Source organism: Anabaena sp. EIM26 (assembly GCF_057568715.1).
In genome coordinates this window covers 115,344-173,014 of record NZ_JBWNLG010000003.1, presented here as the reverse complement: position 1 = coordinate 173,014, position 57,671 = coordinate 115,344, and the positions used below count along the sequence as shown (strand labels likewise).

Annotated in this window: 42 protein-coding genes and 7 pseudogenes (2 of these 49 cut by a window edge); 13 read left to right on the top strand and 36 right to left on the bottom strand. The window is 37.1% G+C overall.

The genetic code is table 11. The features are described 5' to 3' along the window. From AC012T_RS27850 to AC012T_RS27835, 4 genes are all read left to right on the top strand, one after another. Positions 1 to 245, top strand: the 3' end of a protein-coding gene (locus AC012T_RS27850; protein WP_487067283.1) for a tetratricopeptide repeat protein. It extends 2,971 nt beyond the left edge of the window; the window shows 245 of its 3,216 coding nt (coding positions 2,972–3,216); its start codon lies off the left edge, out of view; the stop codon is at positions 243 to 245. Between the two features lie 37 nt (positions 246 to 282). Further along, positions 283 to 1,086 carry an Rpn family recombination-promoting nuclease/putative transposase gene (locus tag AC012T_RS27845; RefSeq protein ID WP_487067282.1) on the top strand — a complete coding sequence of 268 codons (804 nt, stop codon included), beginning with the start codon at positions 283 to 285 and terminating at the stop codon, positions 1,084 to 1,086. Between the two features lie 295 nt (positions 1,087 to 1,381). Continuing rightward, positions 1,382 to 5,962 (top strand): nSTAND1 domain-containing NTPase, encoded by a 4,581-nt coding sequence (locus AC012T_RS27840; protein WP_487067280.1) that lies wholly within the window; start codon positions 1,382 to 1,384, stop codon positions 5,960 to 5,962. Between the two features lie 126 nt (positions 5,963 to 6,088). After that, positions 6,089 to 6,931, top strand: coding sequence for a tetratricopeptide repeat protein (locus AC012T_RS27835; protein ID WP_487067278.1), 843 nt, complete (start codon positions 6,089 to 6,091; stop codon positions 6,929 to 6,931). Positions 6,932 to 7,385: 454 nt separating this feature from the next. Here the strand turns inward: AC012T_RS27835 and AC012T_RS27830 are convergent, their stop codons facing one another. After that, the gene (locus AC012T_RS27830) at positions 7,386 to 8,279 is read right to left on the bottom strand and encodes a tyrosine-type recombinase/integrase (RefSeq protein WP_487067276.1); all 894 of its coding nucleotides are present in this window, start codon (positions 8,277 to 8,279) and stop codon (positions 7,386 to 7,388) included. Between the two features lie 70 nt (positions 8,280 to 8,349). Between AC012T_RS27830 and AC012T_RS27825 the strand changes: the two are divergent. Then, positions 8,350 to 11,309 (top strand): annotated as a pseudogene (locus AC012T_RS27825) (Tn3 family transposase). Between the two features lie 155 nt (positions 11,310 to 11,464). On the opposite strand, the gene AC012T_RS27820 reads toward AC012T_RS27825, so the two are convergent. From AC012T_RS27820 to AC012T_RS27790, 7 genes are all read right to left on the bottom strand, one after another. After that, positions 11,465 to 15,013 (bottom strand): tetratricopeptide repeat protein, encoded by a 3,549-nt coding sequence (locus tag AC012T_RS27820; protein ID WP_487067274.1) that lies wholly within the window; start codon positions 15,011 to 15,013, stop codon positions 11,465 to 11,467. Between the two features lie 69 nt (positions 15,014 to 15,082). Next, positions 15,083 to 15,649, bottom strand: coding sequence for a COP23 domain-containing protein (locus AC012T_RS27815; protein WP_487067272.1), 567 nt, complete (start codon positions 15,647 to 15,649; stop codon positions 15,083 to 15,085). A 171-nt stretch (positions 15,650 to 15,820) separates the two neighbouring features. Next, complete coding sequence (locus tag AC012T_RS27810; RefSeq protein WP_487067270.1) at positions 15,821 to 16,393, bottom strand: COP23 domain-containing protein; 573 nt, start codon at positions 16,391 to 16,393, stop codon at positions 15,821 to 15,823. A gap of 265 nt (positions 16,394 to 16,658) precedes the next feature. Next, positions 16,659 to 17,831, bottom strand: a complete 1,173-nt coding sequence (locus tag AC012T_RS27805; protein ID WP_487067268.1) for a trypsin-like peptidase domain-containing protein — start codon at positions 17,829 to 17,831, stop codon at positions 16,659 to 16,661. 41 nt (positions 17,832 to 17,872) lie between these two features. After that, a complete protein-coding gene (locus tag AC012T_RS27800; protein WP_487067266.1) occupies positions 17,873 to 18,454 on the bottom strand; it encodes a COP23 domain-containing protein in 582 nt (193 codons plus the stop codon). Between the two features lie 130 nt (positions 18,455 to 18,584). Then, positions 18,585 to 20,153 carry a protein kinase domain-containing protein gene (locus AC012T_RS27795; RefSeq protein WP_487067264.1) on the bottom strand — a complete coding sequence of 523 codons (1,569 nt, stop codon included), beginning with the start codon at positions 20,151 to 20,153 and terminating at the stop codon, positions 18,585 to 18,587. A gap of 241 nt (positions 20,154 to 20,394) precedes the next feature. Beyond that, positions 20,395 to 21,144, bottom strand: coding sequence for a hypothetical protein (locus AC012T_RS27790; protein WP_487067262.1), 750 nt, complete (start codon positions 21,142 to 21,144; stop codon positions 20,395 to 20,397). A 105-nt stretch (positions 21,145 to 21,249) separates the two neighbouring features. On the opposite strand from AC012T_RS27790, the gene AC012T_RS27785 reads away from it, so the two are divergent. Then, on the top strand, positions 21,250 to 22,425 hold the full coding sequence (locus tag AC012T_RS27785) for an ISH3 family transposase (protein ID WP_487063466.1): 1,176 nt from the start codon (positions 21,250 to 21,252) through the stop codon (positions 22,423 to 22,425). Between the two features lie 78 nt (positions 22,426 to 22,503). On the opposite strand, the gene AC012T_RS27780 is transcribed toward AC012T_RS27785, so the two are convergent. From AC012T_RS27780 to AC012T_RS27710, 15 genes and pseudogenes are all read right to left on the bottom strand, one after another. Then, complete coding sequence (locus AC012T_RS27780) at positions 22,504 to 24,165, bottom strand: hypothetical protein (protein ID WP_487067260.1); 1,662 nt, start codon at positions 24,163 to 24,165, stop codon at positions 22,504 to 22,506. A 191-nt stretch (positions 24,166 to 24,356) separates the two neighbouring features. Further along, positions 24,357 to 24,680 (bottom strand): nucleotidyltransferase family protein, encoded by a 324-nt coding sequence (locus tag AC012T_RS27775; RefSeq protein WP_487067258.1) that lies wholly within the window; start codon positions 24,678 to 24,680, stop codon positions 24,357 to 24,359. A 78-nt stretch (positions 24,681 to 24,758) separates the two neighbouring features. Beyond that, positions 24,759 to 26,489, bottom strand: coding sequence for a type IV secretory system conjugative DNA transfer family protein (locus tag AC012T_RS27770; RefSeq protein ID WP_487067256.1), 1,731 nt, complete (start codon positions 26,487 to 26,489; stop codon positions 24,759 to 24,761). Positions 26,490 to 26,822: 333 nt separating this feature from the next. After that, complete coding sequence (locus tag AC012T_RS27765; protein WP_487063466.1) at positions 26,823 to 27,998, bottom strand: ISH3 family transposase; 1,176 nt, start codon at positions 27,996 to 27,998, stop codon at positions 26,823 to 26,825. A gap of 489 nt (positions 27,999 to 28,487) precedes the next feature. After that, positions 28,488 to 29,774, bottom strand: coding sequence for a hypothetical protein (locus tag AC012T_RS27760; protein WP_487067254.1), 1,287 nt, complete (start codon positions 29,772 to 29,774; stop codon positions 28,488 to 28,490). A 13-nt stretch (positions 29,775 to 29,787) separates the two neighbouring features. Further along, on the bottom strand, positions 29,788 to 30,609 hold the full coding sequence (locus tag AC012T_RS27755) for a hypothetical protein (RefSeq protein WP_487067252.1): 822 nt from the start codon (positions 30,607 to 30,609) through the stop codon (positions 29,788 to 29,790). Between the two features lie 45 nt (positions 30,610 to 30,654). Further along, on the bottom strand, positions 30,655 to 32,364 hold the full coding sequence (locus AC012T_RS27750; RefSeq protein WP_487067250.1) for a TrbI/VirB10 family protein: 1,710 nt from the start codon (positions 32,362 to 32,364) through the stop codon (positions 30,655 to 30,657). 565 nt (positions 32,365 to 32,929) lie between these two features. After that, positions 32,930 to 33,711, bottom strand: a pseudogene (locus AC012T_RS27745) (hypothetical protein). Between the two features lie 39 nt (positions 33,712 to 33,750). Next, on the bottom strand, positions 33,751 to 34,893 hold the full coding sequence (locus tag AC012T_RS27740; protein ID WP_487067248.1) for a hypothetical protein: 1,143 nt from the start codon (positions 34,891 to 34,893) through the stop codon (positions 33,751 to 33,753). A gap of 95 nt (positions 34,894 to 34,988) precedes the next feature. Then, positions 34,989 to 35,747, bottom strand: a complete 759-nt coding sequence (locus tag AC012T_RS27735) for a hypothetical protein (RefSeq protein WP_487067246.1) — start codon at positions 35,745 to 35,747, stop codon at positions 34,989 to 34,991. Between the two features lie 285 nt (positions 35,748 to 36,032). After that, entirely contained in the window at positions 36,033 to 38,906 is a 2,874-nt protein-coding gene (locus AC012T_RS27730) for a hypothetical protein (RefSeq protein ID WP_487067244.1), read from the bottom strand. 157 nt (positions 38,907 to 39,063) lie between these two features. After that, a pseudogene (locus tag AC012T_RS27725) lies at positions 39,064 to 39,375 on the bottom strand (hypothetical protein); the annotation flags it as partial. A gap of 295 nt (positions 39,376 to 39,670) precedes the next feature. Further along, the gene (locus AC012T_RS27720) at positions 39,671 to 40,276 is read right to left on the bottom strand and encodes a hypothetical protein (protein ID WP_487067242.1); all 606 of its coding nucleotides are present in this window, start codon (positions 40,274 to 40,276) and stop codon (positions 39,671 to 39,673) included. A 256-nt stretch (positions 40,277 to 40,532) separates the two neighbouring features. Beyond that, complete coding sequence (locus AC012T_RS27715) at positions 40,533 to 40,838, bottom strand: type II toxin-antitoxin system RelE/ParE family toxin (protein ID WP_016953739.1); 306 nt, start codon at positions 40,836 to 40,838, stop codon at positions 40,533 to 40,535. Continuing rightward, positions 40,835 to 41,101 carry a ribbon-helix-helix domain-containing protein gene (locus tag AC012T_RS27710; protein WP_487067240.1) on the bottom strand — a complete coding sequence of 89 codons (267 nt, stop codon included), beginning with the start codon at positions 41,099 to 41,101 and terminating at the stop codon, positions 40,835 to 40,837. The genes AC012T_RS27715 and AC012T_RS27710 overlap by 4 nt, the downstream gene beginning before the upstream one ends. Positions 41,102 to 41,821: 720 nt before the next feature. Between AC012T_RS27710 and AC012T_RS27705 the strand changes: the two genes are divergently transcribed. Beyond that, positions 41,822 to 43,591, top strand: a complete 1,770-nt coding sequence (locus AC012T_RS27705; RefSeq protein ID WP_487067238.1) for an SWIM zinc finger family protein — start codon at positions 41,822 to 41,824, stop codon at positions 43,589 to 43,591. 278 nt (positions 43,592 to 43,869) lie between these two features. Here the strand turns inward: AC012T_RS27705 and AC012T_RS27700 are convergent. Further along, a pseudogene (locus AC012T_RS27700) lies at positions 43,870 to 44,205 on the bottom strand (DUF4277 domain-containing protein); the annotation flags it as partial. A gap of 255 nt (positions 44,206 to 44,460) precedes the next feature. Between AC012T_RS27700 and AC012T_RS27695 the strand changes: the two are divergent. After that, a pseudogene (locus AC012T_RS27695) lies at positions 44,461 to 44,547 on the top strand (hypothetical protein); the annotation flags it as partial. 188 nt (positions 44,548 to 44,735) lie between these two features. Here AC012T_RS27695 and AC012T_RS27690 read toward each other — a convergent pair. Continuing rightward, positions 44,736 to 44,879 carry a hypothetical protein gene (locus tag AC012T_RS27690; RefSeq protein WP_487067236.1) on the bottom strand — a complete coding sequence of 48 codons (144 nt, stop codon included), beginning with the start codon at positions 44,877 to 44,879 and terminating at the stop codon, positions 44,736 to 44,738. Positions 44,880 to 44,958: 79 nt separating this feature from the next. On the opposite strand from AC012T_RS27690, the gene AC012T_RS27685 reads away from it, so the two are divergent. Both AC012T_RS27685 and AC012T_RS27680 read left to right on the top strand, forming a co-directional pair. After that, a complete protein-coding gene (locus AC012T_RS27685; protein WP_487067234.1) occupies positions 44,959 to 46,272 on the top strand; it encodes a DNA/RNA non-specific endonuclease in 1,314 nt (437 codons plus the stop codon). A 95-nt stretch (positions 46,273 to 46,367) separates the two neighbouring features. Further along, positions 46,368 to 46,739 carry a hypothetical protein gene (locus AC012T_RS27680; protein ID WP_487067232.1) on the top strand — a complete coding sequence of 124 codons (372 nt, stop codon included), beginning with the start codon at positions 46,368 to 46,370 and terminating at the stop codon, positions 46,737 to 46,739. Positions 46,740 to 46,997: 258 nt separating this feature from the next. Here AC012T_RS27680 and AC012T_RS27675 read toward each other — a convergent pair whose 3' ends face one another. Beyond that, positions 46,998 to 47,393, bottom strand: coding sequence for a nuclease A inhibitor family protein (locus tag AC012T_RS27675; protein WP_487067230.1), 396 nt, complete (start codon positions 47,391 to 47,393; stop codon positions 46,998 to 47,000). Positions 47,394 to 47,665: 272 nt separating this feature from the next. Here AC012T_RS27675 and AC012T_RS27670 point away from each other — a divergent pair, with 272 nt between their 5' ends. Continuing rightward, the gene (locus AC012T_RS27670) at positions 47,666 to 48,124 is read left to right on the top strand and encodes a DUF6636 domain-containing protein (protein WP_487067228.1); all 459 of its coding nucleotides are present in this window, start codon (positions 47,666 to 47,668) and stop codon (positions 48,122 to 48,124) included. Between the two features lie 188 nt (positions 48,125 to 48,312). Here AC012T_RS27670 and AC012T_RS27665 read toward each other — a convergent pair whose 3' ends face one another. The 4 genes and pseudogenes from AC012T_RS27665 to AC012T_RS27650 all read right to left on the bottom strand — a co-directional run bounded on the left by AC012T_RS27665 (position 48,313) and on the right by AC012T_RS27650 (position 50,026). Then, positions 48,313 to 48,540 (bottom strand): hypothetical protein, encoded by a 228-nt coding sequence (locus AC012T_RS27665; RefSeq protein WP_487067226.1) that lies wholly within the window; start codon positions 48,538 to 48,540, stop codon positions 48,313 to 48,315. 8 nt (positions 48,541 to 48,548) lie between these two features. Continuing rightward, positions 48,549 to 48,782 (bottom strand): hypothetical protein, encoded by a 234-nt coding sequence (locus AC012T_RS27660; protein WP_487067224.1) that lies wholly within the window; start codon positions 48,780 to 48,782, stop codon positions 48,549 to 48,551. Between the two features lie 384 nt (positions 48,783 to 49,166). Next, positions 49,167 to 49,823, bottom strand: a pseudogene (locus AC012T_RS27655) (ATP-binding domain-containing protein); the annotation flags it as partial. Further along, positions 49,757 to 50,026, bottom strand: coding sequence for a hypothetical protein (locus AC012T_RS27650; protein WP_487067222.1), 270 nt, complete (start codon positions 50,024 to 50,026; stop codon positions 49,757 to 49,759). The gene AC012T_RS27650 and the pseudogene AC012T_RS27655, both read right to left, overlap by 67 nt. A gap of 345 nt (positions 50,027 to 50,371) precedes the next feature. Here AC012T_RS27650 and AC012T_RS27645 point away from each other — a divergent pair, with 345 nt between their 5' ends. Together AC012T_RS27645 and ltrA are read left to right on the top strand one after the other, a co-directional pair. Then, positions 50,372 to 51,613, top strand: coding sequence for a reverse transcriptase domain-containing protein (locus AC012T_RS27645; protein ID WP_487067220.1), 1,242 nt, complete (start codon positions 50,372 to 50,374; stop codon positions 51,611 to 51,613). 689 nt (positions 51,614 to 52,302) lie between these two features. Then, positions 52,303 to 53,877: a group II intron reverse transcriptase/maturase gene (gene ltrA, locus AC012T_RS27640; RefSeq protein WP_487067218.1), complete on the top strand. Its 1,575-nt coding sequence runs from the start codon at positions 52,303 to 52,305 to the stop codon at positions 53,875 to 53,877. A 121-nt stretch (positions 53,878 to 53,998) separates the two neighbouring features. On the opposite strand, the pseudogene recD2 reads toward ltrA, so the two are convergent. From recD2 to AC012T_RS27610, 6 genes and pseudogenes are all read right to left on the bottom strand, one after another. Then, positions 53,999 to 55,618 (bottom strand): annotated as a pseudogene (recD2, locus tag AC012T_RS27635) (SF1B family DNA helicase RecD2); the annotation flags it as partial. Between the two features lie 330 nt (positions 55,619 to 55,948). Beyond that, positions 55,949 to 56,290 (bottom strand): hypothetical protein, encoded by a 342-nt coding sequence (locus tag AC012T_RS27630; RefSeq protein WP_487067216.1) that lies wholly within the window; start codon positions 56,288 to 56,290, stop codon positions 55,949 to 55,951. Between the two features lies 1 nt (position 56,291). Further along, entirely contained in the window at positions 56,292 to 56,498 is a 207-nt protein-coding gene (locus tag AC012T_RS27625) for a hypothetical protein (RefSeq protein ID WP_487067214.1), read from the bottom strand. Between the two features lie 20 nt (positions 56,499 to 56,518). Continuing rightward, positions 56,519 to 56,644 (bottom strand): hypothetical protein, encoded by a 126-nt coding sequence (locus AC012T_RS27620; RefSeq protein WP_487067212.1) that lies wholly within the window; start codon positions 56,642 to 56,644, stop codon positions 56,519 to 56,521. A 37-nt stretch (positions 56,645 to 56,681) separates the two neighbouring features. Then, complete coding sequence (locus AC012T_RS27615) at positions 56,682 to 57,332, bottom strand: restriction endonuclease subunit R (RefSeq protein WP_487067210.1); 651 nt, start codon at positions 57,330 to 57,332, stop codon at positions 56,682 to 56,684. Positions 57,333 to 57,358: 26 nt separating this feature from the next. Beyond that, positions 57,359 to 57,671 carry the 3' portion of an AAA family ATPase gene (locus AC012T_RS27610; protein WP_487067208.1) on the bottom strand. It continues 1,355 nt past the right edge of the window, so only the last 313 of its 1,668 coding nucleotides appear in the window; its start codon lies beyond the right edge, outside the window; its stop codon occupies positions 57,359 to 57,361.

Below are 57,671 nucleotides of genomic sequence, written 5' to 3'. Positions count from 1 at the left end.
GGCAACAAGCCATGAAAATTAACAATAAATTTTCTGAACCCATGTTAGCTTTAGCTGTGGCTTTGTATGGGAAAGGGGAAGAACAACAGGCTTATCAGTTAGCAGAAACAGCATTAAAATTAGATAAAAACTTTGCTGATCTTAACTTTCTAGAAAAGAATCTTTGGGGTGAGAAAATAATTGCTGATACTCAGAAATTGCTATCTACTCCCCAGATGAAAACTTTATTATCACAGTTGCGGTAATATCAACAGCACCGATCAGATGATATAATACCTGTCTATGTTTGATAACGTCTGTCGCTTTTTAGCCGAGTCATTTTCAGCCGATTTCGCCACTTGGTTAATCGGTGAATCCATTGAACTCACCCAACTCAGTCCATCAGAATTATCTCTCGAACCGATTCGAGCAGATGCGTTAATTCTGTTACAGTCAGATGAAATTGTTCTGCATATAGAATTTCAAACTGAACCAAAAGCGCAAATTCCCTTTAGAATGGCGGATTATCGGTTAAGGGTGTATCGCAAATTTCCCAATAAACGGATGCGTCAGGTTGTGATTTACCTACAACCAACCACATCCGAATTAGTCCAGCAAACAGCCTTTGTTTTAGAAAATACCCGTCATGAATTTGGCGTTATTCGTCTTTGGGAACAACCCAGCGACATATTTTTGAATACTCCTGGTTTGTTACCGTTTGCAACTCTCAGTCAAACTGAGGATAAAACGCTAATATTACAACAGGTTGCAGAAGCTATTGAGCAAATAAACGATACCCGAATTCAAAGTAATGTTGCTGCGTCAACAGCAATATTAGCTGGGTTAGTATTAAACAAGAAACTGATTAAAAGGTTATTACGGAGTGATGCTATGCGCGAGTCTGTAATTTATCAGGATATCCAACAGGAAAAAGCTTTAGCAATTGTGACACGACAATTACGCCATCAAGTCGGAACTGTTCCACCGGCACAATTATTGAAAATAGAAGCTTTGGAATCAACACAGTTAGAAGATTTAGCTGAGGCTTTACTTGATTTTTCGAGTTTAAGTGATTTAGAAGCTTGGTTAGCACAATATCAAGTTTAGCAAGATTAATCAGGGTTTAGCATTGCTAAACCCCTACATCTTCAATAAGAAATTACCTCAAAAATCCCATCAAAAACACAAACAACTACATCCTGCAAATCCTTAAATCCTGGACATTATCTCGACTTCGCTCGATAACCACCTGATTCTGATAATTTCTTCGAGCTTTCACTAACCTCAAATTATGCTCTAATAAAATAAACTTTTGTAACAATCTCCGCCATTCGCATAAAATATTGCCAAGAAAACCGAAATTGTCATAGAGGTTTTGTGCGGAGGTAGGAGTGGTAAAACAATGAACAAATTAGTTATTCTCAAGCTGGATGGTGACTTCCATGAAGGCTTTCGCGTTAGTTTAGAAATTGGTGAAGATGGTGCGCTTCCCGATATTGAGCTAAGTGACAACACATTAAAATTACCTCCCCTTCCCACTCTACCTAATATTTATCAAGATTGGTCTAATAGTTATCGCAGTTTGGACGGATACCGCATTAAACCTAAAAAAGACCAAATTACTAATGTCAGATTTCAATCTCTGAAAACAGAATGTCACACTCATACAGACATTCTCAAACAGCAATTTATTACTTGGTTACAAGCCGAGTCTTTTCGGCGGATTCAAGAACTATGTTTAACACAATTAACGACTGTTGATGAAGTGCGAGTAATTATTCGCACCAATGAAACTCAACTGCGAAAATTACCTTGGCATTTATGGGATTTATTTAATTATTATCCTCATGCAGAAGTAGCTTTTAGTTCCCTTTCTTCCCAAAGGTTTAAAAGAAGCGATCGCTCCCATATCCGCATTTTAATTATCCTGGGTAATAGTGAAGGAATTAATGTTGCTGAAGATGAAAAACTACTTCAACAATATTGCCAAGCAGCGGAAATTATTGTTTTAGTTGAGCCTTCACCTTCAGAACTCAATCAACATCTTTGGGATGATACAGGCTGGGATATGATTTTCTTTTCTGGCCATAGTCGCACAGAGTCAACAAAGGGCAGAATATTTCTCAACCGTACTGATAGTTTAACAATGGATGAGTTGCGGTATGGATTACAAACCGCTGTCAGCAAAGGGTTACAGTTAGCTTTTTTTAACTCTTGTGATGGTTTAGGAATTGCAGCGGAATTAGAAAGTTTGCATATTCCCCAAATAATTGTGATGCGCGAACCTGTACCAGATAAGGTAGCTCATCAATTTTTAAAAGACTTTATTCAACAGTTTACCAGCAGAAATTCTTTCTATCAATCTGTTAATATTGCTCGCAAGAAATTACAAGGTTTAGAAACAGAATATCCTTGTGCTAGTTGGTTGCCTGTAATTGTCCAAAATTTGTTAGCAACGCCTCCGACTTGGCAGAGTATGGGGGCTGTAGCAAGTTGTCCTTATAGGGGTCTATCGGCTTTTCAAGAGCAAGATGCAGCCTATTTTTATGGACGAGAAACTGTTACCCAACAGTTAGTTGCGGCGGTGAAAACAAAGCATTTGGTAGCAGTGGTTGGGGCTTCAGGAAGTGGTAAATCTTCTGTGGTGTTTGCGGGGTTGATTCCCCAATTAAAACGTGATAAAAGTCAACATTGGCAGATTGTGTCTTTTCGTCCGGGGAATAATCCGTTAGAATCATTAGCGATCGCTATATCCGCCGCAGGTATCGCACTTCATCAAGGGTTAGGGACTGGGAAAGATATTTCTCCTAATTCCAGATTGCAAGAATTAGAGTTTGAAGTACAGTTAAAACAAAGCCACAGCACTTTATCTAATTTCCTAGAATCGCTGATTAGCATTTCACCCCAATCACATATTGTATTGATTGCTGACCAATTTGAAGAACTCTACACTCTTTGTCAGGATACCGCAGAACGCCAAATATTTTTAGATCATCTCCTGAATGCAGTTAGTAGTGTTCCTGGTTTTACCTTGGTGTTAACTCTACGAGCAGACTTTTTTGGTGAAGCTTTGTCTTACCGTCCCTTGAGTAATGCCTTGCAGGATGCTCAGGTTAACTTAAGTCCAATGAATGCCCTAGAATTAGAAAGTGCGATCGCTCAACCTACTCTTAGTCTCAATATACAATTAGAACCAGGATTAACTCAACGTCTCGTTGATGTGGTGCTTAATTCTCCTAGCCATTTACCCTTACTGGAATTTACTTTAACTCAGTTGTGGCAACGGCAACAGCAAGGATGGCTAACTCATCAAGCATACACGGAAATTGGCACTATCGAAACTGCACTGGCGAATCATGCTGAGTCAATTTATGCTCAATTGAGTGCAGCCGATAAACAAAAGGTGCAACAAATATTTATTCAGTTAGTGCAGCCAGGAGAATACAACGCAGATATCCGGCGTTTGGCTACTCGTGGGGAAGTGGGGGAAGAAAACTGGAATTTAGTTACACAATTAGCAAATGCCAGATTAGTAGTCACTGACATTAATAAACTGACAAAAATTGAAACTGTAGAAATTATTCATGAGGCATTAATTCGCAATTGGCGCAGATTAAAACAATGGATGCAAACTGATGGAGATTTTCGCCGTTGGCAAGAACAATTAAGAATAGTAATGCGACAATGGGAAAATCATGAACAAGATACGGGAGCATTATTGCGGGGTAAATCTTTAATTGATGCCCAGGAATGGTTAAGACAACGCCAAACTCAAATTAGTGCCACTGAACAGAATTTTATTCTTCAAAGTTTAGAACTACAGAAGAAAGAAAGTCAAGCTAAGAATGCTGCTAGAAACCGTATTATCATAGCTTTAAGTGGTGGTTTATTAGGAGCATTACTATTAGCTGGTGTAGCTTTATGGCAACGGCAACAAGCACAAATTAATGAGCTAAAAGCCTTGAATTTATCTGCACAAGTATTGTTAAAGTCTGGGAATGAGGTTGAAGCTTTTATCCCCACACTGAAAGTTATCAAAAATTTAGAGCAGTTAAATTTCTTAGATTCTCAAACTAAGTTAAGTTTATCTGCGGCTACTTTAGAAAATATCAACCAAATTCGAGAATACAATCGCTTACAAGGTCATAAAGGTGAGATTTCCACTGTTAAATTTAGCCCAGATGGTCAGCTTTTAGCTTCTGGCAGTGAAGATACTACCATCAAAATTTGGCGACGGGATGGGAAGTTACAGCAAACTTTATCAGGTCATAAAAATACGGTTTTTAGTGTTATCTTTAGTCGAGATCATCAAATGCTGATTGCTGCTAGTTTTGATAACACTATTAGTTTTTGGCGTTATGATTCTAGCACAAATTTATTTACAAATCAACCTATTTTTAGGTTAGCAGAACAAGATGGATTATTAGCAATATCTCTTAGTCCAAATGGTGAAATTCTAGCAACTGCTAACAGAAAAGGAGAAGTAAAACTGTGGACTTTAAATGGACAACTCATTAAAACAATTTCCGCTCACAAGCAAAAAGTTTTGGGTGTAAGTTTCAGTCCAGATGGACAAACTATTGCTACTGCAAGTGCTGATAAAACAATCAAACTTTGGAATCTTGAAGGTAAGGAATTAAAAACATTACCAGGTCATAGTGATGAAGTTTTTGCTGTAAAATTTAATCCAGATGGTAATATTTTAGCCTCTGCTAGTAAAGATAAAACTGTGAAACTTTGGGATATAAATGGACAATTATTACATACTTTTGAGGGTCATAGCAATGAAGTTTTAGATGTGAATTTTAGTCCTGATGGCAAAACAATCGTTTCTGCTAGTGCTGATGATACAGTTAAAGTCTGGATGATTCCCAATGATTTTAAATCTAATCCTCAATCTCCAATTTACACCTTTTTAAAACATGGAAGTAAAGCATCAGAAGCCAGTTTTAGTCCAGATGGAAAAACCATAGTTTCTGCTAGTGCTGACAGCACAATTAAATTTTGGCATTTGCAAGGTATTTTACCGAGTTTTTCTGGTAATAGTGTGAGTTTCAGTCCAGATGGAAATACTGTTTCAGTAAGTAATGAACAGGGAATCATCAGTTTACGACAGCGTGATGGAAGTTTGCTAAAAAGTTTTTATGCCCATGAAGGAGAAATTATCAAGGTACTGTTTCATCCCACTGGAAAGAATATTATCACCATTGGGGTTGATAATCACATTAAGTTATGGAATCTTGATGGTAAACTTATCAAGAGTTGGCAAGGACATCTGAAGGATAATAATAGTATGTTTGAGCCAATTCAAGATATAAGTTTTAGTCCTGATGGTAATAAGATTGCAACCATTAGTAGAGTAGATAAACAAGTTAAAATTTGGGACTTACAAGGGAATTTATTAAAAAGCTGGCAGACCAATGATAAGTTAGTGACAAATATCAATTTTAGTCGAGATGGTCAAACTTTAGCAACTGCTGGAGATAAAACAGTAAAACTGTGGAATTTAGAAGGAAATTTATTGCAGACTATTTCTGGACATGAGGCTAATATTACATCTGTAATTTTTAGTCCTGACGGAAAAATCATAGCTACTGCGAGTGCTGACAGAACAGTCAAACTTTGGGATAGGAAGAGTGGTAAGTTATTACATACTTTACAACATAATCAAAGTGTTTATAGTGTAAATTTTAGTCCTGATAGTAAAATTCTGGTTTCAGCTAGTGGGGATAAAATCAGTTTTTGGAATTTGCAGGGGGAATTAATTTATAGTTTGCAAGGAAGTGAAGATAAACTTTTAGAAGTGAATTTTAGTGCAGATGGAAAGATGATAGCTTCTGTGGATAGTAGTAATCATATAACTTTGTGGGATTTGGATATTCATGCTTTACAAAAACGTAGTTGTTATTGGTTAAATGAATATTTAAAAGAAAATGTTAATTTAGTTAAAAATGAGGATAAATTATGTGAAAATAATCATTAAGTTTGTCTGAATCAGGTGGTTATCGAGCGATAGCCTGCGTGGCGTAGCCATAGTCGAGATAATTTCCAGGATTTAAGGATGAACAGGATTAAAACTAGAACTTTATTACCAATTACCAATCCCCTTATGTCTACTTTAAAGCTACCCGTCGCTTGTCTGAGTTTAACAATCAGTTCCCTGATGATTTTTGGAGGTAATTTTTACAAGGTTGAAGCTTCTCCAACTCAATCAATACAAATATCAAATAACTGGCTTTTACAAGGTGAAAAAAAAGCAAATCAACAAGATTACCAAGGAGCTATATTAGACTTTACACAAGCTATTAATCATAATGATAAAAATGCAGAAGCATATTATCAACGAGGTTTAATTTATGCTAAATATGCACAAGGAAAGCCTTTAAATCCTGATGGTAGTGTACCGGGTTGTCGAAAAAAGGATGATTATATAATTATTTGTTCGGTGGAAGTGAAAGATAGAATTAAAGAGTATAAACAGAAAGCTATTGCAGATTTTACTCAAGCAATTACAATTAACCCCCAATATACAACAGCTTATCATCAACGGGGGTTAATACAAGAAGAAACCGGACAAAAAATAGCAGACTTCCAGATAGCAATCATACTGTATTCGCAAAAAAGTTTGGCTTTTTTAAACGAAAGTAAATTTCCAGAAGCAACAGACTTATTAAAGATTATTGATAAATTACATACTGAAATAGAATCACTGAATAAGATAGCGGATTTACAAGACCCAGAATTTAAACTTCCTCTAAATTCTTCAACTATTTCTCCTGATTCCATTGAAGAATTAACTAATCAAGCTAATGCGGCTTTAAATAAAGGAGATGTACAGACAGCACTCCAGAAATTCAGAACTTTAGCTGTCAAACTGCAAGAAAAAAAGGAATATCAACCAAGATATCAGCAAATACAGCAAATTATTGTAGAACTTGAGAAACTGAAATAAGGAAGCTGTCAGAATCAGGATGTCCAGGATTTAAGGATTTATAGGATGTAGTTGTTTGTGTTGTTGATAGATAGGATTTAAATTAATGAGAGAAAATGTTTTTCTATACTCCCATCAGTTTTGAAATTTATTTGATTTAGTGAAATAAATTATTATTATAGTTTTAAATTGTAAAAAATATCAAAAGGTTTTCAACATAATTTTAGATAACAAAATCCTGTAAATGGCATCACCGTGCCAAAACGGGAAAATTGTACGCTAAGGCTGAAACGATGGCAGGACAACGGTTTCAGAAGCAAAATAAATTGATTAACTAATGCCTGTATAATAAGCAACAGGGAGATAGTTTACCCTCATTCTCTTGGTGCAGAGTAGTATGTATTCCCTGCCCCATAAATTTAACCCCAGTCAAAAGTATTGATGATGACTGTAAAATCTGAATTAATTACCAAATTTATTCGCAAAAACTAGGCAGACTATTAAATGCCTGATGTGCTACTTGTTCTGCCCGTTGTGGCGTTACTTTTTGATACCGTAACGTTGTCTGAATACTCTCATGTCCCATCAATGCCCTAAGTTCTTCAATTCCCATCAGTCCCACCCGTTCCGTTGCAAAAGTGTGCCGTAAGTCATGCAGTCTCACCCCCTGAAGTTCGGTTGCATTCCCAATCAAACTTGTCCAGGATTTATGAGCCATCCGGTACGAAAGCCGCGAGACAACCAAAGTTTTGGGCTGTTGAGCAGTAAACAAGGCTGAATGGGTTGGATATCTGTAATACTTTAAGTAATTATTTAGACTCCATTGTGCAACTTCACTGTAAAAACACCAACGTTGCTTATTACCCTTACCAACAACCTGAAATTTTCTGGCTTTGCAATCAATTTGCTCCAAATTTAGAGCCAGTACCTCAGCAATCCTAGCACCACTACTATGTAACAAACGCACCAACGCAGACAACCGCGCATCTTTTTTGATCACATGATACAAAATACCCAATTGGTTAGGCGTAAGATAGCGCACAGTTTCCTCTGTAGCGTGTTCTCCTTGTTCTCTGTTCGGCTTGCGTCTTGTTAGTCCAGCCACCGGATTAGATTTGAGATATCCCATATCCACAGCAAAATTGAACAAAGCCGTAATTACAGCTTGATGTCGGTGGTGGGTAGTATAAGAAACATCAGTTAAACGATTGAGATATTCCCACAAAACTTGTCTATTGATGATTTCTATTGACCATCGGCCGTACTTACAGAGCAAGGGCATTAAGGTAGACTGATATGAACGCAGAGTATTCTGAGCTAATCCGGGACGTTCTAAAAATGCAGTGGCTAAAGCAGCTAAAGTAATCATCACTTTAGATCCTGAATAGAAGCAAGTTTTTGTCTAAAAGTGTAGATGTTAAAATATAATTAATAAATACATTTTTAGATATATTTTTATGGTGGTAGCAGAACAAGATCCGCTTCCTAAAGAGGATGAAGCCCCTCGCTACTATACTTTTAGCAACGATGAACTCAAAGTTATCAAAGAGCGTCGTAGACCACACAATCGTCTGGGTTTTGCCGTGCAGTTTTGTTACCTCCGCTTTCCTGGTCGGGTTTGGAGTTTGTCAGAAATAGTCCCCGAATCTGTTCTTTCTTATATTGCCTCCCAATTAAAAATTGACCCAATAATCATTACAGAATATTCCCAAAGAGATACAACAAGACGTGAACATTTAGTAGAAATTCAAAATATTTTTGGGTTTCATTCTTTTAATATATCTACATATAAACTCCTTTCAAAATGGTTATTACCATTTGCCATCTCCTCAGATCAAGGGATGGCACTTGTGGGAGCATTAATTGATGAAATGCGCTTTCGTAAAATTATTATTCCAGCTATTTCTACTGTAGAACGTTTGGCATGGGAAGTGAGACACCGTGCTCAAAAATTAGTGTGTCTAGAATTAATTCAAAATTTAACAATATTACAAAAAACAGCCCTGGATAAACTATTAGTTTTAGAGCCTGATAAAAAGCTGACTGATTTAATTTGGCTGCGTCAACCACCAAGAATACCTAATCCTAGAAACTTTTTAAAGCTTGTAGAACGCCTAGAATTTATTCGCAATCTTCACCTCGATTCTGGATGCTTGAAACGAGTACATCAAAATCGTCTGTTACAATTCACTAAAATTGGTGCAAAGTCTACACCTGCTCACCTATCTAGGTTAGATGAATTAAGACGCTATGCCATTTTAGTTGCTTTTCTAATTGAATGGAGTGCATCATTAGTCGATTATGCCATAGGGATGCACGATAAAATGATGGGTAAATTGTTTAATAAAAGTCAGCATCAGCATGGCGAAAAGTTTCAACATGATGGAAAAGCGATTAATGAAAAGGTGAGATTATATGCCCAAGTCGGCAAGGCGTTAATTGCTGCTAGAGAGGAAGAGGATGATGCTTATCAAGCGATTGAGTCAGTATTGGATTGGGAGAAGTTTATCAATAGTGTTGTTGAAGCTGAAAAGTTGGCTAGACCCGCAGATTTTGATTATCTTGAACTACTTGATAACCGTTATTCACAGTTGCGAAGATATACACCTAAGTTGTTGGAGACGTTTGAATTTAAAGCAACAACTGCTAGTTTACCAGTTATTGAAGCTTTAGCGGTGATTAAAGAATTAAATATCTCAGGTGGTCGAAAAGTGCCGGAATCTACGGATACTACTTTTGTTAAACCGCGTTGGTTAAAACACGTAATTAAGGGTGATACTATTGATAGGCACTATTATGAGATGTGTGCTTTGGCTGAGTTACGTAGTGGTTTGCGTTCTGGAGATATTTGGGTAGTGGGTTCTCGTCAGTTCCAGGATTTTGAGGATTATTTGTTAACTGATAGTTCATGGCAGTTAATGCGTTCTGCTCAAACAATACCTGTGGCAGTGACAACTGATTTCACTACCTATATTGAACAACGTTCACTGGAATTGAAGTCACAATTAGGGATTGTTTCTGATTTAATGGCAGAGGATAAGTTGATTGATGTCAGAATAGAAGATGAGCGGTTAATTATTACTCCTTTGAGCAATGCTGTTCCGACTGAGGTTGATGAGTTAAGTCGAAAAGTCTCTAGTTTATTACCGAGAATTAAGCTGACTGATTTGTTGGTGGAAGTTGATTCTTGGACGCATTTTACTAAACATTTTACACATTTATATTCAGGAACAGAAGTAGAAGATAAGGTGGTTTTGTTGAGTGCGCTGCTTGCTGATGGGATTAATCTGGGTTTAACGCGCATGGCAGATGCTACTCAAGGAATGTCTTTTGAGCGTTTAGCTTGGGTGGCTGATTGGTATATTCGAGATGAGACTTATTCTCAGGCTTTGGCAGAGGTGGTAAATTTTCAGGCACAAGTTCCTTTTGCTACTTATTGGGGTGATGGGACTACTTCTTCATCTGATGGTCAACGATTTAAAGCTGCTGGACATCGCAGTTTTAACGAAGAGATTAATGCCAAATATGGGAAGGATAGAAGCGTGATTTTTTACACGCATATTTCTGACCAATATGTGCCTTTTCATGTGAAGGTGATTAATGCGACGGTCAGGGATGCTAGTTATGTTTTAGATGGTTTGCTGTATCACGAGAGTGATTTGCAAATTCAGGAGGATTATACGGATACTAGTGGCTATACTGAGCAGGTGTTTGCGATGTGTCATCTGCTGGGGTTTAGATTTGCGCCAAGAATGCGCGATTTACCTGATAAGAAGTTGTATACTTTTGATGCTACTTCCTCTGAAGAGGTTTTATCGCCTCTGTTGGGTGGCAAGATTAATGTGAAGTTGATTGAGGAGTCTTGGGACGAGATTCTCCGGCTTGCTAGTTCAATTCGCACGGGGACGGTCACGGCTTCTTTGATGTTACGGAAATTGGCTTCTTATCCTCGCCAAAATCGTTTGGCTTTAGCTTTGCGGGAGTTGGGAAGAATTGAGAGGACTTTGTTTACTTTGGAATGGTTGCAGAGTCCTGAGTTACGACGACGGGACTAAATAAGGGTGAGGCAAAACATACCCTGAAAAGGGCGGTGTTTTTTAATCGTCTGGGTGAGGTGCGCGATCGCTCTTATGAAGACCAATTTTATCGGGCTAGTGGGTTGAATTTGGTGGTGGCGGCGATTGTTGTATGGAATACGGTGTACATAGAAAAGGCTGTTGAGCATTTGAAACAACAGGGTATGGATATTCCTGAAGAGCATTTGCAACATTTATCACCTTTGGGTTGGGAACATATCAATCTTACGGGTGATTATGTCTGGAATTTAAAGCAGGCAACCAGTTTTGACAAGTTGCGCTCTTTACGAGTAAAAGAAAATAAGTATCGCTCAAATCCTTAATGGTTAAGGGTTTCAGCCTTAGCGTACAATTTTCCCGTTTTGGCACGGTGACCCCTAAATCCTGATTCTGACAATTAAAATTATGGAAATTGTTTACGATGTTTTAGATCCCCAACTTCTTTGAGAAGTCGGGGATCTGATCGGTGCTGTTGATATTATCGCAACTGTGATAATAAAGTTTTCATCTGGGGAGTAGATAGTAGTTTCTGCGTATCAGCAATCATTTTCTCACCCCAAAGATTCTTTTTCAGAAAGTTGACATCAGCAAAGTTTTTATCTAATTTCAAAGCTGTTTTTGCTAACTGGTAAGCCTGTTTTTCTTCCCCTTTGCTATACAAAGCCACAGCTAAAGCTAACATAGTTTCAGCGAATTGATTATTAATTTTCATGGCTTGTTGCCATTGTTTAATTGCTGTTTCTTTGTCTCCTTGTTCATATTTGATCAAGCCTATATTACTTATGGCAGCTAAACTATTGGGATCTTTAGCAACCGCTTGATTATAATCAGATATTGCGGCTGTGTAGTTTCCTTGCTGATGATGAATTTCACCCCTTATAGCATAACCATTTGCATCTGCATAATCTGGATTAATAGCCATACCTTTGCTGAGATCAGCTTCAGCTACATCCCATTTCTTCTGGTTATAGTAGAGAATACCACGAATGATGTAAGCTTCAGCAAAATCAGAATCAATAGCAATAGCTTTGCTGATATCAGCTTCAGCTATATCCCATTTTTTTTGTTCATAGTAAACATACCCACGATTTTTGTAAGCTAGAGCATAATCAGGATCAATAGCAATAGCTTTGTTGTAATCAGCTAATGCTAAATCCCATTTTTTCTGCTCAGAGTAAAGAAAACCGCGACCTTGGTAAGCTTGGGCAAAATCAGGATTAATAGCGATAGCTTTGTTGTAATCAGCTAATGCTAAATCCCATTTTTTCTGCTCAGAGTAAAGAAAACCGCGACCTTGGTAAGCTTGGGCATCATCAAGATTAATAGCGATAGCTTTGTTGTAATCAGCTAATGCTAAATCCCATTTTTTTTGCTCAGAGTAAAGAAAACCGCGATTGATGTAAGCTTGGGCATAATCAGGATTAATGGCAATAGCTTTGTTGTAATCAGCTAATGCTAAATCCCATTTTTTCTGCATAGTGTGAACAATACCACGACCGATGTAAGCTAGAAGATAAGCTAGACGAGAATAATTAGGATCAATTTTGATTTTGATAGCTTGGGTGAAATCAGCTTCAGCTAGATCCCATTTTTTTTGGTAAGAGTAAAGAAAACTGAGACCGAGGTAAGCTGGAGCATAATCAGGATTAATTTTGATAGATTGGGTGTAATCGGCTTCAGCTAAATCCCATTTTTTCTGCTTTTCGTAAAGAAGACCACGATTCTTGTAAGCTCGAAAATGATCAGGATTGATTTTGATAGCTTGGGTAAAATCAGCTTCAGCTAAATCCCATTTTTTCTGCTCAAAGTAAACATTCCCGCGATTGTTGTAAGGTTCAGGTAAATCAGGATTGATTTTGATAGCTTGGGTGTAATCAGCTTCAGCTAAATCCCATTTTTTCTGGTCATCGTAAAGATTACCGCGATTGTAGTAAAATGATGCACGCGGACTAATTTTAATCGCTTTGTTGATGGCTAATTCTGCTTCTTTATACTTTTTTGAATCAGCTAACACATTATACTTTTCGTTATACAAATTAGGATTATTAGGCTGGAGTTCAATTGCTTTATTGATGGCTATTAATGCTTCATCTGTTTGCTTTGATCGTCGATAAACTGAACTTAGTCCAGACCAAGCAGGAACAAAATCAGGCTTATATCTCACTGCTTGCTGTAATGCATTTATACCCTCTAGATATTGTCCATTCTTAATTAATGCTGAACCCTTACCATAATAAGCTAAATGAATAAACTTTGGATTCAGCTTAATTGCTTCATTAAAAGCCTGTATAGCTTCTGAATCACGATCTAAACGCCACAATTGATTTCCTCTTTCTAACCATTGACTAGCAGTTGTATTCCCTTTAGAAACATCTACTGATAATATTGCTGTTTCAATAGACTCAATTTTTTGTTCATTTAATTTTGGTGCTGGGTTAGTTTCTACCTTTTGCGGTTGTGTATTCAGTCGAGTTGCTAAGGCCAAAAAGGTACTGATAGGAATACCCAAACTATTACCTATTTGTACTCTCCCTCCATTACTACCAGCATCACCTGTTTTTTCATCAATAGCTGTTTCTCCCTCAGCACGTCCATGAATACCTATAACTCTTCCTTGGGTATCTAATACTGGTCCCCCACTCATTCCCCCAAAGGTGATACTTCTATAAACTAATTCATATCCTCCTGTTAAGGAAACCGCACTTTGACTGACACTTTGTGAATTACCAGAATTGTTAGTTTTAAAATCTGATTGGGTAGTTGTTAATAGTCCTTGTTCCTTACTATAAATTTGTCCCATTGTCAACCGCCAAGGTGATTTTTCTCCTAATCTTGGATACCCAGCCGTAAACATATATTCACCATTTTTCTGGTTATATTTTGCCAAAGTCGCAATTTGATAATTTTCCTGACTTCTAAATTTAACAACCGCTAAATCTACCCCTTCTTCTAGTTTAATACTGCTTTTTTCTACAGCATATTGTTTTTCATCTGGAGCAAGAATTGAATAATTAAATCCTCCACATGGTTTGGTTGCATCTTCTCTTTCACAAATAACATGAGCCGCAGTTAAAACTGTGTAAGTATCTCCTTCTTTAGCGATAATTACCCCTGAACCATTAGCCTTACTACTACTATCAATTCTGACGGTAATTTGTTTAGCTTTTTGTTCTATTTCTCCTAACCATCCTGTTAATATTCCTTTTGGAATATCAGGGTCAGGGTTTGGTACAGGTAAGGAATAAGCTGTCAATACCTGATTGTTCACCTGTGCTAAAAGGGTGGTGATTGGTATTCCCCAACTGAGTTTTCGCATTTGCTGTATTTCTGCCTCGCTGGGACGTGAACCATTAGGATAAACATAACCTGTATTTAAAATCGGGTATGCACTTCTACCATTTATCCCTATTAGTTCCCCACGGGAGTTAATAATTGCACCACCACTCATTCCCTGTTCAATATCACTGCTATAACCTATTTGATAACCTTCTTTTAATGATTGTTGGGATATTTGTTTTACTGTACCTGTCCGAAATACTATCTCTCCTTTTGCTGAAGAATATCCTGCTGCTGTGACTTCTGTTTCAGTGCTAGGAATAGTATTAGGAACTTGTTGTAAACAATAATTTTGCTCAGTTTGGAATTGTAATAGTGCTAAATCTGATTTCTCAAATTTGATGTTAGGAACGATTTTTGCATCATAGATTTTATCATCTGATGTTTTTAACTTAATACTACTAACTCCTCTAATTACATGAGAGTTAGTGACGACTAGATAAGTATTTCCTTGTTGAGCTATTATTGTTCCTGAACCACCGTTGTTATCTCCTATGACTCTGACTGTAATTCGGCTGGCTATGGTTTTTAGTTGTTGTTCTGAATATTCTCCATCTCCATTATCTGATTTGATGTTACATGAAGAATTTTCTGCTGCTGCTAAGGAAACAAAATTAGACGAAGTTTCAAGACTAAAGCTAGAAACTGGTAACAATAGTAATGAAAGAATGATGAATGTTTTGGTATTCATTTTAATGATTGCAAATTTGTAAATTACAGAAAATGGACGGATTAAGGATTTCTAATCCTTGCTGTTAAATTATCTTTCTTGTTCAATAGTTGGAGCTTTAAGCAATACTTCTGAAATTGATACATACCTTTGTTTACCTGAACTTTGATATAAAGTATCTGTTGCACCCCCTCCTTCTAAAGCATTGACTAACCGATAAATTACTAATTCACTATCGTGTTCATTTTTCAATTGAAATAATTGATTATCACGAGTACATTTATCTCCTTCTGTCGCTACGGCACAAATAACTGGATAACCTTTGACTTTCCCATTGGTTAGATAGTTCAAACTGCTATTTTCATAAAACTTTTGAAACTTCGGTGATACATTTTGACATCTTTGCTCAGGTTTCCAACCTAGAAAAATTTCAGATTTCCAGATCACAATGCGAATATGACCGCGTTTTTCAGGTATCCAGGCTACTGTAGTGGGTAAATTTTGTTGACCGGCTCTATCAAATGTATTTTTACAAAGAAATTGCACTCTTTCAGAAGAATTACTTTGGCTAAAACTTGAAGTTATGCCAAGTATTAAAGTGATTACTATTGCTATAAAGCACAATACACTAAAAGATAAAAACTTGATTTTTTTCATTGCTAAAACCTATATTTGATGTAAGGGTAGCGCCCCCGTGCCTACCCCAATTTTTCTCGTTTTTCTCGTTCCCATACTCTGTATGGGAATGAATTCTAGAAGGCAGAGCTTCTGTCAGAGCATTCCCAGTCTCCGACTGGGAACGAGATATATTTAATTCTCACCAGATGTCTATTTAGTGCGAATCAAGGGAGATTTTTTAAAAAAATTCCGCACAGATATATACAACTGCTCACCTGCACTTTGTAGAAGTATATCTCCACTTTTGCCTTCTGTAATATCCATTAATCTTTGTATTACATCCTCAGATTTACTCCCAGTCTTCAATGTAAATAGTTGATTATCAGCATTGCAAGTCTCTCCTTGATTAGCAAGACCACAGATAATAGGATAGCCTTTACTTTTCCCAGGAGTCAGATAATTTAAACGACCTTGTTCATAAAACTCTTGAAATTTTTGCGTGACTTTTTGACAGCGTTCTAATTGAGTCCAGCCACTTTTATTAAAGTATTCTGATTTCCAGCCAATAAGACGTACATGACCTTCTCTTTCTGGAATCCAAGCAACAGTAGCAGGAATTTGTTGACCACTTGCTGGATCAAATATTGACTGACAAAGAAATGTGACTTTATCAGATTGTAATTCAGCAGCAGTTGATTGGCTAAAAATGGGAGGTAGACTAATAGTTGCTAAAGATGTTACAGCAGCTAGTCCTAGCCCGATGATAAATGATTGTTGTTTCATAATATGGTTATTGAGATTGATGAGTTTAATATGTACACACAATGTTATTGAAATTCCGATTTTTTCTTAAATGTAATTCATGAATTACACTTACTTCCGTCATGTTTTGTGCAAGTCTTGAAGTTAAAAAAATCAGCATTTGAATGCAAGGAGTCACAATATTCGATAAATTGCTAGATTATCAAATAGTGCTTTTTTTTGTAACCGTTAAAAAACTGACTCATATTCACCACAAAAAACTGTTTTAGCTAAATGTACTAACTTTCTAAGGTTTAGCTGTTACCCGTAAACTGTAATTTCCAGTTTCTCCTCGTTCTTGAGAACTGGCAACTATTACATAAACTCCATCTTCTGGTAATGTAATATCTATTTGAGCATTAAAATCACCAGCCCCTCTATCATCGTTTTCGGTTATTTTGTTAACACTTTTACCTTCTGAAGATTCGCTCACTTGATATAAATCTAAAAATGAATTAATCTTCTGACTGGTCATTTCAATTACTACCCGTTGACCTGCTCGACCTTGAAATTGATATAAATTCATAAAGCTACCATTTTCTCGGATGCGATCGCCTTCAGCTAAACTGTTATTAATTATCTGACCGTTAAGCGAAATATTAGCAACAGCAGGTTTTGTGTATAGTTTCTGCCAAGTAGGGACAGAAGAGATATCTTTTTTTCTGACAGCAGTAATAAAAGATTGAATCTGAGAAACAGAAATAGCAAAATTCATGCCACTATTTAATTTTTCTTTTCCTACAAATCCTGCTGTATTTACCCCAATTACTTGACCTTTACTATTAAGCAGTGGACCACCAGAATTACCACCTTGTATCACTGCATCATGTTGAATTTCTCCAGTCCTCGAATCAATACGAGTAATGTGACCTTGGGTAAAAGTGTCTTTGAAAATTGCATCTATAGGAGTCCCAAGAGTGAAAACGGGATCGCCTACTTTCGCAGATCCAGCCGCAGCTAAAGCAAGTGTCCGCAAGTTTTTCTGATTATGGATTTTCAGCACTGCCAAATCTAATCCATCTTTACCAAAACCCAATACATCAGCCGCAACTTTCCTCCCATCAGGAAAAACAACAGTTACTACACTGGGGAAATCTTTTGGATTATAGTTTTCTACTTCTTCTTCATTTCTTGGTGGTGGTTTAATGACATGAGCATTGGTAATAATCCGTCCATCTTGACTGATAATAAAACCACTTCCATGACCGCTACCTGTTTGAACCGTGACCACAGCCGGACTTGATTTTTGATAAACTTGGTTGGCAATCTGTTCCTGAGATGTTTGTGCTAATACACGATTAGAGTACAGTGCTTTTTGCCCACTATTGGGTAGCTGCTGCTCAAAACTATTCACCCCAATAAAAGTACATATAGTACATAGGGTTAAACTTGCAAGAGGTAATAATTTGTTGTTCATCATTGTTTAATATGCAGTTTGTAAGTGGTTAATATTCACTGAGATTAGTCAACTGGTGCTGTCTCAATTAATTCTTTGATGTCTATATAAAGATTGCCTTGTTTATCTGTAGAGAAGTAACTTGGTAGTGCTGACTCTTGATAACTCAACGCAGACACAGCGAAAGAACTATCACCCCGACTTTGCCCCACCAAACTCTTCAGTGCTTCATTGGGATCAGTCCCTGGTTTGAGAGTGATCAGCACCTGATTTTTTTGGCAAGATACTCCTTTTTTGGGCGTAACACAAATCACTGAGTAATCATTGACTATACCGCCTCTCATGTACTGTAAAAGATTCTGGTTATATAGACTCTGAAAGCGATTAGAAACAGTTTGACAGCGTTGTTTTGCTGTCCAACCACTGGCACTAGCCCAGTTCTCATAGCTAACAATCGCCCTATTTCCTTTGCTAGTACGGACTTTAGTAACATAGTTACCATCGTAAGTATCACAAAAAAACGACAACGCCTCTTGCGCCACACTTGGTTTTGCCATGCTGATACTGCAAGTTAAAGCGAAGCCTATAGCAGGAAGCATCAAAGCACATCTACTACCAGCTTTAGTCAATAGACCGTGTTTGATCATTGTTCCATCTCCTCCAGTCAATATGTCAACTACTTGTATGCTTCTGTTTGGTTTTCTTCCACAACTTGTAGTTTTTACGCAGATAACTAAGATTTTTACGAAACTTTAAATTTGCCTGATTTTGCTGACTCTAATTAAGCCAAGTAAACGAATCAATAATTGTTTGAGCAGATTGTCTTTGCAAAGCGTAATTACTCATATTTGCCTCATAAATCAGCGCATATTCACGATTATTTTTGACTGTTGCCACTCTCAGTCGGCGAATTGATCTACTGCGCTCGCGTCCTTGATAAACTAATAAATAAGCTTCTCTTCCACCTAAATAAGCTTTTCTATTTTCTAGAATTTCTGAATTAGCAACCCATTTTTGAATATCTTTGATAGTTTCCTGTTTGACTTCAAGTAAAGAATGAGCAGGATCTACATCTCTGACTTCGATGATAATTTTTTCAAAAGACTTATTTAAGGAACCAAATGATACTAATTCCGCAACTGCCCGAGTAAAATCTTGAGATTTTTTGGGAGATAATACCCAATTTTGGGCATATTTGAGGCTAAAGCCATAGTGGGAATTTTTGTAAACTAAGCTATTTTCATTTACAAATATAGATGAAATATAGTTTTTATATAGATTATTATTAACTACAAAATAAATCAGTGATGGTATCAACAGAAAAATAGCTAAACAAACTCCCCAAGAGAATTTGTGACTTTGCTTATTTCGAGAAATATGCATCGTCTGCAAGGAAGACTTTATTGGTAAAGATGGTTGAGTAATTCCACGAATATGATTATTTGTATTCGTTTGGGGAAGAGTATTAATTTCTGGTAACAAGTCTAACCACGCTTGAATAGTTTGTGGACGATTTGCTGAATTAAAAGCCATACCTTGAACAATAGCTGTATTTACTTGTTCACTAATCTCAGAATTAATTTGCTGGGGAGTTATTAAAGGATCTATCCGATACTCAACCAGATTGTAATATCGCCTTTGAGCATTTGCTGGACTTTCTCCAGTCACAGCAAAATAAAGAGTTGCAGCCAAGGAATAAACATCTGTATAAGCGGCTTGTTTTTCTGTAGGATAGTATTGTTCAATTGGGCTATACCCCTCAGAAATAAAAGTAGTATGTGTAGTTAAAACGCCTTGCTTATACTCACGGGCAATACCAAAATCTATGAGAACTGCTTGAGAGCGATTCCTAGGTCGCGCTTCGCTATCGCTTGTAATAATAATATTTTGGGGTTTAACGTCCCGATGTAAAAAACCTTGTTGGTGAACTGTATCCAAAGCTTCAGCAATTTGACGAATGTAGTATATAGCTTCGGCTTCTGTCATAACATTTTGTTCTACCCAATCTGCTAAATCTTTCCCAGGGATGTATTCCATGACGATACAGGGTAGTGCTTCTTCTTCAAATAATTCGATAATCTGTACAATGTGAGGATGATGGCTACATTTAGCGAGTCGGATAGCTTCGTTAAAAAAATCTTGACGCAATTTCTCAAACCAGGGATGAACCTGTACATCTTGATTAAGAGTTTTGATCACCACTTGCTGAGATTTTTTGTCTTTAACTAAGTAAGTTACACCAAATCCCCCACATCCTAATTTTTGTTCTACAGTATATTTACCTTGGTATAGTCGATGTCCTGCTGGCCAATCACCTTTAACCCCTGACTGCTGTGACATATTCATATTAAAAATTCTCTCAGTAATTATCTTCTACTGAGATTTCGCTTCTAGGAGCTATTTTTTACGCAAACCTGTATTTATACCAAAACCTGTATTGGAACTGGTGAACAAAAATATTTCAGGTAAATGAACCACATTTTCATATCCTACGCCAAGACGCAATTTCCGTCAAAAGATCCCGCAGGATAAGCGTAAGGGAAGAAAAGAAGAGAAAAGTGCTATAAATACATAAAACTTGCTGTATTTACATAGATATTTCTGCACTTCTTGTTGTCTCTATATCTTCTGTTAATATTCTGGTTTTGGAAGTAAATTTATTGGCAACTACTTCCTTACGCCACCTTTCCAAATCATTAGTTATTTCTCTCAAAGGTGACATTTGATTTTGCAAATCATCATACTTTAAATTCTGTAAAACCAACAGTTTAAAATATAATTCTCTCTGTTCCCCTACAGACAGCATCTCCTGAGACTTTTCAAGCTTATCTCGAATACCTACTTTAACCTCTTCTGCATTAATAAGAAAAGAATTAATATGAGAATTATCCCTTTCCACTTGCTGCCATACCTTTTTAAGTGCAGGATGTAGAGGAACTGGTATATCAGCAATATTCTTAACCTCCTTGCTACCATCCCTTGCGTTATCAACTAAACCATACTTCTCCAAATCAAACAAATGAGCATTGCGGGATATAAACTTCAACTGTGTTAAATCCCAATCACTCATATTAAGATAATCTATCTGCTTAACAATACCTTCTGCCGTTTTATGGAGAGTAAAAGATACCATTTCTTGTTGTTCACCCTGATGATTAGTTTTATGTAGCTGCAATTGTGCCACCCCAGCTTCTACATCCCTGGATCTAGAAATCGTGTATTCACCTATAGTTAAAATATCAGTCTTAGCTTGTTGTAAACAGTAAACCAAAAAGTTTTTCAAAGAGAGCGATCCACTAGGGATGCAGCAGGTATCACGAATAAATACGTATAGCAAGAGAGTATTATGTAATACTCTTTGTATAAAAAATAATTATCATATTTTGCAGTGGGTCAAAATGTGAAATAATCAAAGTAATAAATTGTATTTTATCTAAAAAAATTGACTATTTCATCTCTAAAAAAAGCCAAGGGGAACGAGTTTACAGAAGAACCAATTTTAACAGACTCAGAAACTCTGGATGAGGTTATTGAATGTTTAGTAGAAAATTTTTCGATTGAAACACAAGGGATATGTGACCAAAAAACTTTATTTGAGATCCTCATAAAAGCAGCAAGCAGTGGAGATAGTATTGAGAATACAGCTAAAATATTAAAGAATGTTCCCACAGCTAATGATATTAGATATCATCTCAATAAAATCAACAATTTTGAGGAATTAGAGGCGCAAATAAATCAAGCGTTGAAAAGTCGAATTCCTTTAGGATTAAAAAAAGGGTGCTTAAAAATAGCGATTGATTTAAATTTAATTTGCTATTATGGTAAACCAACGGATGAGGAATTACCTTACATATATCGAAGTCAAGCAAAATCTGGTACTCATTCATTTTACGCCTATGCAACCTTATATGTTATTAGCAAAAATAAGCGTGTAACTCTTGCAGTGAGAGGTGTTCGACGATTAGATACTAGTGTTGCAATAATTACTTATTTATTGGCAGAACTTGACTCTCTTAACATAAATGTTAAAAAACTCTATCTAGATAGGGGATTTTTTAACACTCCTGTAATCCGATGGTTGCAAGCATTAGATATACCATTTATGATGCCTGCTATTAAAACGGGAAAACAAGGAGGAATCAAGCAATTTTTGAAGGGTAAAAAAAGTTATAAAACCACCCATACTATCACAAGAGATAAAGACGATTCAGTTACTTTTGATTTATGGATTATCTGTAAATATAGAAAGGGAAAACATAATAAGCATGGGGTAAAATATTTGGCTTATGTTGTGCATAAAATTAAAACGAATTTAGATTATATCTATCAAGATTATCGAAAAAGATTTGGAATCGAAACTAGCTATCGGTTGAAAAATATCTGTCGTATAAAAACGAATAATAAAAAGCCTGCTTTGAGATTATTATTCGTTGGTATATCCTTTCTTTTAGTTAATATTTGGGTGAATATCCTGTGGTGCAAAATTAGTCGTAAGAGGAAAGGTAGTCGATTAATTTATCGCACGCTTTTCGTACTCAAACAAATGTTAGCCTTTTTATCTCAGGCTGTTGAGCGTAAATATCAAGTAGTCCAAGGCATCTACATTCCATCAGGTTAACATCAAGAAATTATTAATCAATAAATTATAAGTAAAAATTATCTGTACTATGTTTGCTGATTAAAGGATTGTGTATCATTAAGTATTAAAAACCACTATTTTTTTAGCTTTTGCTCTTAGGAAAAAAACTTTTTGGTTTACTGGTAAAGCAGAATTGAGTAAACCCAAAACCTCAGTCTTTCTAAAACTTTCTAACGTTGCAAAAGTACCAGCAGGTGCTAAAGAACCTAGTTGGTTAGCAATATTTCTGATATCTGCATTGTGTAACTGTGGTAATTTCTTCTCACCCGAAATCTTCTCAGCTACCATCAAAAACTCTTGTCTTTCTACTGCTAACATTTGTGTAGGAGGAACTTTAACTTTTATATCCTGACGTGAATTGACAGTAAATTCCATCAAAGAATTAGAAAAGTTAGATAATTCATCACGCCGATGGTGGATACTATATCTTTCACCTTCTTTTTTAATTACAAAAGCATCACTTCTGTAAATTCTAGAACCATCTGCTAACGTCTCTCCATAAGCCTTGAGAAGTGCAACTGCTGTTTGAGCAATTTTGGCATTTTCAACTTTGAGATTATGCCGCATTTTTAGCCAATTTAAACCTATAACCTTTTGCCAAATGGGTGCAACATCCTTCTTAATAGGAACTTCCACTTCCCGTATCCACTTCTGATTTTGAGAAGTTACTGTTGGAGATGAAACCACACCATTGTAGTTTGGTGTAAAAGCAACTTTTCGTTTTTGTGTTTCAGTTTCTTCCTCTGTTGTTTCAACAAATCTAGCTGACTTTTCTTCCCTAAAAGCATCAACTTCAGGTGTTGTCTCTACGACTGTTTCTTCAGCTTTTATCTCATTCGTCGAAACTTGCTTATCAGTAAAATCATGCTGATTTTCTTCTTCTGAATATGTCGTTTCAGCCATAGGTATATCCCTGGCATCATCCCATTCTGGTGAATCATCTACTGGTGGTTCTGGTAATGGAGTATTTTCATCCCAAAAGACGAAAGTTTCCTCTTCAAATGGTAAATCTAAAATAGGTGTAAATTCATTTTCTAATTCAATGTTTTCTCTAGAACTTACTGCTGCTGTTGGAGATTCAGATTCTGTAGAATTATCAAAAACTTCACTCTCAATATCTTGAACTCCAAAAAATTGACCGAGCAGTTCATCAACAATTTTTGTTAAATCTTCCTTTGTTTCTGCTGTATTATCCGTGGGATTTTGACTAGGAGGTAAATAACGAATTATGGGTTCATAGACTACAGCGATAATTTCCTCAGTCTCTAAATTTTCTGTCACCCAGTTATGACGACATTTACCTTCAATATCTTGCTGGTAAACAGTTAATTTATCACCTGATTCAATAGTGGCAATGATAGCTAAAGAAGAATTATTATTAGCTAGAACAATATCTGTGATGTCTTGAGAATTATCTGCTGCTGTTAACATTAACCGCTTGGCGATATTCTGCACTTGGACATCGGACATTTCGGCAGATTCCCATTTCCAAGCACCAGGATATTCTTCATCAGGAACAAGCCGATATTTCTCACTTCCTATTTGTACTTCAATTTCAGATAACTTTTCTTGTTCTTGTTTAAGTTTTTCTCTGACTTGATCTATTAAAGCCTGGACTAATTCTGCTAATACTGACGCAGTAATTTGAAGCTCATCAATTATATGGTCAACAGTTTTTTGATAAGCAGTTGCTAATTGCGTTACTCTTTCATCAAACATATTAATATATCCATTTTAGATCAGAATTTAAGAATTAATAGGATTCATTTAAGTAGGTGGGCGTAAATAATTATCGTTAGGATAAGGCAGGGGGCAGGGAGCAGAGGGAATAAGAGTTTGAGCCTTATTTACTTTTCTTCACACAGTTTGGTTTTATTCTGCCCACTTACTTAATAACTTTAGTTGCTGATTCAGCATATAGGAATACCCTCTTGTAACACCTTAGACAGTAAGGGATTAGCCCCCATAGCTCCCGTTTCTACCTGTGCTTCTGTGACTACAAAAGTGGAAATAACCAGATTATGTTTAAAACCTACTTCCCATGCTAAATCACTAATTTTTTCTCGACAATATCTATCTAATTCAGCGACTTTAATAAATACATTTAAATCTGATTCTTCTGTAGCATCACCCCGCGCTCTTGAACCAAATACCCGCAAATCTAAAATGGGAATTATTGCTTCCAGTTGGGAGCGAAACTCTGAAACAATTTTTCGTTCACTATCCTGTATCATTTCTATTCCTCTAGAAAAAAACCTATCTTGGCTAACTGTTTCTTAATCTCCCTATCTAAATTACGTTAACATTGATAATTAGAAAAATCCTTTATAAGCATCAATTGGTAATGGTACAGCACCAGCTTGTACAGGTTGCTGAGGAATAGGAAATAATTTATTTACCTCAGCCACTCGCTTATCTAAATCTTCTTGGGTAGGACGTTGTTGAGTGCTTTTTTCTGTCAACTGAGCAATCAAATTTGTCCACGTAGAGTCATTCTCTTGGTCAATATTAATTAAAACTTTGGGGATTTTAATTGTTTTTAATAAAGGAACAGAAGCTTCATTTTGATTACAATAAGCCGGGTTGATAAATATACACTTCCCCGGTGGCAACTTCAAAAACTGTGCTGGTTCAAACAACTTCCGTGTTTTCTCCTGTTCAGAAATTGAGGTACTACTTTTACCTCCCCCAGTGCTTTTAGATTTCTGCTTATACTTAATTTCTTCATCTCCCAGGTAAGCACTAAATAACCGCGCTGATTCTTCCTCACCCGGATTAAAAATGAACTTCGTACCGCAAGCACCCAGCATGGTTTTAGCAACTTCCTTACCGTAGTATTTCTCTAACTGTCCCATGTTCTGCCATCCCAAAATGCCGCAAAAACCCTCACTGCGAGATTCATTCAGCCATCTAAACAGGTCTGGGAGATATAAAGAAGGCACTTCATCGAGGACAACAACTAATGGGTCTTGCCGTTTTTTAGCAATGGCTCTAGCAACAGTCATGTGCAAAATACTGCACAATAGTGGACCCACAGCATCCCGTCGTTCCCTATCCAACCCGAAGATAATCATCTGCTTACCCTTGATTTCCAGAGGTAGAGTCGTCTTACCAACAAAACACCCCAAAGTATTCTTTTTCATAAACCGGGTAAACATCAAACTGGCAGTACCAGCAATACCAGCAATAGTTTTTTCAGAACCAGCAGAACTAAACAACTGACCAAAAGCAATTTTAATCCAGGGATTGAGGTTAGCAGCCATTAACCGTTCTACCATGCGATCGCTACTCAAAATAGCCGCAGCCGTCATAATATCTGGATACTGAGTTTGTTTAGTCAGCATCAGGATAGCTTCGGTCAACTGGTCACCAGCAGGGCCAAAAAAAGCATCCTCATTACTAGCAGCCATCATTTTGAAGTTTTTGTTGATTACAGTCGCTAACTGTCTTGCCGTTTCCGCGTCCGTAGAATCTCGGAGAAAGTCAAGGGGATTGCACACCTCACTTTCAGGGAAACCAGGGGCGAAGATATGGACTTGATAACCCATCTTTTTCGCATAACTGGCAACTTTAGCTTGCGTTGGGTATTTAAAGTCATATAAAACAATTGGAAAACCTTGGTCAATGGCACTATAAATCATCGGGTTAATAGCAGAAAAAGATTTACCACTACCAGGAGCGCCAATTACTGCCGTTCCTCTTTGTACATCTGGTATGTATAACGGTATGGGACTTCCCTGCTCTTTGTCTTGAGTTTTTCGACCTGTAAATTTGTGTCTACCAACGTAGAGAGTGGCACTATCACATTGAGGATTAGTGATTTGTTTGATAGCTTTCTTTTTCGCTTTAGCTGTTTCCTTGCTGCCGCCAAAATAACTGGTAGCTAACCTGCCTTTTTTATTACTAGATAACATTTGTAGTAATAGAAATCCTACCAATAATCCTGTCAGCATTAACCCATTAGCAGAAAAAAGGTAATGAGTGTATTTACCAATTGGTGCTTGGGGATTTTGAAGTTCGGAAATAAAGTTGTTGGTAGTCATTGTGATTAGATAAATTTCAAAATGATTGATATAGACTTAATATTGGGATATTTTGTATGACAGCCATTTCAAGTAGATAACTACATTTTCTTTATCTCACGCTCCAGACGCGGAGGCGCAGAGAGGAGCGCAAGAGTGTTGTTTGAGAATTTGAAAATTGTTGTAGATGAATATTTTAAAACATATATAGCAGTAAACCAAAAAGTTTTTTTCCTAAGAGCAAAAGCTAAAAAAATAGTGGTTTTTAATACTTAATGATACACAATCCTTTAATCAGCAAACATAGTACAGATAATTTTTACTTATAATTTATTGATTAATAATTTCTTGATGTTAACCTGATGGAATGTAGATGCCTTGGACTACTTGATATTTACGCTCAACAGCCTGAGATAAAAAGGCTAACATTTGTTTGAGTACGAAAAGCGTGCGATAAATTAATCGACTACCTTTCCTCTTACGACTAATTTTGCACCACAGGATATTCACCCAAATATTAACTAAAAGAAAGGATATACCAACGAATAATAATCTCAAAGCAGGCTTTTTATTATTCGTTTTTATACGACAGATATTTTTCAACCGATAGCTAGTTTCGATTCCAAATCTTTTTCGATAATCTTGATAGATATAATCTAAATTCGTTTTAATTTTATGCACAACATAAGCCAAATATTTTACCCCATGCTTATTATGTTTTCCCTTTCTATATTTACAGATAATCCATAAATCAAAAGTAACTGAATCGTCTTTATCTCTTGTGATAGTATGGGTGGTTTTATAACTTTTTTTACCCTTCAAAAATTGCTTGATTCCTCCTTGTTTTCCCGTTTTAATAGCAGGCATCATAAATGGTATATCTAATGCTTGCAACCATCGGATTACAGGAGTGTTAAAAAATCCCCTATCTAGATAGAGTTTTTTAACATTTATGTTAAGAGAGTCAAGTTCTGCCAATAAATAAGTAATTATTGCAACACTAGTATCTAATCGTCGAACACCTCTCACTGCAAGAGTTACACGCTTATTTTTGCTAATAACATATAAGGTTGCATAGGCGTAAAATGAATGAGTACCAGATTTTGCTTGACTTCGATATATGTAAGGTAATTCCTCATCCGTTGGTTTACCATAATAGCAAATTAAATTTAAATCAATCGCTATTTTTAAGCACCCTTTTTTTAATCCTAAAGGAATTCGACTTTTCAACGCTTGATTTATTTGCGCCTCTAATTCCTCAAAATTGTTGATTTTATTGAGATGATATCTAATATCATTAGCTGTGGGAACATTCTTTAATATTTTAGCTGTATTCTCAATACTATCTCCACTGCTTGCTGCTTTTATGAGGATCTCAAATAAAGTTTTTTGGTCACATATCCCTTGTGTTTCAATCGAAAAATTTTCTACTAAACATTCAATAACCTCATCCAGAGTTTCTGAGTCTGTTAAAATTGGTTCTTCTGTAAACTCGTTCCCCTTGGCTTTTTTTAGAGATGAAATAGTCAATTTTTTTAGATAAAATACAATTTATTACTTTGATTATTTCACATTTTGACCCACTGCAAAATATGATAATTATTTTTTATACAAAGAGTATTACATAATACTCTCTTGCTATACGTATTTATTCGTGATACCTGCTGCATCCCTAGTGGATCGCTCTCTTTGAAAAACTTTTTGGTTTACTGTATAGGTATACGATTTGATTGCTGATAGTTTTTTTTAGGCAGGTAAGAGGATTATGGAAAATTAAGGTGTACCCGATTTTTTTAGAAATCAAATAGGAGTGCTATATTAGTCCTATATCAGTCATAAAAAATTATCTTTTGTTTCCATATCTTCTCTGCGTGAAATAAAAAATCTATTTATGCTTTTTCACGCATCCTCTAAAAACACGGATTAGATAGAATTGTAATATCAGCACGATATATAAACTCTCATTACACATAACATCCTATCTCCACTAAAATGTAACTTCAAAAAACATTAAATTCTCTAGGGAACTGTTAAAGGAGTACCAAGAAATATAGGTGATTTTTCTTGATATATGAAAAAAGGAAACGGTCCAATGAAATAAGGTGAACAACCTAAATCAAACCAACCTCCTCGCCGACAAATGCGGAAGAAAATAGCAGTTGTTGCAGTTCCATCACCTTCATTAATATCCCACACAGCTTGTTTAAACCCCTTACCAAAAGGATGCCTTCCTGTTGGTTCTTTTCCACCATTAAGATTGCCTAATATCCCAAAACCACCCTTTACTTGTTGAAATTTACCACTCATCCATTGAGTACCTGTGATTCCACCTGCACCTGATAATTCTATGTGAGCGCAGTTGTTAGTACATGGAATATTAAATCCAACTTGGTCACTACCACTAATCGAACGTTGTCGGTTTGATTCTACTTCCTTTAATGGCAAATCTAATTTACCAACAATACTTCCTTGGGGTACAGGTGCATTGGGAAAATTAGCGAATGTTACCTGATTCAGTCCAGGTATTTTTGATATCCTAGTATTCTGCCAATTACTAAATTGTTTAAGAGCAGTTTTTTCTATTCCAGGAATGGAAGTTAGTTTATATTGAGATAAATCAATTTCTCCTAACTCTATATCTTTTATCTGTGGTAAATCATTGATGATTTCTCCTATTGTTTGTCCATTAATATTCGTACCACCCAATATCTTTTTAATCAAATCTTGAATAGGTGGTACATTTTCTACATATTCATTAACTAGAGTAGGAATGGCTTTAGTTAATTCAGGGACAGTTTGCCATTTAATCGTTTGAAAATCTGATAACTTAGTATTTACCAGAGAAATACCACTCAGTTGACCAATTGTTTGTAAACTAAAATTTTCTAAATTAAATACATTTTCAAAATCTCCCAATTCCATCACTTCATCTAAACTTTGTCCCGCTTGCCAACTTCTGATTGATTTATATCCAGGAAATTCAACATTCGGAAGTTCAACACTACCAGGACTAGAGAAAACAAAAGATTTAAATGTAATACTCTCCCAATCAGGAACTGGTGCATTGTTGATGTATTTGCTAGGGATAGTGTTCACTGTTGGTGTAGGAGATGCCGTTACTGACTGAATTCCTAAAATATAACCAAGTAAATTATGATGGCGAAAGGATATTAAGCCATGTAATAATAAACTTGTACATAAACCCAAAAACATCCAATATTTGATATGGTAATTGAAATTTAATTGATTAGTTTTTGTACTTTCAACAGGTTGTTGATTATTTTGATGATGACGATTTAACAACATATTTACATCCTAATTAATTACTAGAAGAATCGTCTGAAAAATTTTGATTTCTCTGAATTTTAGGTTTAACTTTTTGATTAGGAACTTGATTAGGAAGAGTTGATTCAGACCCTAATTGCAATAAACGCTCAACTAGCTGAGGAGAAACTTTGACACTTTGAGCGGCAGTGGTCAAATTTTTACCTGACTGTAACTCTTGAATTAGTTGTTGAAGTTTCTGCCATAAAGGATTACTGGGAGTTATCCAGCGTTTTTCTGCTGCTACTTGTAATCCTCTGGTAATAGTGGCGACAATGATAGAATCTGCGGGTGGTTTTTCTTTGCGGGTGACATCAGGAGTGATAGAGATGGTACTGTAGCGTGGAGTTCCTTTGCTTGTTAGCACCCGAAAGTTGTAAACTTGGCGCTTTCCTGCTGAAGATTGCGTAATTACCGTCAAGTGTGCGCCGTTTTTAGCTGTAGGCATTCCGGGAATACTAACCGGGTTAATTTGTCGCAGATGAATTAAACCTGCTCCTGGGTTTTGACAATTAGACTTATCAGATAAACCTTGCAAGCAACCATCTACATCCATAAGGATGCGGGAGGGGTCATCTAACCACACTCGTTGAATAACCTCACCAGTCTCGTAAAATGAGATGGATACACCATGTCCCGTCCATACCTCTACAGTTTGCAGTTGTGCTTGAGTTCCAGTGGCCTTACTTTGAGGGATAATACGTACAGAATTCTTGGTATTAGTTGATTGTGTTCTTGGTGTCGGTAGTGCCTGAGATGGAATATTGACCAAGCAAGACGTTGTAACAGCCAGAAATAACCAGAAAAACTTGTCCATTTTCATCCTCCAGGAGACACCTTCACCCAATCTGTACTCAGTAATTTAAAGTCGCAAAGAGCGATTTACTTGAACAGTAATTTGCGTGTTTTGCCGGATAAACCAAATATTAGGTCGCTTCATAATTTCTGCGATCGCTTTTTGATTTCGTTCCTCTACCTGCTTGGAAACTGTACCAAACGCTCCTTGAGCAAAAGCACCCAGTAATGAGCGATTTCCATTGCGACTGGTTTGGATACTGCTAAACCCACCATTAGATTGAGAAATGCTACTTTGAGTATCAGGTTGATTAACCACCTCCCCTATCTTGGCCAGTCCTGACATCAAACCTAATCCTGCATCCAAGCTCAATATCTCTTTACCTTTGTCCTGATACTGATTAGCAATTAAAGGTTCTCCTCCTTTACCTTGTATAACAATTGTTCCTGGTCGTAATGTATATTCAGTGCCATCTTTGAGAATGGCAGTAACAACAGCCGTAACTCTGCCAGATGAATCAACTCCCTGAATTTCTGCACTCAAAAGTGTATTAGCAGGAATCGCTTCTTCCCCAATATTGCTCATTAAAGGTTGGGTGAGTTTCACAACAAACTTAGTTTGAATCTGAGAATTATTAGAATTAATATTTGCTGACCAGACGACAGGTGTTTCTAATACCCCAGTAGCGTATTCTCCTACCCTTAAATACTGTTCTTCTCTGCCCTCAATAATAGCTGCTTCTTCTGGGAAATAATTCTTGCTTTCGCTGAAATTAGTTACCTTATCACTTTTAGTTAAACTTTTTGTACTAACTGGAGTCCACTTGGCTTTTAGTTCTTCAATCACCTCATTGTTATTATCAACAGTGCTATCAAAATCTGATGATGCATTATTAGTAGTAACTGTTTTTAATTGTTCTATTTGAGAATTGCGGTTATAACTTGACCTACGCCTGGGAGTATAATCAGATGTGCTAATATTTTGAGTTTGAGTGCTTGCTACCTCCTGTTTATCATTTGTTGTAATTGCTGCTGCATAATAAATTTGACCACCAGAACCAAGAGAACGTAAATTTGCTAATTCTGCTAATGGATCTGAAGGTTTTATAGGAGCTTTAAAAGTAGTTTGTTGTTTGGGTAATATTGTTGAAGTTGCAACAGTTTTTACTGGGGGTGAATAGCGTGCGATTGGCACATCTCTCACAGGTCTTTCGGTTCTCGCAATTCTTCTAGGTTGTTGTTCTCTGGTGGAAGTTGATGATGTTTCCCTTCTGACAGATTTAGTAGAAATAGGTTTAGTTCTGCGTAAGTTTTCAATTGTCTGCTTATCCGGTTTTGCAACGGGTAATTCTTGCCTAACTCTATTTTGTTCTTTGAATGCTTCCAGTTCTTCTGCTTGTTTTTGTAATGCTAATTTGGCATAAATATCACCATCTTTTTTGGGAACTTCTTCTTCAGGAGGAGAGGTAGTAGAAACTTCTGGTGTTTGTTCTTTCTTAGTTACCTTGCCATTCATCATGGGATTGAGGAACATAAAAATTAGCAGAAATCCTAATCCAAATCCTCCCCCAACTACTATTGTGCGTGACCAGGGAGAATTTACAAGTGAATGTTGTGTTTCTACTAATTCCAATTCATCTGCTAATTGCACATCTGATTCGGTAATAGTATTTTGATTTTCAGTGTTAGTAACGGTATTTTCAACTTCATCTTCTGCAAAAGAGAGCAAATCATCTATCTTATTAGATTCAATTTGGTTCTCTAAATTCGTTTTCATAAATATCCTTATTGTATTTACAGTAAATAACCAGAATTCTCAATTTTTATGTATCAATAAAGTAAATATCTGTGGTTCTTCGGTTCTTTTTATGGAAAACCCGGTTCAAATCATTAAACACCTTATTGTGTCGGCATTTCATTGAAAATATCGACATAATTGTTTATAATGCTTTCCCCGTAAGGCTTTTATGATATGGCATTTCCTAGTCTGCTGAGGTACAAATTTATCTGCGTTTATCTCCGTCCATCCTCTTCTATCTGCGGTTAATTTTTTCTTCTGTGTACCTCACTTGGATAAGAATCGCTATAATCAATTTTCAACCACCATAAAATATCCGAAAGAAACATATCTGTTGTATGAGATTAATTTCTCAATAAGTAAGTTGGCTGGAAAAATTCAAATCATGTAACAGTATATAAAGTTGATTCAATCCGTTATTGTTGTTGAGTTTTAGCCATTTTACCAAATCCAACATATTTGGATTTTATAAAACGAACTTACAGCTTTGTCTCTCCCTGTACTTATCTAAACAGATAATTTACCTTGATTGAACCGTATTTTCTTAGTTCTTTCCTAAATTCAAATCTGTGATTTCAATAATTTCTAAACCTGACCTGCGAACCGAATAAATTTTCTGAGCAATCTCTGTAGTTTCTGGAGGTTTTTGAGGACTTTGTATTACTTGAATGTCACAGTTTTATTAAAAGCTATTCCATTACCAGCATTATCCTCCTTACTAAAAGTCACCAAAGTAGCAATCACATCTACTTGCCATTTTCCTTTACCTATCTTGCGTGGTTCACTAACATATCTTGGTACTAGAGAACTTTGTAAACCACCTTGAAAGACACTTGGTGGTGTAAGTTCTGCTAATCTTTTCAGAAAACTGGCTCGAAAGTCTTGTTCTTCACTTAATGCAAAAGCAGCTTCCCAAGCTTTTGTCGTAACTCTTGCAGTCCCTTTTGTAACTTTGATATTAGTGCCATTATCTGGTTGAGTAATAATTTCTCCATTTTTAGTTGATTTGATTAATCCATCCCAATTGAACATTTTTACCAGCGTATCAACCACAAATTTTTTAATCACTTCTGCTGAACGGTCATCAGGTTCGAGTGCTTTCACATTGATTGTATTCCCATCAGCAATCTGGACTAAAGATGGTGGTTCCTTACGAGCTAAAGTTGAAGTTGCACCATAATTGAGCATTTGTAATAGGAAGGATAAAGAACTACAAATTAGTGAGATGATAGCAACAATAGCAATGGGATTAGATACCGATTGTCCAGAACTTAAAAACTGTAATGTTTCCCTTTTAGGAACTTTGGATTTAGTGTGATTTAGCATAATTTCTCAAAATTGATAAAGTTCTTATTGATAAACTTTTTATTTGCGAATCATGGCTGTAATTCGGGACACACTGGCAGAAAGAGCAATATTACCTGCTGAGATAGCACCACTAGCCAACCATTGAGCGCCATTATTAAGCTGAGTTAGCACTGCTAGACCACCTCCAGCAGCAATTCCTGTAGCTAAAAATGGGGCAACTAAACCAATAAATGCCAGAAAAATCATCGGTTGACTAGCTTTGGCTGTAGCAACTAACTGTCCAGCTAAACCTAAAATAATATTGAAAGAAAGTTTAGCAAGACCAACAGTAAAAAACCCTGTTAACCAACCAAAAATTGCTTTATTACCAATTGGCATTAAAGAACCTCCAACTGCTAAAGGAGCTATCAATGCAGTTAAAAGTAATGCTAGTTCCAACCCCCATTGGTAAGCATTATTTAGTGCTAATAATAAACTGGTAATAAAGGTGGTAACAACTGCACCAATTGCAGCACTAGAAGCCGCAGACAATTTGCTGGTAATAGTTCCCACTAAACCATCACCTTCAGCTTCGGAAGCTGCTTGATTAATTTTGTCCAAACCTTGAGTTACCCAACTACCTGCTGCTCCTAAATAGCTACCACCTTCTGCATCTTTAAAAATGTCAGGAAATTTAGCTTCTAAATCGGCTTTTGCTTGTTTGAGACACTGTATTTCTTCTTCGTTTGATAATTGAGAAGAACGACATTCTTGAATAGCATTACCTACGGCTGTTTCTAATGCCGCTTGTCCTAGTGCTTGTTGGTAAGCGGCTCTCAAATCAGCGTCTGCTGCGGTGTACTCTAATATATAGTTATTGACACTGTTAATATATTCCCTCAATGCCAAAGTGCTATTTGCTAGTAGAGAACCATTATTAGCAAGAAGAACAGTGACAATTAAAGGCCAGATTAATTCACTAAATGCTCTTTGTTCTTCGTCATTAATCATTTGTTTACCCCATTGCACCATGAATAATGCGAGGGTAGCAACTGCAAATAATACTCCAACTTTACACAGCGAAGCATATAATCCACCGGTAAGAGTTTGTTTCCATAGTTCATTAAAACCTTCTGCTACCAAACTGGCACCAGCAGACGCATTTTCGATTAAATCTCCTGCACCGAAGTTATTTGCTGCTAGTATTGTTTGGCCAAGCATAATGTTATTCCTGGTAGAATAGAAGGGAAAAAAGAGTTAATTAACTCCCTATTGAAGAATGTGATTAGTGTTAAAATTTTTAGGGGCAATATATCTTATTTTTTGACATAAGCAGGGTCTAATCTACTCCAACCAGTTAACTCTAAATATTGACTAGTCATACCAGTAGATAAAACTCTTCTAGCTCGATTTTGTTCTGATTGACTTTCAGCAATTTGATTGAGCATGAGATTAGTTTGTTGGGCATCATGTCGTGCTTGTAAACCATCAGTCCGTACCTGTCCTAACATGGAGACAATTTGAGCATTTTGGGCAGCGATTGCTTTGAGAACATCTTGTGAAGCATCCATATTTTGAGCATCTTCAGCTAACTGCTGTGCTTCTCCAACAGTTTTGTTGGTAGCATCAATTTCAGTTTGAGTCCGCTGTTGTCCTGCTTTTCCTAAAACACCAGCTACCGCAGCACGAGTGCTATTTCTTTCTAGTTCTTTTCCAGCTTCCACTGCACCAATAATAGTGCTACTTTCTGCTGCTATTCCTCCTTTATCTTGCAACTTATCAGCTAATTTTTCACTAGCTGCTGTAGGGTCTGGTATTCCCATATTTCCCGTAGATTCTTCAATTGCTGCTTGAGCATCTTTTTGGAGATTCCCCCAACTTTTATCTACTTCTTGTTTTAGCTGACTTGCTACTTCGTCGAAATAGCCGTTTATATATCCAAAGGTTTGATTGAAGAAGTTATCAAGTTGTCCTCCTAAGTCAATTGCAAAGGCATTACTTGGGATAGTTATTGCTGCTAATATAAAACCTGATGTAATAGCAGTTGAGATGATTTTTTTCTTGTTACTGTTCATGAGATATTTCCTGTTTAATAACTAAAGGATAGGTAAACTCAGAAAATAAGATAGCAACAAATAAGTTTGATAGATGTGTCTTTTGTTATTGGATATCTGGTTTATAGAAAAAATTACAGTCTCGCAGAAAGTCTTATTATTCGATTCCAGATTTATAGAGCCTGTTTCATTTAGATAACTCCACAAAAAAGATGGTCTAATTTCACTCCTATCAAAACAACTTTTTCTCCCCCTACTACCCTGCTCTAAAAAAGATGGGATATTTTTTTATTTATATTTACTTTATTATGCCACTATTTTCAATGGTTTATCAGACTTAGATTCTGAATGATGTGCTGACTTTGATTTTAGTTTCACCTCTTCTAAAATTTCATAAGCCTCCTCAGTAAGTTCTTCACCTCTAATCATTTTGATGTACACTTCAGAAAACCTGACTATTCCAGTAATAGGATCATCTTTATATTTCCTGAGATATAAAGTTCTGAGTTCCTGCTTTTGGGGATTATTAGCAACAGCAGCTAAAAGGCAATAAGCAGGATAATAACGGCAGAATGTAAATTTACCATTATCATCTAATAACCATTGTGAATAAATACCTTCCTTTTTGGGAAAGAATGACTCTGTACTATTACGAGAAATAATCTCTGTTGGATATTGAAAATATTTGATAAATGACTCTATCGCACTACTTTGAATCCGACCAATCAGCCGAGTTGTCAGGTTAGCAAAGATTTTAGCAGATGATTTACTTTGATAGATAGTATCTGGCTCTTGTGCTGATAAAATTACACGAATTCCAGCTTTAGCACCATTAGCACATAATCTACCAATTAATTCGGCAATTGCTTCAAATTGAAACAAAATTGGTGCTTCATCTAAAAAGAAAATTGAAGCCTTAGAACTCAGAGCGCGACGCAAAGCCGCAGCATAAGCACTTAATGATAAAATAGCTGCATCTGCTTCAGAAGAAAGAGAACGCAATGCAAATACTAACAATTTAGCATCAGTACGAAAACTGGAGGGTTTGCTAATAGATTGACCAACTCTACTATTGAGCCAAAATTTTAATCGCAACCTAATTTGGTCTAGTGCTTTGAGTTGTTCTTCACTATTACTGGCAATTGAATCTAGTTTAATATAACCAGGAGAGCAATAGTTATAAAAGTCATTAAGTGTAGGCGTATCATTCCATTCTTCCGTACCCAAACCTTTTTCTAATGCCAATTTATAACGTAATTTGATGTCATCATCGGCAAAGAAAGTTTCAATTGCTAAGGTGATGATACTTTCAATATTACTCACCATTGTAGCATCAACACCAACAGGATTAGTACCTATCACCATTGTGATAATTGTAGATTTAAGGAAATCCTTAAAATCTGTTAATCGCTCTTTTCTTAACTCTACTTCTAACCCCCTCAAATCTGGTAATTCAAACAGGTTATTGGTCTCACGACTAATATCAAAATATGCCCCATCTTCCCCCATAAAATTGGTATAATCAGTAAAAGTGCTACTACCATCTGGCTTGGGATAATCAAGGGCAACAACGGGAATATCTTGAGCTAAAGCCGGGGTAAGTAAACCAGCCACCAATACCGATTTACCTGCACGAGTTGTCCCAAATACTGCTAAATTTTTGTGGTGGTTGTATAAATCTAAATGAATAGGAGTACCACCTTCATCAGCAATTAATTCAAACCCTGTTTTATCTCCAGTTGCAGTTTTAATTACTGGCATTAGTCCGGGGACTTCACTGCTAAAATAAGGCAACCGGCGATTAAATGGTTTAGTTAGCAAATTTTGCCAAACAATTGGTAAACATTGTAACCATACTTTCCAGGCATATTCTGTTTCTCGTACTACCACAGCCGGACGAAGAAAGCAGCTAGAAACATAACGGCAAGCTTCGTCTAGTTTTTGACGTGAGGGACGGTGTACCAGGAAGACTACCGCCGTATTAATTGGCACTGCACCTTTATAGATGGTTTCTTGGGCAGCGATCGCTTCTTCCATGTTCAAGTTGGCTTTTACATCCACGCTGTTTTTATCAGCAGACATGGCAGAGGAAACGATAGATTGTTTAGTCAGACGTTGCAGTGCTGTTTTAGCTAACCCCTCGTTAGCTCTGGTCAGTTGACAAATGATTTCTGTGTCAGAAACCTTATCTCTAGCGATTAGCTCCCACAAATACCGTAATTGAGCATATTCATCCACCCAGCCAATCGGTTTTTCTGTGAATGTTAATGCACCAATATAATGGTCTTGTAAATTTACCCAAGCTCTATCCAAAAAAGGAACTGATGCCTCTCGTTCTAAAATTAAGTGACGGATGTGGAAATCGCTGTTTTGTTCTTCCCGCAATCCATCATCATCTAAAGTCAGCAAGTGCGGAATATTTGGAGGGTTGCTGGTATTAAATTGTCCCCAAATTACTCCCCACAGTTCCTGAGAACCCAAGGGTTTAATATTCAACCCCATTTTATTATTCAGGGTTTGTTCCCATAGTTGAAAGCCAGATGTAAAGCTATTTTTGAGAATTGATTCAATGCGTTGATGTCTAACTTCGTGAATTTGTCCAGTAAATTTATGCCAACTTTCTTTAGCTTGAAGAATGAATTTCTCTACAAAGTCCGCTGTTTCACTATTTTCAGCAACAGTATAGGTACAGTAAATTCTCAAAAATTTGTTTTTGCGATCGCCTTGATTTGTTAAATCTCTAATTCGTAACCTTTCTGACCGAATTAACAGCATCAGTTCATTACTGCGACAATTTTCTTCTAATGCTCTTAGTTCCTGTTGACGCTCATGATCATCGGTAAATGAACCCAGATGAAACGTTAAAGATTCACCATAGGGTATTTCTTTAAGTCCGGCTTCTATACCTGCAAAAATTGGTAAAATTTGACTCTCTGGCAGTGATGAATGGATACCTTGGCAGTCAAAGCAGAATTTAATTTGGATATCGTCTTTTCGCTTGAGGATAATTGCACCAACATCTTTTCTGCCGGCCATGGAGATACTAGCGATTGCTGCAATATGAGTTAAGTCCTCAAAAGGAGTGAGGCGTTTAGCAACAGAAATTTCTTGAGCAGAGATATTTTTTCTGCCTACCTTATCTTTGGGTATTTTATCTTTAGCTGAAGAACTTATGGTCATGATTTCTCTACTCAAATAATGTGACATTTCCTAACTTTGACCGACAAAGAAATGAATACAAGCATCTAAATTTATTTATGCCCAAAGCCAAACTATGTGAAGAAAAGTAAATAAGACTCAAACCATTGTTCCCCCTACTCCCCACCTCCCTGCCCCTTTTCCTCTTTCTTAGAATTTCTGGTTGTTGAATCAGGGAGTAAAAGCGTTTATATCCTCTAGTAACTCTGGGTACAGTGAGAAACTTTGATAACCAGGTTTTATTACTGGTAAGAGTCCACCAAGTTCCCCACCCCCAAGCGATAACTAATCCAGTCACTAACCAAGAAGCTTGGAGACTTTGTTTGCAGATTAAGTATGTAATCAGTGCAATAGCTGTCCAAGGAAAAACTTGATCTGCTGGAAATGGTCCAATTCTCGGTTGTTCCCCCAAAACTCGGTTGACTGTTCTAAATTCTTTGCGCTTCATCATCTGAGGTTTTTGAAGGTGTAAATTTAACCTAAACTGCTATTATCAGACTGAGAGAAAAGCTGAAATTTTATTCGTTGTATTGTCGAAAAATAGTGAATTTATCCAAGGGTGATAGAAGTTGTTGAGAAACGAGTACCCGTTATGCACAAAAATTCAAGGATCTGGAGTCAAAATTAAAACTGTCTTATTGTTTGGCTTTTAACTTAGATTCTGTACCTCACTTATCTGGAATCTACTGTAAATCTCTAAAAGCTACTCTTTAAGAAAGAGTTCAATCCCTCTTTTTCTGAGCTATTTAAGCCGCATTACCAGTAATCAAACCTGTGAGAATATCGCCAACTACAATAGTAACGCTGATGATCAGTGGAGTTCTCGCTAAATTCTGCCAATCTTCATCGTTTCTGGCAGCATTGACAATTCTTACCAAAGAAATACCAAGATACAGCAAAAATAATGCTCTAAGGACATTAAAAAATAGTGCAACAGCATCAGCAGGCATTCCTGCAAAAGCTCCTGTCATCCATGTTTGGGCGCTATTAAAAAATTGGGCATTAGCTGGTGTTGTGGTGAAATCAAAAGTGAAAATTATACAGATAATGCCGACTAAAATGGCATAAAGGTTGATTCCCCAACGGCGTTGCAATTTTTCAAATTTAGTCAACAACTTATTTGCTAATTTGGGAAATGCTGCGATGATGGCAGTCAGCAAAATTAATACAGACATCAGCAGATGATTGATCGATGTATTTGCCAACACTAATGCTGTTGCTGCTGCTACCAATAAGAAAATTGAACTTTTTTTATCAACTGGACGACGCTGGGATACCATTGGATAAACTTCAATTGCGTACTGTTGGGGAATTTGGTAATTACTGCAATCAAGATTATTGTGTATTCTCATGTCTCAATCTTTATAAATACTTCCGAATAAGCATCATTTTCTACTATCCTGCTTGCCTCAGTCAGCTATCAAATTGCGTAATTGCAGATATAAGATTGTCTCTTCTTTTTTCAACACTTATTTATAAAATATTGGTATAAAAATTATGACAACATCTATCAATTGATATAATAAATTTAGCGTTGCTGAATTATGCACTCTACATCAGAAATGCGTTAGTGTAGCTCACGGTCTGGTAGAATTTATCCTATTCATTCTATTGAGAATCATCAAACACAGAGGGAAGATTACGACGACCACTTACTACCCGCAAAATTTCAATTCCATCATCCACATCCAAGACTCTATAAAAAATTATATAGCCTTCAAGGAGTAATCCTCGCAAATCAGCATGTATTTCTGAGTAGCTTTTACCACTATTTGGAAAGGAAATTAATTGTTGACATTTACGGTTAAATTCCTGGAAAAATTTTTCACCTGCTTCTAGGTTATTTTGTGAGAAGTATTCAGCAATTTCGCTCAGATCACGACTAGCGAGAATATTAATAACGTAACGATTCATTTTTCTACCTGTCGCTGTTGCTGAAAACGATCTAAAATTTGATTTACAAATGTTTCACCGTCAATAGGTGCTGTGTGTTCTGAAATTGCAATAGCCGCATCAATTTTTTCACGCACTTCCTCAACCCATTCTGTCTCAGAACGATCATACTCATCTAGCAACTTGAGAGCGATTTCTAGAACTTCTTCTACAGAATGGTATTTCCCAGTTTGCAGCTTTGTTTCAATAAAGCGTTCTTGCTTAGGTGTGAGACTAATGCTCATAGTAAATTTTGATTAAGTTGGCTATACATAATAACTATTGTAATATAATTCCAAAAATTTAATTATTCTCAAGGCGTTAGTAGCCAAACGGGAAAATACTTCTTTACCAGAGGGTAATTTACCAAGTTTATGGGTTTTCGCTCCTTCTGCTTCTACTGGTTTACTGGAGAGTTAATGAACTATAAAATACCTATTAGAAATTTATCTCATTTATTGAGAACATTTTTGGAGAAAAGTTTATACAACCCTGAATCCTTCGTGATAATTATTCAGAAGTGGATTTGATCTGCGGAATGTGGGATTTAACTCTAATAAATTCTAGTCAATTCTCCCAATCATTAGTTCTTCCGTACTAAATATATCCGTTTTTTTGGGGTGTGACAGTTGTGGGTGCGGAATCTGGGATTTATCAGTTCGCAGATATTGTCCCACTAACTCCTGTCAAGCAATGGTCAATGAAACAGGCAGCTTTTTTGAAGAAAAAGAACTATCGTCAAGGCTACTTGTCAGCTGAACGGTGATAATAGTACATCAGATGAGTATTTGCAAATGTTTCTAGATCAAAAAATGTGACCCATGGATCACAAAATGCAATTAAACACTTTTTGACTCCTGTGGATGAGCGGTTTTACTCCTACCGTCTGCTGTAAACTGGTTATTAAAACGTAAAATAATGTACTTTATTTAAGTATCAAGCTGAAAATAATTAACTTAAGTCTTATGCAAATTCTACCAATTTCTGAAGCAATAATTCGCCATAACTCTAATTCCTCATCTTACAGTCGTGGTGAAGATTATTATCGTAGAGATGCAGTTGCAGACCTGAAAAAACGAGGTAATCTAATTCAAGCAGCAGTTGAAGGAAGCGAAATCAGACCCTATCAAGTCAGTATCAATTTTGATGCAGCCGGAATTACCTCAGCTTATTGTAACTGTGCTTACGATTACGATGGGTGGTGTAAACATATTGTCGCTACTTTATTATATTGTTTACGTAAATCAGAAACAATTACAGAACGTCCCACATTAGAACAGTTATTAAATCGTCTTGATATTGTCCAAACCCAGCGATTATTACAAGAATTAGGAGAAAATAAACCAGAACTAATTGATGAAATTGATAACTTTGTCAGTTTAATAGATTTACCAAAACCAGCTAAAGAACAACTGTCTACCCAACAACGGAACATTGATGTCAAACCATTTCGCTCTCAGGTCAAGCGGATTTTACGAGATGGATTACAAGAATTAGAATATGGCTCAGAAGATGATCCATTTACAGATGAATTACTAGCTGTAGTTGAGGAAGCACAAGAATTTGCTAAGAATGGAGATGGTAATAATGCCATTTTAATTCTGGAAGCTATCACCACAGCTTACGCCGAAGAATGGAATGAATTATGTGATTATGGTGGAGACTGTTTTTCCATAGCAGAAAATCTTGATATCGCATGGACAGAAGCAATTTTATGTTCAGAATTATCACAACCAGAAAAGGTAGATTTACAAATGTTGTTGTCATCATGGCAGGATGAAATTAATGCAGAGTTTGCCATGAGTTTAGAAGCATTGCGTCAAAGTTGGGATTATGAACCACTGCAACGAATCTTACAAGGAGATGATACTGCACAGCTTTGGGAAGATGAAAGACCAGATTTTGCAAATCATTTAGCGGCTGTTCGGTTAGAAATTTTAGAAATTCAAAATCGTTATCAAGAGTATTTGAATTTAGCTTTAGCAGAAGGAATGACCCAACAATATCTAACTCAATTAGCAGCTTTGGGTCGAATAAAAGAAGCCATATCTGCGGCTAAAGTTCTTATGGATACAGCAGAAGCAGCTTTTGCCTTAGCCAAAATCTTACGGGAAGATGGGTATTTAGTGGAAGCCTTAGAAATATCGGAAGCAGGGATAAAATTACCAGGCAATTGTTTGTATGAATTTGCAAATTGGACAAGCGATTTAGCTCAAGGATTAGAAGAATATACTACAGCTTTTAATGCTAGTATTATCGCCTTTAAAATCAGAGCATCATTTAGACATTATCAAAAAATACGAGACTTAGCAGGAGAGAATTGGCCGACAGTTAAACAAGATTTATTGGCAACACTCCGCAAAGAACCAAATTGGGGAATACAAGAAGCTAAAGTTGATATTTTTCTCTATGAAGGATTAATTGATGATGCAATTAAAACAGTAGAAAGAGATAGTTACTATGATTCAGAATTAGTTCACAAAGTTATGGATGCAGCAATTCCTCATCGTCCTGATTGGGTAATTAATAATTCCCGCAAACGCGCAGAACCAATTATGAATGAAGGAAAAGCTGACCGTTATGAATCTGCGGTGCGTTGGTTAAAGAAAACGAAAGCTGCTTATTATCAAATGGGAAAACAAGCTGAATGGTCTGCTTATCATTCACAATTAGAAGCAGAGCATGGTCGCAAACGTAAATTAATGGGATTATTCAAAGATAAGAATACCTGGTAGGCGATGGCGCAAAGCGCCCGCCGCAGGCATCGCTTTATCCCCATACTGTTTGTAAATCTTGACTGCATAGATAGTAGCCAGCATTCCGCACTTCAAAATGTCACATATTAATGTTTCAAAAAATGTTACCAAATTAGGATAGTTTGATTAAGTAATAATCCTAATTTTTCCTGGTGGTTATGCCTGCGGCGGGCTACGCCGCAGGCATCGCTATCTGACCATTATTAACCCGATATTGGTAATATTGATGTATTACAAAATGAAGTGCGGAATGTGGGTAGAAATAATTTTGTTAATCCATATTTATAGAGCTTATCCATAACTCTGCCTATTTTATCGTCATTTAATTCTGATGCTTTTATTCCATCTCCTATTAAATGCTCTATGGCTTTATCTTTAAAGAAGTCTGGGAATAAATATAATGGTCTTGATACAAAACCTAGTCCATTGAGAATGATGGCTTTGACTACTTCTCCTGTGTTTATTTTCTCTCTTTTATCTATTGAAAATATCTCATTAATTTTTTCTACTATTCCTATCTCATCTATTATTCCTGCTACTATTCCTAAGTGATTTATGTTTTTACTTTCCAACTCTTCTTTTTGGCTATTCATATTTTTTTTGGCATTTTTATTTCATTTAGATTCATTTTCTCATTTTTGTTCCTGAATTTATTATCCATGCCTTATGAATTTCAATCTGTTAGTTATTTGGAAATTAATGTATATATTCTTACTATATTAACTGCGTATTTATTTGAAAATTTATCTGTTACTTATGCTACTTTTATTTGTACTACAAATTGAAGTGCGGAATGTGGGTTAAATGATGAGGAGTTACATCTTCATCATAAAAAGCCAAAAGCTCAAGGTGGTGGTGACAATTACGGCAACCTATTACTCGTACATCTGTACTGTCATCAGCAAATACATTCTGGAACAATCCATAGTTTATGACTTGCTTGAGCCGGATGCGTTGTAAGGCGCAAGTCCGGTTCTGAGGGGGCGGGATTATAGCGATATAGTCCTGCTACCCGACCAGGATGGCAAATGAAAACCTTTATTGGTAATACTTTCAGACTATTTATCGAACCAGTATTGATCAGCTAGAAAAGTTGACGGGTTTTGATTTCCTTTCAGCAGTTTCACAAAATATTCAAACCTACGGCGTACCCCTCCGAACAAACAAGCCAAGCGGAGCGTTTGGTAGAGAAGAGAGCGAAGCGATCGCTTAGAAGTTCAGCATAATCTAAGACTAATAAGAACTTAACCTCTTCTAGCAATGCCATTAGCTATCATCCTGTTGTACATAGTAAATCAAAAACTTTTTACTGAAACTACTGGACAAATACAGGTTAAATCACACCCATGATAGCGAATTTTTGGACAAAAATTTATCGTAATGCTTGGTTGACAGGATTAGTCGTAGTTTTACTAATTACCTTCAACACCCTATTTAGCGCCAAAGGTACAACTATTATCGAGGGGTTTGAATCTGGCTCCAAAGGCAGTTATGCAGCCGCTGATGTCACCCTTAGCACAGGTATTTGGAATTTAGATGATGCCTTAATTGGGAATTTAACAGGTGATGCCAAAAGCGGAACCCAATCTGCAAGAGTTCGCAATAGCGGTGCGATCTCCATGAAATTTGATCGTATTACTGGGGCTGGCACAGTTACCATTAAACACGCCAAATATGGTACAGATGGTAGCAGCACTTGGAATTTACAATGTTCAACAAATAGCGGTAGTTCCTGGACAACAATAGGTTCATCAGTCACTACCAGCTCAACAATACTGTCCACAGCAACCTTCACACCAAATATTTCTGGAACAGTTCGCTGTCAAGTAAAAAAAACAGATGGAACTGCTAACAGAACCAATATTGATGATATTACCCTAACCGATTATGGAACTTCAGGTGGTGGTGGCGGTAGTGGAAGTGTTCATCTAACAATGGGTAATCCCAGCGGTGCTGCAACTGCCAATTTAGATAATTATTTGCTTGATAAAGCTCAGTATGCAGTTGGGTATAATTGCAGTTTAGGTAGATCCAATTGGGTATCTTGGCAGTTAAACTCCTCATGGTTAGGCTCAACACCTAGACAAGATGATTTTCGTGCAGATACTACCCTACCTTCTGGATGTTATCAAGTTCAGGGTACAGATTTCAGTGGTAGCGGATTTGATAGAGGTCACATGACTCCCAGTGCTGATAGAACTAGCACGGTTGCTGTTAACTCTAGCACCTTTTTAATGAGTAATATGATTGCTCAAGCACCCGATAATAATCAGGGGATTTGGGCAAACTTAGAAGACTATTCTAGAACCCTAGTCAGTCAAGGAAAAGAACTCTATATAATTTCCGGTGGATATGGTACTGGTGGGACTGGAAGCAATGGCACATTCAATACTATTGCTGGTGGTAAGGTGACAGTTCCTAATCGCACTTGGAAAATTATAGTTGTTCTCAATACACCTGGTTCTGGAGTTTCTGGTGTCACTACATCTACAAGAGTGATTGCTGTTAATATTCCCAATACCCAAGGGGTTAGAACTGCTGACTGGAGAAATTACAGAGTTTCTGTAGACAGTATTGAATCTTTAACTGGGTATGATTTTCTTTCACAAGTTTCAACATCTATTCAGTCTGTAATTGAAGCACAAGTTGATAATTTGTAAGTTTCGATAATTTCAAAAATGACTAAGCCTGTCTGCATCTGTGGACAGGTTTACAAATTAGCCTCAAGATATTCAACACTACTATTAGACAGGATATGCTCAAGTTAAACAGTGTCAAATTAACGAATTTATTCTTTTTGTTATGTTTTTTGAATAATTGGTTTTTTGCAACTCCATCTCAAGCTCAGGTAATTCAACCAAATCAACTTGATTGTGAAAATGTAGAGTCTAGCGCGATGGTAATGACAACTGAAGGTGTAAAGCCTGTGACTATGTTTTGTGATTTTCAGGAGAAACGTGAACAAAAATTTACTGATGTTAAAAGCCAACAACAGCCAATTGAGTCTATACCCCGCCTTTCTTTGGAAAAACCTTATGAGTTAAATGGAAATGTTTGCAGAAATCAGGGTGCAGATATGATTTGTTTAACGCCTCTAGGTGCTTCTAATCTGAGATGGAATAAATAGATGTTTTGGAACATTAAAATAAAACAAAACTACAAAGCTTACCCTAATCTATGGATACTCCCTTCCCACTCAAGAAATAGGCATAGAGTTAACCCCAGAACAGACTGATTTTTCGCTCAATTAATGTCTAATTTTACGCTGGGAAGGGAGTAGGCTTTGTAGTTTATAGCGATTTATAAATTTACGACTATACTCCATCCATCTTGAAAACTTGAGTTTTCGCCATAGAAAAACTATAGGTTTCAACGTAGACGGGGTTTAGGTTTCCACAACTTTTGTAGAAATTCCTGCTAAATTTTTATCTGAAGTTTTTCCAATGATATAGACATCGATGCTGATAGTACCTATTCGATAAACCTTGATTTCATTTAAGTTATCTTTAAGGGTTTGGAGAAGAATTTGAAATTTCTTAACTTCTTCTTTTTGGATTTCGTTATGCCACTCTTTTTCAAAGGCACAGTTTCTAAAGAAATATTCTAATTCAACTTCTTCTATTGGTGAGTCTTGAGGATGATTTGTTAATTGGAGGATTTTTTGCGTTGTTAAAGGTTCTTTTTCTTCCCATAAAATTACTTCAAACGGATATTCTGACTCGCTCGTCATCAATAAGCTGTCTGTAGCTTTTTTCAACTGGTCAATAATAGTGTTAGTCATTTTTTAGCGTTCACGAAGTGTAGTGTAACTATCTCTTAATAAACCGTAGGTAATCACTGTCTATCTTCCCCCAAGAGTCACATAGTGTCATCTTTCCAAATGTAGTTTTTTAGATAAAATTTAATGATGTCTCAGGTGGGCGTAGCGATTGCCTGCGGCGCAGCGAAGCGATTGGCTACAGCGATCGCTTGACAAACATCACTTTATTGATTTTTAACTCCTAATCAACTTTACCCAGTAAGATATGGATTAATAATAAGTAAGCCCTGAATATGTATAAACAAATCAATAAAATAGTTGTTCTAACGGTTACAACTTTAATAGTGAGTTTATTATTACCACAAGTAAGTATTGCTGCACCGAAAGGGTTTAAGACCCCCAGTGGCAATATTTTTTGTGAACTAATGGAAGGCGATAATACGAATACAAACAGTTTACGCTGTGAAATTGCTAGTTCTCTGAAACCTAAACCTACTCAACCCTACCCTGGATATTGTGAATTTGACTGGGGACGTGGTTTTTTATTACCTGCGACGGGTAAACCGGAAATTCTCTGCATTAGTGATACTATCGCTGACCCTAATAAATCTGTTCTTGCTTACGGTCAAACTTGGAATAATGGCGGGTTTAAGTGCATTTCCCAAAAAACCGGACTGACTTGCACTAACACTAATGATATTGGTTTTTTCCTTAGTCGGGAAAAATGGCGGGCATTGGGTATCTCAAAATGAAGCTGTTTCATCAAGCGGGTGGAGCTATCGCAAAGGTAGTAAACCAAAATCCGAGTCGGGAAACCATTGATAAATTTTAAATTGCCTAAAATGACTGAACAACAACCCATACATCAGAATTGAATATCAACGACAATTGCTCACTTCATAAGGTTTTTTTAGGGGATGTTGCTGAATAATGCTATCGTTTACATTCCCAAGTCTTCAAAATATGCTTGAATCTTTTTCTCCAAATATTGGAATGCAAGTTCTATAGTCCGATAACTACCTTTACCTTCATAAACTGTTCCACCATAATCATAAGCTCTAACAAACGAATTAATATGTTCACTTTGTCCAATTTCTATCCAACCCTGTTCTTCTATAAAACGGTTAATATGGGGATATTGTTCTTCAAAACTATTGGATTTTGGCATCTTGGTAATTACTCACTAACAGCATCAAGAAAGTCCTGTTTACCTTCTTTGAGAGTATCTTTAACTTCAGCTTCTATCTCAGGACTAATTTTCTGGGTTTCCACCATATACAAAAAAAACTTTTTAAAAGAAGTGATGTAAGATTTAGTGCTACTTTCAGATGCCCACATTGCTTTGCGAGGAAAATAATCTATTAGAAATGAAGAAACATCTTGTTCATCTGCTTCATCAAGTTTTTGCAATGGTTCATAACCAACAAGATATTCAGCAAAAAACTCAATATTTAAATAGAAATTGTTTTTAATTCAGATCAGATACTCTTACTATTTTACGTTCGTTTATAGACATTTGTATTCTCTCATAACATTACGTAGCTGTATAAGTAGGTGAACAGAAAAATTTCAAGGTATGTATCGGTATGTAAAGTTGTTTTAATGCGTTATTCTGATTGAGTTTCAGCCATTTTACAAAACGCAGTACCCCGCATTTTTATTTTGTTCACCTACTTACAGCACTTTGCTCAACTATTTGGTACAAAACGAAATCCTATAACCTTTGCGTCATAAACCTTTTGGATATTTAGGTGTGGTTATTTAAAAATAAAAGTGCTGTATAATTTGCTCAATTTATGAAGTCATAGATTTCTCTAACAATACCAACCTTTGTTGTAACCGTGTATATCGTTGCATATCATCTGTAGAACGCACAGCCAAGGATATAGCTTTTTTTGCCCCAATCACAATTGCTAACTTTTTAGCACGAGTTAAACCTGTATAAAACAGATTACGACTAAGCATCATATAATGCTGCATATACAAAGGCAAAATCACCACCGGATATTCAGACCCTTGGGATTTATGTATAGAAACACTCCAAGCTAAAGTAATTTCATTCAGGTCAGCATAATCATAAACTACAGAAGGTTCTCCATACTGCACATTTATTTCTTGTTCAACAGTGTCAATGTCTGCGATGATTCCTAAATCACCATTAAACACTTCTCTTTGATAATCATTAGTCTGCTGAATTACTCTGTCACCTACCCGCAACGTCATCCCACCCCTGGTAATCTCTACCTTATCGGGACTTTTAGGATTAATTAATTCCTGCAATACAGTATTCAGATTGCGAGTACCTACTAAACCCCTTGACATCGGACAAAGCACTTGTACATCAGTAGCGGGGTTAAATCCTAATTTTGGGATTAAATCTGTAATCAATTCACAAATTGTTTGTACCCCATGTTCTGGTTGATATCCCCCTCCATGCCACAAACAGTCAGAGTGCGATTCGTTGTGAGTGAATCACGGTAATCAGCCCGTACATAAGCTAACCAACCCAATCCAATCATGGAAAAAGGTTGAACTCTCGGTCTGATATGGGTGAAAGTCCCATCTACCAGACTCAGGTATGACTCCCTATCTGCCCACACTGACCAGACTCGGTTTTCGGAGGGTGAAGCTGGGAACAGGGCGCAATCAGACATCCGTTGTGGGGTGACACTGGTGCTAACGGGGAGTTCCCACGGTGAAACAGAGCCTAGAAAAGCAACCTAGTTTGAAGCAGGACACAACACCAAAAGCCTGACTTCACTGGAGTTCATTCCCGCCGTAGTTCTGATGCAAACGGTAAGAGTCCAGGGATTCCAGTGGTTGAATTGGCTACACCTAATGGAACTATCAATCAACCGAGGGAACGAATAAAAACGGATTGAGGGTCTAAGGGCGGTCGAACCCTAAGTAGGCTGGACGAGCAGCGGAATCCCTTCAATTCGCGTAGGACAGACCGTAATTGGTCTGAGGTGTTCAGAATACACAGATTGGAGCAGAGCATGATTAGACACAGAGACAACTCTAGTGAATCCTGGAAGACATTACCTTGGAAGCAATTTCGCCGTAACTTATTCCGCCTACAAAGACGCGTGTATAAAGCTGTTCAAGTTGGAGACAAGCGCAAAGCAAAGTCCCTGGGACGCTCGGCACATGATGCCCAGAAAATCTTGTTTACTAGCTTAAACTCCAATGCCAACGGAATAGATAAACGAGTTATAGAACTCGATATCGAAAAATGCTTCGACAGGATAAACCACACCGCCATCATGGATAAACTCATCGCTCCCAAGAGTATAAGACAGGGAATTTTCCGATGTCTCAAAGCCGGAGTTAACCCAGAATTCCCTGAACAAGGAACACCCCAAGGCGGGGTAGTAAGTCCATTATTAGCCAACATCGCCTTAAATGGGATTGAAAGTATTCATAGATACCACACTCATGGCTTTAGAATCACGAGTAAAACCCCAAAGGAAAACACTATTGAACCATCAATCCGCTACGCGGATGACATGGTGATAATACTCCGACCCCAGGACGATGCCACAGAAATACTTGACAAAATCAGTCAGTTCCTAGCAGAGCGGGGAATGAAAGTCAGTGAGAAAAAGACACTCGTTACCGCCGCGACAGATGGATTTGATTTCCTGGGCTGGCATTTCAAAGTCCAGAAAAACGGAAAGTTTAGATGCGTTCCATCAGTGGACAATTACAAATCTTTTCGCAAGAAAGTAAAACACATCGTCAACAACTCGAATTATGGTGCTACCACAAAGGCTGAGAAATTAGCCCCTGTAGTTAGAGGTTGGAGGAACTACCACCGCTTCTGCAAGATGGACGGGTCGCGTATCTCGCTATACCACATTCAACACAGAGCCTTCAAGGTATTCAATAAGGAAACTAAGCAAAATCACTACACTAGCAAGCAATTACTAGATAAGGCGTTTCCCTCAGTCCCTTACTCCGAAAACAGATACATCAATGTCACAGGTGAAAAATCACCCTACGACGGAGATTTAACTTACTGGAGCGAACGCAACAGCAAGTTATATGACAATCACACCTCTAAAGCCCTTAAACGGCAAAACCATAAATGTGGACATTGTGGACTAAAAATGCTTAGTGATGAGAAGGTACATTTACATCATATAGATGGAAACCACCAAAACTGGAAAACTAAAAACCTTCTAGCCATTCACGAAAGCTGCCACGATTACATACACATGAGCAAAAGCGAAAGCTGAGAACATCGGAAGCTGGGTGCGGCGAAAGTCGCACGCCCAGATTGTGCGGTTCGTTGATTGAAACCAAAGCCCCTTTAGGACTTTGGAGGGAAATCGTCTCTACACCGCCTTGAGTAACAACTCAGAAATATAGTAGAGATAACTTTAGTTTAGTGTGAGTGCGTCGAAGTCAAAATCAACAAGTCTCACCCGCTAGGAATGGCGTGATGCCAAAACTGCCCACATGGATGGAGAATAAACTCTAAAAATGAAGCTGGGGACAGAACGAGAATAACAAACCTGAGATGGGGGTAACTCGTATAGGTAAGTAGTCATGGTTAAACACTAGTTGAACTCTCGGAAAAAGCGTCTGAACGTGAACGACCGAACTCAAGGTTGGATAACGACACAAGATAACACATAAAGAAAGTGTGAAAATACCCGCATTATTTTGATCTGAATAAATGCAATTCTGGGAAATCGTAGGCGAAATGAGAGAACCTAAAACTACAAAACAACTAAACTAAGGAACGAATAAAACTGCTCTTTCAACCTCCAGTTTAGAGATTAAATCTCGGAAACTGTGGACTCCTTAAATAAGAGTTAGCGGGTAGAGTTGATAAGATGTACTCGAAAATTTAACAAGTAAGGACTGTTAGACAACTGGGTACGGTTTACATAGTTAATGTTCAAAATGCGTAGAGAATGTTATGACAACGGATTTACATCCAGTTGATAAATGGAAATCGATTCCCTGGCGCAAGCTACGGAAAATCGTATTTCGCCTACAAGTAAGAATATTTAAGGCTCAAAAGAACGGTAACACGCGCCTAGTGCGTAAACTTCAGAAACTTTTATTAAGCTCTAAAGCAGCGAAATTGCTTGCCATCCGGCAAGTGACACAGCTAAATACTGGACGGAAAACCGCAGGGGTGGACGGAAAGAAAGCCCTCGAACCATCTCAAAGATTGGCACTACTTGAAGTGTTAGTTAAGAACTGGAGGCAATGGAAACACCAGCCATTAAAGCGAGTGTTCATCCCTAAAGCCGATGGAACTAAAAGAGGATTAGGTATTCCAACCATTAGCGACAGAGCATATCAATGTCTCATCAAATATGCCTTGGAACCAACAGCGGAAGCTACGTTCAATGCCCACTCATACGGGTTCAGACCTAGTAGAAGCTGTCATGATATTCAAAGACAATTATTCAATAATCTAAACTCTAGTAGTAATGGAGTAGAAAAGAGAATTTTGGAATTGGATATTGAAAAATGTTTCGACAAGATTGACCACAAATTTTTGATGCAATCTGTCCAACTACCAAAGGCAGCAAAACAAGGAGTCTTTCGGGCAATAAAAGCCGGAGTTAGGGGAGAATTTCCTTCGTCAAAATCTGGTACGCCCCAAGGGGGAGTTATTAGCCCATTACTAGCAAATCTAGTCCTTCACGGATTAGAAAATGTAGGTCATGAGGTCAGATTAAAAATCAGAAATGGCGGAAGATATATAGACACTATTAATGGATTTCGTTATGCGGATGACGTTGTGTTTATTCTGAAACCCGGAGATGACTCCAAACTCCTCCGAGAATACATTGATAACTTCTTGGAAACAAGAGGATTAAAAGTCAAAGAAGCCAAAACCAAAGTTGCACATAGTACAGATGGTTTCGACTTCCTTGGGTGGAACTTCGCAGTTAAACCCAATGGTAAATTCATTTCGACACCCAGTCAAAAAGCTACAGATAGCATTAAGACAAAAGTTAAAGAAGTGATGAAAGATAGTCGTTTCACTTTAGAGCATCGCATCAACAAGTGTGGTTCGATGATAAGAGGGTGGAGAAATTACCATCGATTCTGCGATATGAGTCAACATGACCTATGGTCACTGCGCTACTGGTTATGGAAATTCATTCGGAAACAAGGAAGATACAACCGCTATCAAACCAATAAGGTTATAAAAAGAGCAATTCCTTCGGTCAGTTGGTCAGCTTGCAAGTTTGTCATTGTCAAAGGAGATAAATCACCCTATGATGGCGACTTTGTTTATTGGTCTAAACGCGAGAATGCTAACTACGATGGTATAACGGCACGACTTCTCAAGAAACAGAATCACAAATGTACAGACTGTAATCTATCGTTCATTTCAGGTGATATTGCAGAATTACACCACATCGACGGCAATCATAATAATTGGAAACCGATAAATTTGGAAGTCCTGCACCGAGAATGTCACCAGCATCAGACCATTCATGATCTGATGAGAGTCCGAACAGCGGGATAAACCCGACTTATTAGGTGTCAGACTGAGGAGCCGGATGCAGTGAAAGCTGCACGTCCGCGTTCTGAAGGAGAGGTGTCTCCTGGCAACAGGAGCATCGATTCTAATTAACAGAGAGGAGCGCGGGATAATACCCGCCTTCGACTCTACCAACAGGGTTATCATTGATGCGTTCAATTGTCGGATACTGTCCCCTGTTGATTTCGTGGGCTGCGGTAATAATTGCACTTTGTTGGGCTTGGCGAAATACCTGAGTTAGTCGCACTACAGGCACTCTCCCAGAATTTATCAGGTCAGCAAGTACACTACCTGGTCCCACTGATGGCAACTGGTCAATATCTCCTACCAATAAAAGTTGTGCGCCTGCTGAGACTGCTTTGACTAAGGCGTATGCTAAAAATAAATCTAACATACTGGCTTCATCAACAATAATTGCTGTCTGAGGTAACGGATTATCGTTGTCAGATTTAAAACCCCTGGTTCTGGGGTCGAATTCCAATAAACGATGTATGGTTTTTGCTTCTAAACCAGTCATTTCCGCCAAACGTTGGGCAGCCCTTCCAGTTGGTGCGGCTAAAGCAATGGATTTACCCATGGCCTTCCATAAACTGACTATGGTATGGGTAGTGAACGTTTTACCAACACCTGGACCACCTGTAAGAATCATAATTGGGGAATAAGCCGCCATTTCTACAGCTTCCTGTTGCTGTTGGGAAAGTTCAATTTTTTGAGTTTGTGTAAATCTTTCTAGCCAAGCACGAACGCGGGGAATGTCAGTAGTAACAGGCTGACTCAAACGCTGATGTATTAGTTGGGCTAGATTTTGTTCGGTGTGAAAATAGGTAGGCTTGTAGCAAAGTAATGTATCACCATCCTTTTCTCTGATTAACTCATCTTTCAAAGCCATGTCTGTGATAGTTTGAGTTATTGCCTCTTCTGTGGGCTGATGAGATTCAGTAGTCAGCAGTTTGATTACCGACTCAATTAGTTCTGGTTGTGGTAAGTAGCAATGCCCATCTTCTGCGGCTTCACTCAAAGCATGAACAAGTCCAGCACAATATCTAAACTGAGAATCAGGTGCAACTCCTAAATTACGGGCTATTTTATCAGCAGTGAGAAAACCAATACCGTAGATGTCAGTCGCTAATTGGTATGGATTATAATTAACCGTAGCGATCGCCCTATCCCCATAGTGTTTGTAAATTTTGACTGCATAGATAGTAGAAACGCCATGTCCTTGTAAAAACACCATCACTTCTTTGATAGCTTTTTGGGTTTCCCAGGCGTTTTTTATCAACTTGATTCGTTTTTTGGCTATGCCATTCACTTCAATTAAACGGTCAATCTGATTTTCAATGATTTCTAGGGTTTCTACTCCAAAATGGGCAACAATTCGTTTTGCTGTGACTGGACCAACACCTTTTATTAATCCACTGCCCAAATACTTTTCAATCCCTGTAAGTGTAGCTGGTTTAGTTTCTTTATAGTTGATAACTTGAAATTGTGATCCATATTGGGAATGTTCACGCCAGAAACCCGTTAGTTGTAGTGTTTGTCCTGGCTGAATATTAGCAAAACTACCAACAATGGTTGTTAAATCTTTGATACTGGAACGAGTTAATCGTGCCACTGTGTAGCCAGACTCCTCCGAGTAAAAAGTGAGCCGTTCTACTACTCCCGTAATGGTTTCTTGGGGAACAGAAGCATTTATTTGTTGGGAAGTTGGGTTTGGTACAGTGGACATTGTTTACTCAAATTATGCTGAGTGCAGTCACCAGTCATCACAAAGTTGTATTTTAAAGACAATAAGAGTAAAATTATAGTACATATCTACCAAGCGACATCAAGATTTTTAATTACATAGAATCATCAGATACGAGTATTGGGTAGCCCATGAAATACACCCATTATTGGGGTATACACAATGGCGACGGTCTTTACCTTGGGATTTGCGACGATTCGATGATTTTAATTAACTATTTGGGCAGTTGCCGTGACTGCCTAAATTCTTAGAGGAAAACTTTTATAGTACATAAAAACTAAAAAATTCTTAGAGGAAAATCCAAAAGATGCGTTATTCTCTCAAATAATCTATCACTGCTTCCAAGTCTGCCATAGCTTGATTAAATCTACTTAGCATAGCTTCTGCCACTTCTGGTTCAGCATTAATATTTGCTAATTTCTCTCTCACCACACGGTCAAGAGCTTCTACCCACAATGATAAATTGGTATTTTGTACTGCTTTTAATAACCCCATGTTAGTAAGTACGGACAAATGAAATCCAAGCTCGTCTTGTCCACCGTAACCCAGATATCCGTTACTCAGTTCTAGTTTTTCTGGGGTAAATTCAAAATATTGGTCTGAAGTAATTCCACTGGGTTCTAGTTGAGGTTGTGGTAATGGTGTTTGAGTCATATTAAGATTGTTTTACAGGTAATTGTGACATTTGCAAAACACGGTCATTCCAAGTGTCAAGTTCTTGATTAACTTGATTTCTGGCTTCTGTGTCGTTCCAGATTTGCTCCCACTTAAACAACCAGCGTGTGAAAAAGCGCCCTAAGTTAGCTAACTCAAAAGCATGGTCAAATTCTACATCTGGGGCTATCCATTCAATAAAATACATTGTTTCTCTAATCAAATTTTTTACGAATTATTATTACTGTCTTGTAATAAATCCTGAATTTGTTTTAAGTGGTTGTTTAAATTATTTAACCTGATAGAAACGTCATCTTTGATAAATGTTGCTTGTAAAGCCGTGAAATTAGTCATCCTAGAAACTCCATAATAATGTGAGCAACTTGTTATTTTATAATACTTTTGTATTATGAATATTTCTTGCTAGTTGACCTAAGCTTTTCAACACTGACAAAACTGTATACAATTCATTCCCCGGATTGAAAATATAAAACAAGCGAGAAAACCCATACTTTGGTATGTTTTCATTAATCAACTTGACGAAGATGAAACTACCGCCATTAGTAATTAGTCCATATATTGCTTTGTCGGGTTTAGAAATTGCCAACATATAAGCAAGAATCTGGGCTTTACCTACTTCCACAGAAAAAGCTGCTTGTTTGGATTCAATGACTACTACTACTAGCTGTTCAAACAAAACTAAGACATCAATCTGTCCTTTAACCGTTACACCAGCATCTTCAGCAACAATTTCTACAGATTTTTCTGATTTAACATGAAATGGAGATAGGTAAAAGTCTGCTAAATCTAACAGGGGAGACAACACCACCATCTTCACAGTATTTTCAAGTAGAGGTGGGTACTTAAGCAAATTGGCATAGCTGGCTTTAACTCTGTTAAGTTGTTGTTTTTCTAATTGTGTAATTTCTGGCAATTCAACAAACAACTCTGTAAAAAATTGCTCATCTTCAACCAATTGAAGTCGAAATTCTGTCTCTAATTCCAGCAAAGTGATGTCTTTAGCCTGTATTGTTTGAATCATAGCAATTTATTTCCTTATTAATAACTTCAACCACCAAATATATCAACATTACTAATTGCGTACTCTGATGAATCTATGGTCGAAGATGGCAACCCCTGAAGTTCAGCTTTGTTCCTCATACTTTCCACCTTATCTGCTTCTCTAATAGCTAATGGATTGATTTGTTGACGTTCTGCTAACAACGTCGCCACTGAAATCTCCAATGCTGGTAGTTTCCCATTGGTAGGTACAGGCATATCTTCTGGAAACATTTGACAGAAAGTAGTAGCCGCAGCCCTCTCAACAATAGTTTGGATTTCTGCACCTACACAACGATTAGTTTCTTTGAGTATTCGTCGC

Coding starts and splice junctions, on each gene's coding strand:
- AC012T_RS27845 (WP_487067282.1), top strand. CDS start 283: ATGTTTGATAACGTCTGTCGCTTTTTAGCCGAGTCATTTTCAGCCGAT.
- AC012T_RS27840 (WP_487067280.1), top strand. CDS start 1,382: ATGAACAAATTAGTTATTCTCAAGCTGGATGGTGACTTCCATGAAGGC.
- AC012T_RS27835 (WP_487067278.1), top strand. CDS start 6,089: ATGTCTACTTTAAAGCTACCCGTCGCTTGTCTGAGTTTAACAATCAGT.
- AC012T_RS27830 (WP_487067276.1), bottom strand. CDS start 8,279: ATGATTACTTTAGCTGCTTTAGCCACTGCATTTTTAGAACGTCCCGGA.
- AC012T_RS27820 (WP_487067274.1), bottom strand. CDS start 15,013: ATGAATACCAAAACATTCATCATTCTTTCATTACTATTGTTACCAGTT.
- AC012T_RS27815 (WP_487067272.1), bottom strand. CDS start 15,649: ATGAAAAAAATCAAGTTTTTATCTTTTAGTGTATTGTGCTTTATAGCA.
- AC012T_RS27810 (WP_487067270.1), bottom strand. CDS start 16,393: ATGAAACAACAATCATTTATCATCGGGCTAGGACTAGCTGCTGTAACA.
- AC012T_RS27805 (WP_487067268.1), bottom strand. CDS start 17,831: ATGATGAACAACAAATTATTACCTCTTGCAAGTTTAACCCTATGTACT.
- AC012T_RS27800 (WP_487067266.1), bottom strand. CDS start 18,454: ATGATCAAACACGGTCTATTGACTAAAGCTGGTAGTAGATGTGCTTTG.
- AC012T_RS27795 (WP_487067264.1), bottom strand. CDS start 20,153: ATGAATATGTCACAGCAGTCAGGGGTTAAAGGTGATTGGCCAGCAGGA.
- AC012T_RS27780 (WP_487067260.1), bottom strand. CDS start 24,165: ATGTTTGATGAAAGAGTAACGCAATTAGCAACTGCTTATCAAAAAACT.
- AC012T_RS27775 (WP_487067258.1), bottom strand. CDS start 24,680: ATGATACAGGATAGTGAACGAAAAATTGTTTCAGAGTTTCGCTCCCAA.
- AC012T_RS27770 (WP_487067256.1), bottom strand. CDS start 26,489: ATGACTACCAACAACTTTATTTCCGAACTTCAAAATCCCCAAGCACCA.
- AC012T_RS27760 (WP_487067254.1), bottom strand. CDS start 29,774: ATGTTGTTAAATCGTCATCATCAAAATAATCAACAACCTGTTGAAAGT.
- AC012T_RS27755 (WP_487067252.1), bottom strand. CDS start 30,609: ATGGACAAGTTTTTCTGGTTATTTCTGGCTGTTACAACGTCTTGCTTG.
- AC012T_RS27750 (WP_487067250.1), bottom strand. CDS start 32,364: ATGAAAACGAATTTAGAGAACCAAATTGAATCTAATAAGATAGATGAT.
- AC012T_RS27740 (WP_487067248.1), bottom strand. CDS start 34,893: ATGCTTGGCCAAACAATACTAGCAGCAAATAACTTCGGTGCAGGAGAT.
- AC012T_RS27735 (WP_487067246.1), bottom strand. CDS start 35,747: ATGAACAGTAACAAGAAAAAAATCATCTCAACTGCTATTACATCAGGT.
- AC012T_RS27730 (WP_487067244.1), bottom strand. CDS start 38,906: ATGACCATAAGTTCTTCAGCTAAAGATAAAATACCCAAAGATAAGGTA.
- AC012T_RS27720 (WP_487067242.1), bottom strand. CDS start 40,276: ATGAGAATACACAATAATCTTGATTGCAGTAATTACCAAATTCCCCAA.
- AC012T_RS27715 (WP_016953739.1), bottom strand. CDS start 40,838: ATGAATCGTTACGTTATTAATATTCTCGCTAGTCGTGATCTGAGCGAA.
- AC012T_RS27710 (WP_487067240.1), bottom strand. CDS start 41,101: ATGAGCATTAGTCTCACACCTAAGCAAGAACGCTTTATTGAAACAAAG.
- AC012T_RS27705 (WP_487067238.1), top strand. CDS start 41,822: ATGCAAATTCTACCAATTTCTGAAGCAATAATTCGCCATAACTCTAAT.
- AC012T_RS27690 (WP_487067236.1), bottom strand. CDS start 44,879: ATGGCATTGCTAGAAGAGGTTAAGTTCTTATTAGTCTTAGATTATGCT.
- AC012T_RS27685 (WP_487067234.1), top strand. CDS start 44,959: ATGATAGCGAATTTTTGGACAAAAATTTATCGTAATGCTTGGTTGACA.
- AC012T_RS27680 (WP_487067232.1), top strand. CDS start 46,368: ATGCTCAAGTTAAACAGTGTCAAATTAACGAATTTATTCTTTTTGTTA.
- AC012T_RS27675 (WP_487067230.1), bottom strand. CDS start 47,393: ATGACTAACACTATTATTGACCAGTTGAAAAAAGCTACAGACAGCTTA.
- AC012T_RS27670 (WP_487067228.1), top strand. CDS start 47,666: ATGTATAAACAAATCAATAAAATAGTTGTTCTAACGGTTACAACTTTA.
- AC012T_RS27665 (WP_487067226.1), bottom strand. CDS start 48,540: ATGCCAAAATCCAATAGTTTTGAAGAACAATATCCCCATATTAACCGT.
- AC012T_RS27650 (WP_487067222.1), bottom strand. CDS start 50,026: ATGTCTGATTGCGCCCTGTTCCCAGCTTCACCCTCCGAAAACCGAGTC.
- AC012T_RS27645 (WP_487067220.1), top strand. CDS start 50,372: ATGATTAGACACAGAGACAACTCTAGTGAATCCTGGAAGACATTACCT.
- ltrA (WP_487067218.1), top strand. CDS start 52,303: ATGACAACGGATTTACATCCAGTTGATAAATGGAAATCGATTCCCTGG.
- AC012T_RS27630 (WP_487067216.1), bottom strand. CDS start 56,290: ATGACTCAAACACCATTACCACAACCTCAACTAGAACCCAGTGGAATT.
- AC012T_RS27625 (WP_487067214.1), bottom strand. CDS start 56,498: ATGTATTTTATTGAATGGATAGCCCCAGATGTAGAATTTGACCATGCT.
- AC012T_RS27620 (WP_487067212.1), bottom strand. CDS start 56,644: ATGACTAATTTCACGGCTTTACAAGCAACATTTATCAAAGATGACGTT.
- AC012T_RS27615 (WP_487067210.1), bottom strand. CDS start 57,332: ATGATTCAAACAATACAGGCTAAAGACATCACTTTGCTGGAATTAGAG.